The 57,671-nt window shown below is 42.9% G+C and carries 42 protein-coding genes (2 of these 42 running past the window's edge); 22 read left to right on the top strand and 20 right to left on the bottom strand.

The window, feature by feature from the left end:
• Nucleotides 1-575, top strand: partial view of an NAD(P)-dependent alcohol dehydrogenase gene (locus AC1DXF_RS02380; RefSeq protein ID WP_477445736.1) — the 3' portion only. It extends 370 nt beyond the left edge of the window; 575 of the gene's 945 nt are visible here — the last part of the coding sequence; its start codon lies off the left edge, out of view; its stop codon occupies nucleotides 573-575.
• Between the two features lie 107 nt (nucleotides 576-682).
• Here AC1DXF_RS02380 and AC1DXF_RS02375 read toward each other — a convergent pair whose 3' ends face one another.
• Nucleotides 683-1,582, bottom strand: coding sequence for a helix-turn-helix domain-containing protein (locus AC1DXF_RS02375; RefSeq protein WP_477445734.1), 900 nt, complete (start codon nucleotides 1,580-1,582; stop codon nucleotides 683-685).
• Between the two features lie 197 nt (nucleotides 1,583-1,779).
• Between AC1DXF_RS02375 and AC1DXF_RS02370 the strand changes: the two genes are divergently transcribed.
• The 6 genes from AC1DXF_RS02370 to AC1DXF_RS02345 all read left to right on the top strand — a co-directional run bounded on the left by AC1DXF_RS02370 (nucleotide 1,780) and on the right by AC1DXF_RS02345 (nucleotide 8,034).
• Complete coding sequence (locus tag AC1DXF_RS02370) at nucleotides 1,780-2,724, top strand: aldo/keto reductase (RefSeq protein ID WP_477445732.1); 945 nt, start codon at nucleotides 1,780-1,782, stop codon at nucleotides 2,722-2,724.
• Between the two features lie 105 nt (nucleotides 2,725-2,829).
• Complete coding sequence (locus AC1DXF_RS02365) at nucleotides 2,830-3,741, top strand: alpha/beta hydrolase (RefSeq protein ID WP_477445730.1); 912 nt, start codon at nucleotides 2,830-2,832, stop codon at nucleotides 3,739-3,741.
• 35 nt (nucleotides 3,742-3,776) lie between these two features.
• A complete protein-coding gene (locus tag AC1DXF_RS02360) occupies nucleotides 3,777-5,195 on the top strand; it encodes a carboxymuconolactone decarboxylase family protein (protein ID WP_477445728.1) in 1,419 nt (472 codons plus the stop codon).
• A gap of 125 nt (nucleotides 5,196-5,320) precedes the next feature.
• Nucleotides 5,321-5,980 (top strand): TMEM175 family protein, encoded by a 660-nt coding sequence (locus AC1DXF_RS02355; protein WP_477445726.1) that lies wholly within the window; start codon nucleotides 5,321-5,323, stop codon nucleotides 5,978-5,980.
• A gap of 87 nt (nucleotides 5,981-6,067) precedes the next feature.
• Entirely contained in the window at nucleotides 6,068-7,090 is a 1,023-nt protein-coding gene (locus tag AC1DXF_RS02350) for an amidohydrolase family protein (RefSeq protein ID WP_477445724.1), read from the top strand.
• 221 nt (nucleotides 7,091-7,311) lie between these two features.
• The gene (locus AC1DXF_RS02345; protein ID WP_477445722.1) at nucleotides 7,312-8,034 is read left to right on the top strand and encodes an SDR family oxidoreductase; all 723 of its coding nucleotides are present in this window, start codon (nucleotides 7,312-7,314) and stop codon (nucleotides 8,032-8,034) included.
• 269 nt (nucleotides 8,035-8,303) lie between these two features.
• Here AC1DXF_RS02345 and AC1DXF_RS02340 read toward each other — a convergent pair whose 3' ends face one another.
• From AC1DXF_RS02340 to AC1DXF_RS02310, 7 genes are all read right to left on the bottom strand, one after another.
• Nucleotides 8,304-9,383 carry an alkene reductase gene (locus tag AC1DXF_RS02340; RefSeq protein ID WP_477445720.1) on the bottom strand — a complete coding sequence of 360 codons (1,080 nt, stop codon included), beginning with the start codon at nucleotides 9,381-9,383 and terminating at the stop codon, nucleotides 8,304-8,306.
• A 91-nt stretch (nucleotides 9,384-9,474) separates the two neighbouring features.
• Nucleotides 9,475-10,401 (bottom strand): NADP-dependent oxidoreductase, encoded by a 927-nt coding sequence (locus tag AC1DXF_RS02335; RefSeq protein WP_477445718.1) that lies wholly within the window; start codon nucleotides 10,399-10,401, stop codon nucleotides 9,475-9,477.
• A 125-nt stretch (nucleotides 10,402-10,526) separates the two neighbouring features.
• On the bottom strand, nucleotides 10,527-11,510 hold the full coding sequence (locus tag AC1DXF_RS02330; RefSeq protein ID WP_477445716.1) for a helix-turn-helix domain-containing protein: 984 nt from the start codon (nucleotides 11,508-11,510) through the stop codon (nucleotides 10,527-10,529).
• Between the two features lie 249 nt (nucleotides 11,511-11,759).
• Nucleotides 11,760-12,398 carry an SDR family oxidoreductase gene (locus AC1DXF_RS02325; protein WP_477445714.1) on the bottom strand — a complete coding sequence of 213 codons (639 nt, stop codon included), beginning with the start codon at nucleotides 12,396-12,398 and terminating at the stop codon, nucleotides 11,760-11,762.
• An 89-nt stretch (nucleotides 12,399-12,487) separates the two neighbouring features.
• Nucleotides 12,488-12,910, bottom strand: coding sequence for a putative quinol monooxygenase (locus AC1DXF_RS02320; protein ID WP_477445712.1), 423 nt, complete (start codon nucleotides 12,908-12,910; stop codon nucleotides 12,488-12,490).
• Nucleotides 12,911-12,916: 6 nt separating this feature from the next.
• Nucleotides 12,917-13,636, bottom strand: coding sequence for a carboxymuconolactone decarboxylase family protein (locus AC1DXF_RS02315; RefSeq protein ID WP_477445710.1), 720 nt, complete (start codon nucleotides 13,634-13,636; stop codon nucleotides 12,917-12,919).
• A gap of 142 nt (nucleotides 13,637-13,778) precedes the next feature.
• Nucleotides 13,779-14,681 carry an MBL fold metallo-hydrolase gene (locus AC1DXF_RS02310; RefSeq protein ID WP_477445708.1) on the bottom strand — a complete coding sequence of 301 codons (903 nt, stop codon included), beginning with the start codon at nucleotides 14,679-14,681 and terminating at the stop codon, nucleotides 13,779-13,781.
• A gap of 481 nt (nucleotides 14,682-15,162) precedes the next feature.
• Here AC1DXF_RS02310 and AC1DXF_RS02305 point away from each other — a divergent pair, with 481 nt between their 5' ends.
• On the top strand, nucleotides 15,163-18,834 hold the full coding sequence (locus AC1DXF_RS02305) for an ABC transporter permease (RefSeq protein WP_477445706.1): 3,672 nt from the start codon (nucleotides 15,163-15,165) through the stop codon (nucleotides 18,832-18,834).
• A 447-nt stretch (nucleotides 18,835-19,281) separates the two neighbouring features.
• Here AC1DXF_RS02305 and AC1DXF_RS02300 read toward each other — a convergent pair whose 3' ends face one another.
• The 4 genes from AC1DXF_RS02300 to AC1DXF_RS02285 all read right to left on the bottom strand — a co-directional run bounded on the left by AC1DXF_RS02300 (nucleotide 19,282) and on the right by AC1DXF_RS02285 (nucleotide 22,884).
• Nucleotides 19,282-20,490, bottom strand: a complete 1,209-nt coding sequence (locus tag AC1DXF_RS02300; RefSeq protein WP_477445704.1) for an acyltransferase family protein — start codon at nucleotides 20,488-20,490, stop codon at nucleotides 19,282-19,284.
• Nucleotides 20,491-20,604: 114 nt separating this feature from the next.
• Complete coding sequence (locus AC1DXF_RS02295) at nucleotides 20,605-21,573, bottom strand: zinc-binding alcohol dehydrogenase family protein (RefSeq protein WP_477445702.1); 969 nt, start codon at nucleotides 21,571-21,573, stop codon at nucleotides 20,605-20,607.
• A 144-nt stretch (nucleotides 21,574-21,717) separates the two neighbouring features.
• Nucleotides 21,718-22,299, bottom strand: coding sequence for a Crp/Fnr family transcriptional regulator (locus AC1DXF_RS02290; protein WP_477445700.1), 582 nt, complete (start codon nucleotides 22,297-22,299; stop codon nucleotides 21,718-21,720).
• A 195-nt stretch (nucleotides 22,300-22,494) separates the two neighbouring features.
• Nucleotides 22,495-22,884: a hypothetical protein gene (locus AC1DXF_RS02285; RefSeq protein WP_477445698.1), complete on the bottom strand. Its 390-nt coding sequence runs from the start codon at nucleotides 22,882-22,884 to the stop codon at nucleotides 22,495-22,497.
• Between the two features lie 256 nt (nucleotides 22,885-23,140).
• On the opposite strand from AC1DXF_RS02285, the gene AC1DXF_RS02280 reads away from it, so the two are divergent.
• The 5 genes from AC1DXF_RS02280 to AC1DXF_RS02260 all read left to right on the top strand — a co-directional run bounded on the left by AC1DXF_RS02280 (nucleotide 23,141) and on the right by AC1DXF_RS02260 (nucleotide 32,278).
• Complete coding sequence (locus tag AC1DXF_RS02280; RefSeq protein WP_477445696.1) at nucleotides 23,141-24,328, top strand: DUF2062 domain-containing protein; 1,188 nt, start codon at nucleotides 23,141-23,143, stop codon at nucleotides 24,326-24,328.
• 12 nt (nucleotides 24,329-24,340) lie between these two features.
• Nucleotides 24,341-28,201, top strand: a complete 3,861-nt coding sequence (locus AC1DXF_RS02275) for a 1-acyl-sn-glycerol-3-phosphate acyltransferase (protein WP_477445694.1) — start codon at nucleotides 24,341-24,343, stop codon at nucleotides 28,199-28,201.
• A complete protein-coding gene (locus tag AC1DXF_RS02270) occupies nucleotides 28,202-29,710 on the top strand; it encodes a phytoene desaturase family protein (protein ID WP_477445692.1) in 1,509 nt (502 codons plus the stop codon).
• 206 nt (nucleotides 29,711-29,916) lie between these two features.
• Nucleotides 29,917-30,384: an IS200/IS605 family transposase gene (gene tnpA / locus AC1DXF_RS02265; protein ID WP_477445690.1), complete on the top strand. Its 468-nt coding sequence runs from the start codon at nucleotides 29,917-29,919 to the stop codon at nucleotides 30,382-30,384.
• A gap of 250 nt (nucleotides 30,385-30,634) precedes the next feature.
• Entirely contained in the window at nucleotides 30,635-32,278 is a 1,644-nt protein-coding gene (locus AC1DXF_RS02260; RefSeq protein WP_477445688.1) for a C45 family autoproteolytic acyltransferase/hydolase, read from the top strand.
• An 83-nt stretch (nucleotides 32,279-32,361) separates the two neighbouring features.
• Here AC1DXF_RS02260 and AC1DXF_RS02255 read toward each other — a convergent pair whose 3' ends face one another.
• Nucleotides 32,362-33,234 carry a Cif family virulence factor gene (locus AC1DXF_RS02255; RefSeq protein WP_477445686.1) on the bottom strand — a complete coding sequence of 291 codons (873 nt, stop codon included), beginning with the start codon at nucleotides 33,232-33,234 and terminating at the stop codon, nucleotides 32,362-32,364.
• A 321-nt stretch (nucleotides 33,235-33,555) separates the two neighbouring features.
• Between AC1DXF_RS02255 and AC1DXF_RS02250 the strand changes: the two genes are divergently transcribed.
• Complete coding sequence (locus AC1DXF_RS02250) at nucleotides 33,556-34,242, top strand: hypothetical protein (protein WP_477445684.1); 687 nt, start codon at nucleotides 33,556-33,558, stop codon at nucleotides 34,240-34,242.
• 122 nt (nucleotides 34,243-34,364) lie between these two features.
• Here AC1DXF_RS02250 and cysS read toward each other — a convergent pair whose 3' ends face one another.
• From cysS to mutL, 6 genes are all read right to left on the bottom strand, one after another.
• Entirely contained in the window at nucleotides 34,365-35,828 is a 1,464-nt protein-coding gene (gene cysS / locus AC1DXF_RS02245; protein ID WP_477445682.1) for a cysteine--tRNA ligase, read from the bottom strand.
• An 82-nt stretch (nucleotides 35,829-35,910) separates the two neighbouring features.
• Nucleotides 35,911-36,753 carry an NAD-dependent epimerase/dehydratase family protein gene (locus AC1DXF_RS02240; protein ID WP_477445680.1) on the bottom strand — a complete coding sequence of 281 codons (843 nt, stop codon included), beginning with the start codon at nucleotides 36,751-36,753 and terminating at the stop codon, nucleotides 35,911-35,913.
• Between the two features lie 9 nt (nucleotides 36,754-36,762).
• Complete coding sequence (locus AC1DXF_RS02235; RefSeq protein WP_477445678.1) at nucleotides 36,763-37,878, bottom strand: endonuclease/exonuclease/phosphatase family protein; 1,116 nt, start codon at nucleotides 37,876-37,878, stop codon at nucleotides 36,763-36,765.
• Nucleotides 37,868-38,749 carry a rhomboid family intramembrane serine protease gene (locus AC1DXF_RS02230; RefSeq protein WP_477445676.1) on the bottom strand — a complete coding sequence of 294 codons (882 nt, stop codon included), beginning with the start codon at nucleotides 38,747-38,749 and terminating at the stop codon, nucleotides 37,868-37,870. Before AC1DXF_RS02230 ends, AC1DXF_RS02235 begins: the two co-directional genes overlap by 11 nt.
• Before the next feature lie 48 nt (nucleotides 38,750-38,797).
• Nucleotides 38,798-39,508 (bottom strand): rhomboid family intramembrane serine protease, encoded by a 711-nt coding sequence (locus AC1DXF_RS02225; RefSeq protein WP_477445674.1) that lies wholly within the window; start codon nucleotides 39,506-39,508, stop codon nucleotides 38,798-38,800.
• A gap of 21 nt (nucleotides 39,509-39,529) precedes the next feature.
• Nucleotides 39,530-41,392, bottom strand: a complete 1,863-nt coding sequence (mutL, locus tag AC1DXF_RS02220) for a DNA mismatch repair endonuclease MutL (RefSeq protein ID WP_477445672.1) — start codon at nucleotides 41,390-41,392, stop codon at nucleotides 39,530-39,532.
• Nucleotides 41,393-41,600: 208 nt separating this feature from the next.
• Between mutL and AC1DXF_RS02215 the strand changes: the two genes are divergently transcribed.
• The 7 genes from AC1DXF_RS02215 to AC1DXF_RS02185 all read left to right on the top strand — a co-directional run bounded on the left by AC1DXF_RS02215 (nucleotide 41,601) and on the right by AC1DXF_RS02185 (nucleotide 55,622).
• Nucleotides 41,601-43,235, top strand: a complete 1,635-nt coding sequence (locus tag AC1DXF_RS02215; RefSeq protein ID WP_477445670.1) for an amidohydrolase — start codon at nucleotides 41,601-41,603, stop codon at nucleotides 43,233-43,235.
• The gene (locus AC1DXF_RS02210; RefSeq protein ID WP_477445668.1) at nucleotides 43,222-45,027 is read left to right on the top strand and encodes a serine hydrolase domain-containing protein; all 1,806 of its coding nucleotides are present in this window, start codon (nucleotides 43,222-43,224) and stop codon (nucleotides 45,025-45,027) included. The genes AC1DXF_RS02215 and AC1DXF_RS02210 overlap by 14 nt, the downstream gene beginning before the upstream one ends.
• 166 nt (nucleotides 45,028-45,193) lie before the next feature.
• On the top strand, nucleotides 45,194-47,839 hold the full coding sequence (locus tag AC1DXF_RS02205) for a DEAD/DEAH box helicase (protein WP_477445666.1): 2,646 nt from the start codon (nucleotides 45,194-45,196) through the stop codon (nucleotides 47,837-47,839).
• A 438-nt stretch (nucleotides 47,840-48,277) separates the two neighbouring features.
• Nucleotides 48,278-50,746 carry a hypothetical protein gene (locus tag AC1DXF_RS02200; protein ID WP_477445664.1) on the top strand — a complete coding sequence of 823 codons (2,469 nt, stop codon included), beginning with the start codon at nucleotides 48,278-48,280 and terminating at the stop codon, nucleotides 50,744-50,746.
• A 9-nt stretch (nucleotides 50,747-50,755) separates the two neighbouring features.
• Nucleotides 50,756-53,317, top strand: coding sequence for a hypothetical protein (locus tag AC1DXF_RS02195; protein WP_477445662.1), 2,562 nt, complete (start codon nucleotides 50,756-50,758; stop codon nucleotides 53,315-53,317).
• Nucleotides 53,318-53,615: 298 nt separating this feature from the next.
• The gene (locus AC1DXF_RS02190) at nucleotides 53,616-53,807 is read left to right on the top strand and encodes a hypothetical protein (RefSeq protein WP_477445660.1); all 192 of its coding nucleotides are present in this window, start codon (nucleotides 53,616-53,618) and stop codon (nucleotides 53,805-53,807) included.
• 108 nt (nucleotides 53,808-53,915) lie between these two features.
• The gene (locus AC1DXF_RS02185) at nucleotides 53,916-55,622 is read left to right on the top strand and encodes a sodium:solute symporter family protein (RefSeq protein ID WP_477445658.1); all 1,707 of its coding nucleotides are present in this window, start codon (nucleotides 53,916-53,918) and stop codon (nucleotides 55,620-55,622) included.
• Between the two features lie 166 nt (nucleotides 55,623-55,788).
• Here the strand turns inward: AC1DXF_RS02185 and AC1DXF_RS02180 are convergent, their stop codons facing one another.
• Nucleotides 55,789-56,637: a DUF2911 domain-containing protein gene (locus AC1DXF_RS02180; RefSeq protein ID WP_477445656.1), complete on the bottom strand. Its 849-nt coding sequence runs from the start codon at nucleotides 56,635-56,637 to the stop codon at nucleotides 55,789-55,791.
• 228 nt (nucleotides 56,638-56,865) lie between these two features.
• Here AC1DXF_RS02180 and AC1DXF_RS02175 point away from each other — a divergent pair, with 228 nt between their 5' ends.
• Nucleotides 56,866-57,671, top strand: partial view of a class I SAM-dependent rRNA methyltransferase gene (locus tag AC1DXF_RS02175; protein ID WP_477445654.1) — the 5' portion only. The gene runs 382 nt beyond the window's last position; the window shows 806 of its 1,188 coding nt (coding positions 1-806); the start codon lies at nucleotides 56,866-56,868; its stop codon lies beyond the right edge, outside the window.

The raw sequence follows: 57,671 nt of genomic DNA, 5'->3' as shown, positions 1-57,671 counted from the left end.
CAATACCAACGGTCGGCCAGTCAGCTTTACAGATGCTTACTAAAAACCTTAATAACATCAAAGGGAAGGAAATTTTGATAAATGGTGCGTCTGCCGGAGTAGGTATGTTTGCTATTCAGATCGCTAAAAGCCACGGAGCGATTGTAACGGCAGTTTCAAGCGCAAAAGGACATCATTTGTTGAAAAAATGGGGTAGTGATTATGTGATTGACTACAACAAAGAAAATGTGACGGATTTAAAGAAGAAGTTTGATGTTATCATTGAACTCTCTGCAAAATTATCTTTCAGCCAGGCTAAAAAATTGATGAAGCCTGAATCAACATATTTTACTGTAACTCCTTCGCTATGGAATTTTGTGCACTCTTTTTCAAATAACATTGTATCCGGAAAGAAATATGAAGTTCTTTTAATGAAATCAGATACAGAAAGTTTAAATCGATTGGCAAACTATACGTTAAAAGGGTTTGATATCCACATTAGCAAGACCTATCCCATGTCAGATTATAAGGAAGCTTATAAAACTATAATCAAAGAGGGGGCTTTAGGCAAAGTCGTTTTTAATATCCCATCTTAAAAAGCCCGTTTGTTTGTTAAAAATTAGTAACTATTTTTTGATAGGCATAGGCCTTATGAAAACAAAGTCATAAGGCCTTTTTTATTCAAATGCATTGCGTTGACCCATCAATTAAATGAAGTCCGGTATTCATTGGGTGAATGCCCGACATGCTGTTTGAAGAAACGGGTAAAATGTGATGGATACTTAAAACCAAGTTTATACGCAACTTCACTTACCGATTTGCTGATATCAAGTATCTGTTCTTTCGCAGCATCAATCAGTTTTAGCTGTATATACTCCTGTGCTGATTTTCCCGTCTCCTTTTTTACCAGGTCTCCGAAATATTTTGGAGACAGGTTGAGTTGGTCTGCACAATACGAAACGGAAGGTAAACCCAATGTTTGCAGCTTTTCCGACTGGAAATAATCGTTCAGTAATCCCTCAAATCCAGTCAATACGTCTTTATGAATATGTTCTCTTGTGAGAAATTGCCGGTCATAAAACCGAACGGAATAGTTCAGGAACATTTCAATGTTACTTACGATCAATGTCCTGCTGTGTTTATCAATTGGGTGAGCTAATTCATACCGGATCTTATTAAAACACTCCAGCACAATTTCTCTTTCTGCATCCGAAACGTGAAGTGCTTCATTGACATCGTAAGAGAAAAAGCTGTATTCGTTAATGCATTTGCCAAGATGGGTGCCACGGATCAAATCGGGATGAAAGAATAATCCCCAGCCTGTTGGCTGTATCATGTTTTCGCTTTCGTCAAATCCAAATACCTGCCCGGGTGCAATGAAAAGAAGTGTTCCCTCTTCGTAATCATAATGACTGCGGCCATATTTTACCTCCCCGCACTTCTCGTCTTTTAAAAAGATCATGTATACGTCTGAAATATAACGTGCCTCTTTTACAGGCTTCGACAGCGACTGATCAAGAACGCTAACCAAAGGATGCAGGGTCTTCTGCCCCCGGTCGTTATTGATCTGGGCCACACTTTCAATTCTAAGGGGATTTCCCATGCCTTCGGTGATTTGAAGTGAAATTAGATTAAGTATTGCAAAAAATCTTACAGAAGCACTCCTGAACAGAAATAATGGTAAGAGAAACAGGAATCTGTATAACTACCTGATGCAAAAGTATAAAGAACTTCGCTCCGTCCAATGATCTATTAAATCATTTGATATCGTTCTGCAAAAATCAGTAAAAATAAAGATAAATGAAAAAAACACCATTAATAGCGTTAGGTACATGGTCCTGGGGAACAGGCTTTGCAGGCGGTGACCAGGTTTTCGGTAACAACCTTAGCGCCGGGGATTTAAGGCAAGTATTTGATACCGCTATGAAGGCGGGGTTTAACCTGTGGGATACTGCTGCGGCTTATGGTATGGGCTCATCCGAATCTATCTTAGGCGAATTTGTAAAACAGTATCGCCGCGAAGACATTCTATTATCTACCAAGTTCACTCCACAAATGGCTGGGTCTTCCAACAACCCTGTCGAGGAAATGCTGAATAGCAGTTTGGAGCGTTTGGGAACGGACTATATAGACATTTATTGGATTCATAACCCTACCGACGTTAATAAATGGACTCCTGAACTGATACCGCTGCTTAAAAACGGAAAAGTAAAAAGTGTAGGGGTATCTAACCATAACCTGGAAGAAATTAAACTGGCGAACAGTATCCTTGCAAAAGCAGGTTTTAGTATTTCGGCAGTTCAAAACCATTACAGTCTTTTATACCGTTCGTCCGAAGATGCCGGGATAATTGACTATTGCAAAACACATGACATTACTTTCTTTGCTTATATGGTGTTGGAACAAGGTACATTGTCTGGCAAATACAACACCCGGAACCCGCTTCCCGAAGGTAGTGCCAGAGCAAATACCTACAATAAAGTACTTCCGCAGGTAAAAGAATTAACCGATGTAATGAAAGAAATCGGCAGTAGCAAAAATGCTTCTGTTGCCCAGGTTGCCATTGCGTGGGCCATTGCTAAAAACACCTTGCCCATTATTGGAGTAACCAAAACTTCCCAAATTGAAGACGCTTTAAATGCAACTAAAATTATTTTAACCAATCAGGAAATAGAAAAAATTGAGGCATTAGCAGCAAACGCGGGTGTTGATACCCAGGGCGCCTGGGAAAAATCAATGATATAATTTTACTGGTCGCTAAAGATAGACTCACCCCGAATTTGCCCCACCGATGGCATCGTTCACAGTTCATTTATATCCTTAAAAAACGAAGCATTCAATTTACCAAAAATGAAAAAAGCAACAAGTTTTAAAAACAAAGACCTGAAGATGGCAGCGGAAATACATCTGCCGGAGGATTTTATTGAAACAAAAAAATATCCCGCTATTGTATGTATCCACCCCGCAGGCGGTGTTAAAGAACAGACAATAGGGATGTATGCTTCACGGCTGGCAGCATATGGATTTGTAGTATTGACGTTTGATGCCTCGTACCAGGGGGCAAGCGAAGGTAAGCCCCGTTACCTGGAAGAGCCTACCGCCAGAGTGGAAGATGCCCGTGCCGGTGCTGATTATTTGTCAACACTTCCTTACGTTGATACTGACCGCATGGGCGTATTCGGGATTTGTGCAGGTGGCGGTTATGCCATCAGTGTAGCACAAACAGAGCATCGTTTTAAAGCAGTAGCCACAATTAGCGCTGCACCTATGGGAGAAGGGTTCAGAAATTTCCTTGGAAACGAAACCCCCGTTTCTGTTTTGCTGGATATGCTAAAAAATGTAGGGCAACAGCGCACCGTAGAGGCAAATGGCGGAGAATTGCTTTACGTGCACTGGGTACCTGATACAAAAGAAGAGATCAATGAGAATACGCCCGATCTATGGAGAGAAGGTCACGACTATTATAAAACACCAAGGGGGCAGCATCCAAATTCAGTGAACAAATATTTGTTTACCGGTACCGACAGAATGATGGCCTTCTCGGCCTTTGACCAAATAAGCACATTGCTTACGCAACCCATTCTTTTAATTGCCGGTAGTAAAGCTGATACCAGATTGTTCAGCGAACAGGCCTACAGCCTGGCAAAAGGCAAAAAAGAATTATTCATTGTAGAAGGTGCAACTCACATTGCCCTTTACGACATACCTGAATATGTAAATCAGATTGTACCAAAGCTGGTCGATTTTTTTCAGGCAATATGATAGTTACTTAAATAAATACCCATAAGAAAAACGAAATGAACAAAGAAAAAGGTTCAAAAAAAGTCTTGTTCGTGGTAACAAGCTGTAATGTAAAAGGAGCTACCGGTATTCCAACAGGATTTAACCTGAGCGAAGTTACACATCCATTGGATAAATTGGAAGCAAGTGGCGTTGTAGTTGATATTGCATCTATAAAAGGCGGCGAAGCACCGTTAGATGGCTTAGAGGATTTCAATGATCCCGTTAATGCCAAATATTGGGCAGATGCTGATTTTCGCAAAACTATCGCCAATACCCTGAAATTAGATGATGCAAAAGCTTCAGACTATGACGCCATATTCTTTGCGGGCGGTCACGGAACCATGTGGGATTTCGCTGATAGCCCTGCAATTTTAAAGTTAGTACCAGAACTTTATGAGTCCGGGAAAATTGTTTCGGCAGTTTGCCACGGCCCTGCAGCTTTGGTAAATGTAAAATTGAGCGATGGCTCATACTTGATCTCGGGTAAAAATGTAGCAGGCTTTACTAATGGCGAAGAGGAAGAAGTGCAATCAACCAACGTAGTTCCGTTCCTGTTACAGGATGCTTTAATTAACCACGGTGCAATTTACAAGCATGCCCCTAATTGGAACAATAACATTGCCATTGATGGCAGGTTGATCACGGGCCAAAATCCGCAATCTGCCGCAAGTGTAGGTGAAGCTATTGTAAAAGCGCTTAAAATTAACACTACCGGCGCAACGGCACCTAAACCTGCATTTTCAAGTGCTGATGTAAGTAGTGTTTCTCCTGCATTAGGCAAGTATATTGCTGAAAAATTAGTCGGCGAGGTTTGGGAGCGTCCGGGTTTGTCAAAGCATGACCGTTGCATTGTTACTTTATCATGCCTGATAGCAAGGAATCAAAGCAACGCAATGCCCCATTACTTTACTAAAGCGCTGAACAATGGTATTGCACCAGGTGAACTTTCAGAAATTATTACTCATCTTGCTTTCTATTCAGGCGTGCCTAATGCCATGTCGGCTGTGGCTGTTGCAAAAGATGTATTTGCAAACTATGGAATTTCACAAGCAGAATTACCTTCAATCGACCCATTGATGCTTGATAAAAATGAAGCTTTACCGGGCGATGAAAACAGGGTCGCTTTTATTCAACAAAATATCGCTCCAATAGCAGAAGGCTTTGCTAAATATACTAATGAATTGTTATATGGTGAAGTTTGGCTGCGTGCAGGTTTAACATCAAGAAGCAGAAGCCTGGCAACAGTATGCGCAATGATTGCAGCCGGGGATATCCAATTTCTGGGAATGTACATGGGCAGGGCCGTTGAGCACGGCATTACCAGGCAGGAAATGGGTGAAGCATTGACTCAACTGGCATTTTATGCAGGCTGGCCAAAACTTGTTTCCGCGTCGTTGGTGGTAAAAGAAGTATATGACAGTGCAGGTAAATAATTTCTTTCATAGGCACCAATTCCCTTAAAAGGAGTTTGGGATTAAAATCGCAAGCTCCTTTTTTTAAAACAGTACTTTATTAGGATGAGTCTGGCTCAAATCATTTTCAAATGGGCCAATAAACAGTGGAAAACAATTACAATCAAATAGCAGGGCAACGCACGCAACGCATTGAGGCAATTGGTGATGGTGTGTTTGCCATTGCGTTAACCTTGCTTATTTTTAATATCAAAGTGCCGGTTGGCGAGTCCATAAAATCAGAGAAGAGTTTGTTGGAAGCATTTTTGGGATTAACTCCCCAATTACTGACTTACTTTCTCAGTTTCATTACGTTGGGAATTTACTGGTCTGCACATTCTACCCAATTCCATTTTATTGCTAAAAGTAACCGGACCCTGAATTGGATCAACTTGTTTTTTTTGCTCTTTGTTTCAACTATTCCATTCACCACTGCATTCTTAAGTCAATACATTACTTTCAGGTTTGCAGTATTCCTGTATTGGCTCAACATTATTATGCTTGGGTTAATACTGGCGCTCCACTGGAATTATGCCAACAAGAATAATTTTACTTCAATAAGCGAAAACGAAAATTTAATCATAAGCAAAGCCATTAAAAGAAGAGTTGTTGAAAGTTCACTGCTTTATACCATTGGTGCCTTGTTAAGCTTAATAAATCCTTATTTGAGCATTGCCGTTTTGATTTCCATTCAGCTGAATTATGCGCTGGGTTTGATCTCAAGTTCCCAAAAACACAAAGCAGATAAAGTAAAACCAGGCGGCTAACACAAATTCATCATCTATCGGAACTCTTAGGGATAAAATCCCGCAAAAAAATACAGTTGTATTAAGAGGAAACAGATTCAAAATAATATGAAGCCATTAAATAAAATAATTACCATTGAAGAGCATTTTATTCTGAAAAGCATCTCGCAAAAAGTAGTAGCATTCAACATCAACGAAAATGGTGGGACAGCGCTCAACGTTGCGGTGCAAAAGGAGTTAATGGCAATGGTGCTGCCAACCAGTGATGATATTGAAGATGTTGGAGAGCGGCGAATAAAATTCATGGATGAAAGCGGCATTGACATGCAAGTGCTCTCGTATGGTGCCGGAGGCCCTCAAAATATAACAGATAAAACATTGGCCATTGAACTTTGCCAGGAAGCCAATAATAAATTAGCTAATTTGATAAAACTGCACCCAACAAGATTTGCGGGCTTCGCCACTTTGCCTGTTGCTGATCCAAGTGCAGCCGGAGAAGAGTTGAACCGGACTGTGAAAGAATTGGGTTTTAAAGGCGCTATGCTTTCAGGAACTTTCAATAGTCGCTTTTTTGATGAACCTGAATTTTTACCCATTTTTTCCAAAGCTCAGGAATTAAAGGTACCTGTGTATATACACCCTGGTTTCATCTCAAAAAATATTGCAGCGCACTATTATCAGAGTAATAACTGGCCTACCGTTGCGGGGGCTATGTTTGCATCGGCAGGATATGGATGGCATTTAGATTCAGGAATCGCAATTGTCCGGTTAATTGCTTCGGGCATTTTTGACAGACTGCCCGACCTGAAACTAATTTCCGGACATTGGGGCGAACTGGTTCCTTTTTTCCTGAATCGCTTAGACGATCAATTAAGCAAGACTTTAAAATTAGATCGCAAAATTTCCGACTATTATAAAAACAATATCTATATCACACCAAGCGGGCTTTTTTCTGAAGCTCAACTTAAATATGTGATTGACGAACTGGGCCCAGACAAAATTATTTACTCAGGTGATTACCCGTATTTAATAGACAAAAACACCAGGCAATTTCTTGAAACGGCGCCTATTTCGCAAGAGGCTAAAGAAAAAATCGGTTACAAGAATGCCGAAAAATTGTTGGGCTTATAGTCTGCTCTTTGAATGCTACAAGTTGAAAAGTGTATATGTCGGCCGTTTTTCACGCTAATCGGAATAATGGTAAGTAAAACAGGAATACGTATAACAGCCTTGAGCGAAAGTATAAAGAACTTTGCCTCTCAATACGAGTAATCCATTTACTGTAACTGTAAAAGGCTGGTTTAAGTAAATATAAAGCCTTTTAGAGACATCGAATACCAAAGAAAAAACGAATGAAATTATCAAACAACAAAATTTTAATTACCGGCGGTGCCACTGGCATCGGTCTGGGATTGACCGAAAGATTTATTCAGGAAAATAACCAGGTTATTATTTGTGGAAGAAGGAAAGATGCGCTGAAAGAAGTATCAGACAAATTCCCGGCAGTGATAACAAAGGTTTGCGATTTATCGGAGGAATCTGGTCGGACGGAACTTTATCACTGGATTGCTGAACATCACAGTGATTTGAACGTATTGGTAAATAATGCGGGTATCCAAAACTGGATGGATATTTCAGATAAGAGTTTTTATGATAAAGCGAAAAACGAAATTGAAATCAATGCTTTGGCACCGTTACATTTGACTTCCCTCTTCGTCGAACTCAAATCATTGGACACTATCATCAATGTAACTTCCGCATTGGCATTTGTGCCAATTACAAAAATGCCTGTTTATTGCGCCACAAAATCTTTTTTTCACTCGTTTACCATATCACTAAGGCATTTGCTGAAATCAAAAAATATAGAGGTCATCGAATTGATCCCACCGGCCCTCAACACTGATCTGGGCGGTAAGGGGTTGCACAGTGAACACCCTTCTGTAGGTGATTTTATTAAGGCAATATTTCAACAACTTAAAGAAGGCAAGGATCAATTGACTTTTGGATATAGCGAAATGCTATCGAAAGCAACACCAGATGAAATACAGGGAATGTTTAAAAGAATGAATCCATAAGAAGAAATAATCAATATTTGAAGTTAGTGCGTTGGAAATGAATTAAATGAGTCCTGTCAGATTTTTCCATGATCCCGAAGTCTATATCTATAGAATACAGGCTGCATTTACCGATAAAAGCCGGGGATCTTACCCCCGGCTTTATTAGTCAGCTTAAATACTAAAAGGACCCATGCCATGTAAGACGTTGGACCGAGATTCTAACAGCATCTTGTTGTTTCTCTTTTACACTTTTTCAAAGTCGCATCCCGATTAAAGACGCTTTAGTATCAGCTTTCTAAAAATGGATAATCGGTGTAACCTTTTTCCCCTCCACCATACATGGTAGCTTGTTCTATGGTATTGAACGCCGCATCCAGTTCGAACCGCTTTGGAAGATCAGGGTTAGCCAGAAATAAGCTGCCGTAGGCGATTATTTTAGCGATACCCTTTTCCAGTTCTGCCTCCCCGCTATCTTTATTGAACCCGCCATTGGCGATGACCAGGTGTTTACTTATACTACCGAATGTTTCTACAGCATTCTTGGGATACTGAGGGTAATTATCCAAAGGGAACAAGCCATTCATCAGATGAATATAGGCCAGTGGCAATTCATTCAATGCTTCGATCAAAGGTCTGAATTGAGCAACAGGATCACTGTTTTCTATATTGTTATAATATACAGTTGGCGATAGCTTAATGCCAACTTTGTCGCTTCCCAACGCATTAACCAGTTCCTGCATAACTTCCAGTACGAAACGGTTCCTATTCCCAATGCTGCCGCCATATTCATCGGTTCTAAGGTTGGCACTTTCCGACAAGAACTGATTCGGCAGATACCCGAATGCGGCATGCAGTTCAACCCCGTCAAAACCAGCTGCAATAGCATTCCTGGCAGCCTGGCCATAATCCTTAACGATCTGTTTGATCTCTTTTGTAGTTAACTCTTGTGGCGTTTCGTAATCTTTTGGCCCCTGGGAGGTAAAATGCTGCTGCCCTTTGATTCCAATCGCCGATGGCGCAACCGGAAGTTTCCCTTTTCTATCCGCCGAATGCCCAACGCGGCCGGTATGCCATAACTGCGCGTAGATCACACCTCCTTTATCGTGAACCGACTTAGTCACTTTTCTCCAGGCCTCAATTTGCTCCTCGCTGTAAAGGCCAGGGGTAAAAGGACTGCCCAACGCCTGTTCGGAGATATTGATGGCCTCTGTAATGAGGAGTCCGGCACTGGCACGCTGTGTGTAATATAATACGGTCAGGTCTGATACGACACCTTCGCCGTTAGCCCGGCTGCGCGTCATTGGTGCCATCGCAATAACGTTTTTCAATATTTCATTTCCTAATGTTATCTTTTCTAATAGTTTCATGGTCTCTTGTTTTATTATCTTATTGATATCTGTAAATTGTACTGCTTGATTTGGAAGATGTTTCCTTGGTTCAGCCCACTGACCGACGCTGTCATTGAATAACAACAAGGACAACTTTACCGTTAACTCCCCCAGCCGACACAAAATCCTGAGCTTGAGCAGCATCGTTTAATGGGAAAGTTTTTGTAACGATGGGACGGAGTTTTCCTTCATTGACCAAAGCCAAACCAGCGGCCAAACTATCCGCTGAGATATTTGAACTGATAAACCGTGCATCAACCCTGTATTTTTCTGCTAATACTGCGGAAGGCGGGGTTACTATACTGAATAATTTGCCTCCGGGCTTTAACAATTCAAAAAGTTTATGCTGTGATTCGCCGCCGGCGCAATCCACCACCATGTCAATATTGTTAGCTAATTGGGTAACGTTTTGCGATTTATAATCTATCACCTCATCCGCACCAAGGCTTTTTGCTAACGCGATGCCTTGTCCTGATGCTGTTGCAATAACATAGGCCTCTGCGTTTTTTGCCATCTGCACCATAGCTCCGCCTGTTGCCCCCGCAGCTCCCTGAATTAAAACTTTCTGATCTTTCGCTAATTTTCCCTCGTTAAATAATACCGATTGAGCGGTGCCGATATTAACCACCAGGGAGGTTGCTTCTTCAAAGGAGGCATTAGTGGGTTTAATAGCTACGTGACTTTCAATGGCAATCGCGTATTCGGCGTACCCGCCTTCTCTCGTTACAGCGATCACCTGGTCACCTGCTTTAAATTGGGTTGCCTTTTTTCCGGTGGCAACAACGATGCCTGCCACATCTGCACCTGGTACAAAAGGTAAACTGATAGGACGGATCTGTTGCATAATGCCGCTGCGTAATTTGATATCCAAAGGATTTACGCTGGCTGCCTTAACTTGAATTAAAACTTGGTTTTCATTGCTGATTTCAGGCTGAGGGACCTCTGCCATCTCTATTACATCGGAATTGCCAAATGCCTTATATTGTATTGCTTTCATTATTTTTTACTTAGTCATATTTAACTGTATGACAAAAGTAGAAGTAAAAAAATGGGTAAAATAACCGAAAAGGACACAAGAATAGTCCTATCCGATAAATGATAGTTGATTAGATAAAAGAAGTTCTATGAAGAGGTGGAAAATTTCTTCGGGGTAATGCCGTACTGCTTCTCGAATAATCGGCTGAAGTGGCTAAGGTTTGAAAACCCCAACGCGTAGCCAACCTCAGAAACGGAATGTTTAGCTTGTTTCAACAGAAAAGCGGCTTCTTCCATTCTGGCTTTTTGGTAATAATTATATATCGTATCACCAAATGTTTGCTTAAAAAGCGGCCTGAGTTTCGTTTCGCTCATCGAAGCGATCAGCGCTAATTCATTTAAAACCGGCGGGGTACTCAAATCACTCAATATCTCGTTGCGAATGACCAGAAGTTTTTCTGCATCGTTGCTGTTTATATTTTTAAAAGTCGTGTTTTCCCTGAGTGATAATTTGCTAAAAAGCAGGTACATTAATTCCTGTACCTTAATTTGCACATAGAAATTATTCAACGAGTTATTCATGTCGACGGACACAATATTTTTAAGCAGTAATTGCATTTCAGCATCCAGACTTTCGAAAAAGAGAAAGGAAGCGTTTTCCGCTGTAATGGTTTGTATGGTCGTATTAGGCTTTTCAATGGATAGAACTGAGCGTAATCTGTTAGCAGTGATCCCAACTACTACATACCGAATATTGCTCCTGGCAGGAAAACGAATTTCCGTACGCAAATCATTTGAGGATAGGAGTATGGAAGCGTCATTTTTTTGTGAGCATGGTATGTTTGCATCATTATGATATTTAACTTCAAGATCTTCCCTGTCATTATAAAAGAAAATGGTACGGACATCATTAGCTATTGCAGCCGGATTGCGTTTAACAATCAGATCTTCATTCAATACATAACGATGGATCGTTAATTTGAAATCATCCCCAAACCCAACTTTACGTACATAACCTTCTCCCAACGTCTTCGGAATTTCCAGTACATTGTCTCTTACGGGCGCATTGATCTGTTTTCCGAATAATGTAATGAAGTCAAAACCGGGGGCTGATGTAAATTCAAAGATCATTGCAGGAAGTAACTGGTTAATATGTCTAAGGTTACGTAAATTTCTCAAAAAAATCACTTTCTTTCAATACATTTCCATTGATGATGCATATTTGACATATAAAACGAAGATAATTAGCTTCTGCAGTATTATTCGCAACATTCATTTTTCACTTCAGGTTGGTATAAAACAAAATAGATTGACCTAACTATTTTGAAGCCAGCTTGGATCCCTACCTATTTCCTTAACGTTACTTGTCGTTTATCTCATTTAATTCATAAAACCAGGCTTATCAGCTTCCGTTCCGGCTTTTTCCATACCGAGGCTTTCATTAACATGAAGTTTTGGATCTTCTATAAGTTTTACCACCAGGTCAGCAACACTTTTTCGGGATATTTCGGTTCCGGTAACTGGTTGGCCTTTTTGAGTGATTTTATAATCAACTTCATCTTTGTTCGTATACCATGTCGGGCGAAGAATCGTATATGCAAGGCCAGACGCCTCAATGAGGCTTGCAGCTTTCTTATAGCGTTCCAGGATAGGCCCGATCATCTGTTTGTTCCACTGGCCAAAAGCACCGGGAACTTCATCGTAAATCCCAATAGCTGCAATGAACACTATACGCTTCACACCTGCGGTCAACATGGCTTTTACCGTCTGTTCAGCGATCACATCTTCCTGACCGTTTATATTAACATAGACCAGGTCTTGCCCCTGCATAGCATTTTCAAGTTTTTCGCCGTCCAGTATATCACCTTCGATCAGCTTAATCTGCCCGCCTTCCAAATGTTGCAGGTGTGAGGCATTCCGCAGATACAAAATAAGATGGATGGAATTATTTTGTGATAACCTGTCGATTACATGTCCGGCAACTTGTCCGCCGGCTCCAAGTATTAATACCTTTGTCATATTCAGTTTCTATAGTTAAAATATCTTGGCATAATTTCATCCGAAGGATGAAATTATGCTGCATACGGTTTAAGGTGCCCGTTAATTTTCTATAACCCTGGCTGCTTCGCACTCGCGATGAGGTTAACGTCTACCAGTTCCAATTTCTTTACCATATGCTCTACCGTAGCCTTGTACTTTTTAAAGTGAGGCGTTGCAATATGTTTTAGATAGGCGGCACTGTCGGCGTAGATCTCCAGGATAGTTATCCGCGAAGGGTCTTTTTTGTCGGCGACGGCATAATAGGTCAATACACCGGGTTCCAGCCGGACAGCCGTTTGCATCTGCTCTTTCAATGCTGCATTATATTGCTTGAGTTGTGTCGAATCAACTTCAATTTGAGCTATACGGATCATGCGCTTATCTGTTTGTGCTTTAGCCTGTAAAATAGAAAGGGTTAACATTCCGCAACAGCCGAGTATCCTAAATGATGCCCGCACTGTCGTCCTGTAAAAATGATTGCTGATTTTCATATATCTTTATTTAGTGTCCTTGAGCTTAGTCAGTATTGTACGGGCAGCATCTGCCTGTTGTTTCCCGATGCTGCTTTCCAGCAAGGCAAAAACTTGTTCCAGGTGCCCTTCCATTAGCCCCACATTCATCCCCATGCCCAGGTGCGCTTGTAATTGTGCTTCCAGTCCGGGCAGGCTCGCGAGTACCGTGATCGTTGCCAGTTCACGCTCCTGATAGGTCAGTACGCCACGCCCAAAGATGTCGGCAAACAAGTGCTCTTTCAAAAAAGCATCAATGCCGGGTGCAAAAGCATTGGCGCCAGTGAGCGGGCCGTTCTGTGGCTTACCTGTTAAAGTCTCCAGCGTTTTCCTTCCCGCCTCGTATTTGCTTTTATTATCGCCGGTTACAGTAGTTGGGGTCTGTCCTTCCGCGTCATGTATACCCCTGGATTTCCGTTCCTCCAGCACAGACATGAAAGTGGTAATACCGTTAAGGCTACGCGGAAAACCGCAGTAGGCATATAACTGCACCAGTTCTTCCCTGATCTGGTTAATAGTCATCCCTGCATCAAGCCCCGCATTCAGGGCATTTTTCAATTGTGGCAGGTTACCCGTTGCGGTAAAGGCGGCAATCAATACAATATGTTTTTCGTTTGGATTTAACTCGTGACTTTGTTGTGCATTCATAGGAAGACTTGGAATAGTTATCAGAAGTATTAATAATGTACGGGTGATTGCTCGATTCATAGTTGATCAGCGTTTATTAATTTAACATCAGGCTTAGCGAGGACGAGGCACCACAGACCATTACATACAACGACGGTCGGATTAATAGTCAGGTATATAAACCTCTTCATTTTTAACTTGATCTTTGGGATTATTGTTCCTTTTATTTTCCGGCAGACTGCAGTATGAAGGGCTGTCCCGGTGCAAGCACCCGGATGCGACCAGGATTAATAACCAATTTCGCCAGTCTTGCCGGATCGCCGTTAAAAGGTTTGAAATCAGGCGCGTCAACAAAGCCCCAGTGACCCAGCATCACCTGCGCATGCGGGTAAGCGTTTAGTAACTTTGCCGAACCTTCAAGTCCGAAGTGCCATTCGCTGTCTTCGGAGTAATCCAACAGGATCAGGTCAGGAGGCGGCAGGTGTAGTTGCTCGGGCATTAAGCGCGAATCGCCCGGTGCCCAGATCGTGCCATCAGGGGTATGGAAATAAAACCCGCAGGCATCTTCCGGATTGAAATGTCGTTTGCTTGTACCCGGATAGGCGTTCTGCCAGGCATGGTCGGCGGGTGTAAGTTTTGCGCTTACAACTCCGAACTTAAAAGTTTCACCAATGCGATGCCCGCTGGAAGACAATCCGTCATTTTTCATTAATGAATCCACGTATATGGTGGAATGATAGACTGTGGTTGCCGCTTTTAGATCACGAAAAGTTTCGACGCTGTAATGATCGTTGTCGCTATGAGTTACCATAATGGCATCAACACGCGATACGTCTTTCGGCAAGATGGGGAACTTCATCAGCAGCGGCATATCATAGCCTTCCAGCAACGGATCAATCATAAAGATGGTACCCCGGCTGTTCACCATAAATCCGGCCATACCCAGCCAGCGAACAGTCGTGCCTGTTGATCGCTTAAAGGCTTCTGAACCAAAAGGCTGGCTTTCCGGCGCTTTGGCCTGGTACTTTTTAGCTTTTTTTTGGGTGGTGTCAACCGCCTGAGCATGGAGATTTGCCTCCGCTACAAGGAGTATCAGACTCACCAGAAATAATTTTGCAAGTTTCATCCGGTTGTAATTTGGTAATGTAAATTACGTGGGAAAATATTGGCCCGTGGTTATACAGACTCCTGAAATACTTACCATTATTCCTGATTTTAATGTCATGTGTGGATATACCACACCTTATTGCCCCCCCCCCCGTTGGTCAATTTTAAAATGACCACCCTTAGTGCTTAAGTTCAGACCTTTAGATAGAATAAAGCAAATTGGCAATGAGGCGGCAAACCAATAGGATTTTCCGGAACGGTATTCAAAGTTGGGGGGAAATAAAATAAGTATTTTCTTTGCGGGAATATTAACGGAACCGAATACCCCGTACGGAGCGCTTACGAAACACTTGTCAGTCTATTATAGCCCAATCTACACAATCCAAAACTGAACAGTTCAATGTCCGGTTTTGTTACAGCGTACATATTTCGCCCTGTATAATTTTTTATATATCAATAAGTTATAAATTTGGAACAACGATTGCCCTTAAATATTTCAATTGAATACATACACTTTCCATATTAATGCTTACGACCTGGCTTTCTTTGGGACGATCTTTATCGGGCTCACTTTTATCCTGCTTTTATGGTTCACCAAAAGGATAAACCAGGCCGCAAATCGTTTTTTGGCCCTGGCACTGGTTACGATTGTTTTGTGGATAAGCAGAATACTGGGCATCGACATCGGCCTGTCAACTTACATTACTAACTGGAGTTGGTTGCCGCTACAATTTTCGCTTGCACTTGGCCCCTTTATTTTCTTTTATGTACTTAAAGTAACCCGACTGGAATATAAATTCCGGTCTAAGGATCTGCTGCATTTTAGTCCGCTCTTGCTGGAATTGGGTGCTCAGGCACTGGAAGTTAGGGATAGTATAAAAACCGGTGCCGCTACTTATGAAACGCAGGCCTTTCGGCAACTGAACCCGGTATTGCAGTTGCTGGCGTTTATTTCGGTCATCGTATACCTTTACCTGGCTTACAGGCTTACAACACATTTTTACCGGCGGATAAAATTTATTGGCAGCGACAGGTACCGGTACGAGTTGCGCTGGCTACGCAGCTTATTGATAAGTTTTGGCCTGTTATGGCTATTGTGGATACCTTTTACAGCGGCCGACTCTTTATATTACCATTACCAATTAAGTATACAGGCCTATTATCCACTATGCCTCTTTTTAGCGGCAATGGCCATCTGGATGGCGGCCGTGGCTTTTTTAAAGCAAGAGGCTGGCGTACCGGTGGCTCCCCCGCAGTTTTTAAAGCAAGCCCTGCCTGCAGAAATGAAGCAAAGGGGTACCTGGCTAAAGAAAGCCGTGCAAGCCGGCCTGTATTACCAGGACCCTGAACTAAGCTTAAGCTCGCTGGCCGAAAAACTTGAGCTGGGCCCCCACGAATTATCCCGGATCATCAATACAGCGCTCAAAAAAAGCTTTAATGATTTCATCACCGAATATCGCGTTGCAGACGTGGTTCAGAAAATGCAGGACCCTGCTTATGACCATATCACCTTGCTGGGTATTGCATTTGAATCAGGCTTCAATTCTAAAACTACTTTTAACCGCACTTTCAAACAAATCACCGGGAAAAGCCCGGTGGAGTATAAAAACGAACTGAAAAAAGAGCGCCCATCTTATAATTTGGGGCGCTATCCCCGGTTTGCGAAGGTAATTTCGTTTGACGAAGCCACTCCCAGGTGGTCTCCTGAAAAATTAAACCGCAATTATATGTTTAAAAATTATTTGAAAATAGCACGGCGCAACCTCATCCATAATAAAAGCTATGCCGCTATTAATATTACCGGCCTGGCTGTTGGTATTTCCGTTTGTATGGTGATTTTTATCATTATACAGTTTCAAACAAGCTTCGATAATTTTCACTCCAGAAAAGATCGCATCTACCGTGTGTTAACCGAATATCATCATGCAGATGCAGGGAATATTTCTTATGGGAAAGACATCCCTTTTCCAATGCCCCTGGGATTGAAAACGGGCCTTCCCCAAATAGAACAGGTAGCTCCAATTTTTGCAAGCCATGATGATGAGTTGCTGTTACCTGATGGCAACGGAACACCGGTAAAAGAATTTAAAGAGCAGCGGGGGGTATTTTATACAGGACCTTCATTCTTTAAAATATTTGATTTCCCCCTACTCGCTGGTTCATACGCCTCGTTAAAAGACCCTAACAATGTATTACTTACAAAAGAGATCGCTGAAAAATATTTCGGCGACTGGAAAACTGCGATAGGCAAAACCATTAAACTAAAAGCCGGCGGCTACATTTTCGAGCACGGTACCGATGTATTGAAAGTTTCGGGCATCCTTGCCACCATACCGGCAAATACAGACTTTCAGCTAAAACTTGTTGTGGCCTTTGGAACAGGTTTTACCGGAAGTTACCTGGAAAAATCTACCGAATGGGCCGAAACAGTACCTGATTTTGGTTGCTACATTTTGTTGCCGCCAAATGTTGCCGGCGACAATTTTAATCAGCAATTACGGGCGTACTCACGAAAGGTAAAATCTCCGGCCAATAAGGATAGTCACACTGTGCAGCCACTAAGCGCGGTGCATTATGATACCCAGGTAGGTAATTACAGCAACAAAACCATCAGTCATCAGCTGCTCAATGTACTATGGTTGATTGCGGCATTCATCCTGTTAATTGCCTGTGTAAACTTTATCAACCTCTCCACCGCGCAAGCTGTTAACAGGGCAAAGGAGGTTGGCGTACGTAAGGTTTTGGGGAGCAATAAATCTCAATTGCAAATCCAATTTATCGTTGAAACATTTTTGATAGTAATAAGTGCCGTAATACTAGCGGCATTTATTACTATCCTTGCATTGCGTTCTGTAAGTCAACTTTTAGAACTTTCGCTTTCATTCAACATACTCAACAATCCTGCAATTATTTTATTTCTTTTAACTGTAACCATTGTTGTAACCGCGCTAGCCGGTTTTTATCCTGCAATTGTTTTATCACGTTTCAATCCTGTTAATGCCTTAAGGGGTAAACTTACATCAGGCAATGCAAACGGGATTTCATTGAGACGAGGATTGGTAGTGTTTCAATTTATCATTGCACAGGCATTGATCATCGGCACGCTTATCATTGTAAAGCAGATGAATTATTTTATGGATCAGCCTTTAGGCTTTGATAAAGATGCAATTGTAAATGTTCCTTTCCGTGTAGATAGTCTTCGCATCAGCAGGCTGGATTATTTAAAAAAACAGTTATTGTCGGTAAGCGGCGTGCAAACAGTAAGTTTCAGTTCTAATACCCCGGTCGAAAACGGTAATGATATGTGGAGCGCCATCCGGTTTAACCATGCTATAAAAGAAACAGATTTTAAGGCTATTACCAAATTCGCCGACAACGAATATGTTCCGGCTTATAAACTACGCCTGATAGCCGGAAGAAATTTGCAGCCGTCGGGTATGACAAGAGAATTTTTAGTGAATGAGTCGCTGATGAAAAGTTTGGGAATAAAAAATCCTGATGACATATTGAATAAAGAAATAAGTATATGGAGCGACAATATAAAATGTCCGGTTGTTGGTGTATTGAAAGATTTTAATGATCGTTCTTTTCGTCATGATCTGGCGCCATTGCTTATTACCACAAACAACACCATGTACAACCAGGCCGGGATAAAACTGGCAACAACAAACATTGCCGCTACAATGCAAGCTGTTAAAGAAATATTTGAGCAAACATTTCCCGATTTTGTTTATGAATACAAGTTTTTGGATGATAAAATTGAAAACTTTTACAGACAGGAAAATCAGTTAGCGGCTTTGTATAAAATTTTTGCAACAATCGCCATATTCCTTAGCTGCCTTGGCTTGTATGGCTTAGCCTCATTTATGGCAGTACAGCGAATAAAAGAAGTTGGCATCCGTAAAGTACTTGGTGCCAGCGCAGGCAATATCGTTTATTTGTTTTCAAAAGAATTTATCATACTCATTGCCATTGCTTTTGCCATTGCGGCACCCATTGCATGGTATTACATGCACCAATGGTTGCAAGCTTATGTTTACCGCATCAACATCAGTTGGTGGTTATTTGCAGCCGGCGGCCTGGCTTCAATAATTATTGCACTTGCAACAATAAGTTTCCAGGCAATAAAAGCGGCAATGGCAAACCCGGTGAAAAGTCTGAGGAGTGAATGATTGGGGCGATCGGCCAAAAAGAACTTAGGTCCATAAACGTGCGATCTGAGATTTAGTTGAAACACTTAGGTGGTGCGTTCCGGGGTGAGACACGGGACGCATTTTTTTATGGGGGCAGATGTAAAAAATGCCATATTAATCAATTTTTTAAGCCCGGAGATGTTAATCCCCAACAAATGCCTCCGGTTTGCAGGGGTATTTTTCGATATATTGACGATGGCTTAGGCATCTTGGGGCCCGGGCGGGTACCAGGGGTGGTGAGCTGTTGCCGGGGTTGGCGACATAGGTATTGGGGAGCCATGAGGGGTTTGGGATCAACGTGATGGACGTGCAGCGCTGAGCTTATGAAATTTCGCGAAACTCTCCGGGGGGGAAATGGGGTTTACTACTACATCTGACCAATGCTTGCAAGGGTTTATTAGCGCATACCGCAGATAAAAAGCGCGCTTAAATTTTAATAAAGATTTTTTTACGGTACATCCAATAGAGGGTGCACCACTGTATAGCCAGTACAAGCATGCCTTTAATCAGCGTACTGTAAGTATCGCCAAAAATCATATCATAGTTTCGGCCCAGGTGAATATATAAACTCTCCCTGATAAAGGAGCCAAAACCATCGGCCAGCACGTAGGCCGCTATGGAGTTTGTGCCTATCACCACCAGCAGCAGCGGCCATTTTTTGTGCCCGGCGGCATCAATAACACCGTAAAAAAAGGAAAGCAGCAAAAAGCAGCATCCGCCGCTAAATAACACCCAGCCGGGCGTCCAGATACGTTTTACAATGGGGGCTATACCTGTAAAATGTAATAAGGCCGCAAGGACTATAAAACCAGCCCCGGTTAACACAAAACGACGCACCAATACAAACGGCGCGGTACCCTTGCGCAATTGATTGCCGGCCAGCAAGCCAATAATCATGGTGCCAAGGGTTGGTATAAAGCTGAGGGTTGCATAGCCCCCATTATTGTGGGTAAAGACGGTTTCGCGGGGGAACAGGTTTAAAAACCAGCGATCAAAGGCCCAGGCCAGGTTGGTATTTTTGTTCCAGTGTGCGGCAAAACCCGTAAAATTATGTTCCCAGTTTTGGGGTACGCCTGCGGCGGCATAATCAAACCCGGCACCGGGCAGGGGATATGATGCAAAAGCAACCCAATAACCCACAAGGATTACAATGAGTGCAATAACTTGTATCCGTTGCCTGCAAAACCCGAGTAAGAACAGGAAGGTGTATCCCAAGCCTATCTGGGTCAGGGTATCTTCGAAAGTAAAATACGTTTGCTTAGACCATATAGAACGCAAAAAAATGCCAAGGGCAATAAGTATAACCGACCGCAGCAAAGCATGTTTTAGCAATGCCGGAAACTTATCGCCTTTAGCCATACGGCCGGCTATAGAAAAAGGTAAAGCAAGGCCAACTAAAAATGAAAACGACGGCTGGATCATATCATGCAGCGAACAACCCGCCCAGGCCACATGGTCCTGGTTAAAGGCCAGGATACTCCAAAACGTGCTGCCGGGCAGCTTGCTATAAACCTCTTTAAATGATAGCGCCTCGCCCATCATCAGCAGCATCACAAAGCCACGGTAAGCATCAACCGAAATTAGCCTGCTGCTGCCGGTTTTCGCAGTTTCTGTTGCCGCAGGAGAACTTTTCATTTGCCAGGATTTTTATTTACACGCAATATCGATAATTACCTGCTTTTAAACAGGGGAGACATAAAAATAAGTCAGGTTTCTGCCGGGATTTGCATATATAAAATCGGGTAAGCCTTAAATTTCTACCACAATTTTTCCTTTTGCCTGGTTGCTTTCCATGTAGGAATGCGCTTCGGCAACCTGGTTAAGCTTAAACACTTTATCAATGTTGAGTTTAATTATTCCGTCAGCCACGGCATCAATAAATTTCTGCAAATGGTCTTTATGCAGGTTGGCGGCATCGCCCATATAAACCGTGAGGCGGCCCAGTGAAGGAATATCTCCCATGGGGGTAAATTCGTTCATGGTCCAGCTGCCGCCCAGTATGCCGGTCATGCAAACTACTCCTTTGGGCCTGATGCAATTCAGCGAGTCTTTAAGGCTTGCAATACCAACCAGTTCCAGCACCTTATCAACGCCTTGCGGGTATATTGGCCGAAGTTTTGAATAAACATCGCCATCGTCAATGATCACATGATCGGCGCCATTTTCTTTAAGGTGGATAACTTTAGCTTCATCCCTGGTAGTTGAAATCACCGTCAGCCCCATGCTTTTCGCCAGCTGGCAGGCAAGCATACCGATAGACGATGTACCACCACGAATGAGCAATGTTTCTCCTGCTTTAATTTCTAATGCTTCATTCAGCGAGCCCGAAACGGTTTGGAACATTTCGGGGATGGCGCCAAGCACCGCCCAGGGCAAATCGCTTTCAAACGGAAAAACAATGGTTTTGGGAACCTGGGTATATTCGGCATAACCCCCGTTAAATTCGCGGCCCATGCCGCCCATTATGGCTGCTACTTTCTGGCCTTTTTGGTAAGTACCCGATGGATCATTCTCCACCTCGCCTACACATTCAATACCCTGTACGCGCGGAAACAAAACACCCGGCGAGTGGCCCTGCCGCGTAAATAACTCCGACCGGTTTAAGCCAAAGGCTTTTATTTTAATCACTACCCAGCCTTCTTTTGCTGCGGGTGTAGGTAAATCCTGTATCTGTATAACCCCGGGCATACCGGGTTGTATGGTTACTGCTGCTTTCATGTGTTGTTTGTTTTGAGGCGCATTTAAATGCCAATACCTGTCCTGGTAATTTCTTCGCTTTTGCTACACAAAAGTGGCGGTATATGCGGCGAATTGCCTATAAAGTAGTTTAAGAAATACCCTTAATGTAGTTTAAGGATGCCGTTATTTTTTGACAATATTTTTACGCACTTTGCTCAAAAACTCGGGGGTAATGCCCAGGTACGAGGCTATTTGTGTGCCGGGCAGGCGCTGGTATAAATGGGGATATTGTTTAATGAATGACAGGTAACGCTCTTCGGCTGTTGAGCTGATGGTTTGCAGGATGCGGTTTTCCTGCTCAACAAAACGATTCTCCACAATGACCCTGAAATTCCTGTCGAATTTGGGGTTGTTGGTGAAAAGGTAAAACAGGTTGGCCTTGTTTAACTGGTAAATAACAGCCGGTTCGATAGCCTCAATATAAACGCGGCTTGGTTTTTCAAAATAAAAACTATCAATCTCCATTAGCCAGTCGCCTTCAGCAGCAAACTGCAGGTTATGCTCCGTCCCCTTTTTATCAACCTGGAATTTTTTGAAACAGCCCTCGGCAACAAAGGTGTAATGCCGGCAAATGTCGTTTTCCTGCAGAATGAATTGACGGCGTTTAATTTTCCTTTCGGTCACCCGTTGGGCAAGGTCGGCCTTTTCTTCTTCATCAAGGGGCAGGTATTTATCGAAACAGGAAAGAAGTTTGTTGATAGACACTATATTATATTACGAGGTACTAATATACAGAATGATATTTACAACAAGACATTCTGGTTAGTAAAGCGTATCATGGTGTTTCCGCAGAATATTGAATGTCTTTTGGGGAGACACATGTGATGCTTGTCTACAAAAAACGGGGCTTCGCTGCCCCGGCATGCCCCGTCGTTTCCCTTAAATCCCAAGCCGGGAAAGTTACTTCGGATACTCTTCTTCGGTAGTTAACACCACCCGGGTAGGCATATCTGATGATGTTGGAAAAAAACAGGCCGTTTCAACAACGTCTTTATCGCCCGGATTTAATACCAAATCGGCTTCGCCTTTTGATTTGGCTACTACATGCCCCATGGCATTATAATAGGTAGCGCATACATAAACATTTCTAAGTGTTTGTTTACCAGTTGTTTTTATAGTGGCATGCACATAATACAGGCCTTCGGTAACATCATATTTATCACTGGTTTCTACAATTTCAACTCCGTTTAACCCGCCGGTTGTTTCAATATCTACAGGTGGGTTCCCGCTTCCGTTTTCGCAACCGCTTAACAGGGCGCTCAATGATATCATGGCTAAAAGGGTTTTCATTTTGCTTATTGTTAAATATTCATAATATATGATACAAGCGTCGTGCCGAAAAAAATATAGTTACATAATGTTGATTTTAGCTGTGCATCATATATGTTTCGGGATATTAATCAGCGCGTATGTAACGGGTTTATATGTTAATAAAAAGTTCCTGTTTTATTAATTTGAAACTATTTAATTGGTTTATCAGCATTAACGCTAATTTTGTTATGTATAAAAATGTTGTGTTGAATTTATTACAGGTCAGGGGCAATTAATGGAATTTGAGGGTATAAAAAAACGGTTTGAAGAGTTGCAGGTATGTGTTATCATTCCTACGTATAATAACCACCTTACCCTGGCCGGTGTAATTACCGATGTTGCTGCCTACAGCAACCACATTATCGTAGTTAACGACGGCTCGACAGATGATACCGAAGCCATTGTAAAAAGCTTTCCTGCTGTGCAGCTCATCAGTTATCCCCAAAACGTAGGTAAAGGCTGGGCATTACGGCAGGCATTTGCTTACGCGATGGAAAAAGGCTACCAATACGCCTTAACCATCGACTCCGACGGGCAGCATTTTGCCAAAGACATCCCCAACTTTTTGAATAAACTGGAAAATGTGCGCGATGCCATTATCATAGGCTCCCGCAATATGGACCAGGCAGCTGTGCCGGGTAAAAGCAGCTTTGGCCAAAAGTTTTCCAACTTTTGGTTTTGGGTAGAAACGGGTATTCATTGCCCCGATACGCAATCGGGTTTCAGACTGTACCCCTTGTATATGCTGAAGGGCATGAAGTTTTACACCGTAAAGTATGAGTTTGAGATAGAAGTGATCGTTCGTGCCGTTTGGCGTGGCGTGCATATGGATTCGGTACCGGTTACGGTTTACTATGCGCCAAAAGAAACCAGGGTATCCCACTTCCGACCCTTTACAGATTTTTCGCGGGTGGGCGTATTAAATGCTTTTTTAGTGGTCATCGCCTTTGCCTGGATTAAACCTCGCGATTTTTTCCTCAATCTTTTTAAAAAAAAAGGCCGTAAAAAAATATTAGCCACCCTGTACAATCCCAACGATTCAGACGAGACCAAAGCCCTTTCCATCGCTTTTGGCATTTTTATGGGGATAGTGCCCATCTGGGGTTTTCAACTGGCCGTTGCCATCTTCCTGTCTATTATATTTAAGTTGAATAAGGCGCTGGTGGTGTTCTCAGCACATATCAGCATCCCGCCAATGATCCCGGTAGTGCTTTTTTTAAGCTACAAAGCCGGTGAATATTGGATGGGCGACAAGGTTGCCAATATCGCCTTTAGTTCGGATATCTCTTTTAAATCTATCGGCGCGCATTTAGAGCAGTATATTTACGGCAGTTTAACGCTTGCTGTAGTAGCTTCGCTAACAGTGGGGCTGGTAACTTATGCCCTGTTAAAACTGCTAAAAAAATCACCCGCTGCATTATAGTCGCCCATTTAAATGGAAAAAGGCCTTATCCTGATATATCATTACTTTGCCAAACACAAGCTTGTTTTTTATACCGTATTCGCCGCATGCTTTTTGGCGATGGGGTATTTTGCGTCGCGGGTAAAGTTTGAAGAAGATATCAGCAAGGTTATCCCAAAGGATAAAAAGATAGCCAAGCTGAACGAGGTTTTCCAAAACTCCAAGTTTCTGGATAAGCTGGTGATCATGATATCGTTAAAAGATAGCACAGCAGCAGCCGATCCGGATAGCCTGGTTGCTTACGCCGATGAATTTGCAGCTACCGTTGAGCCGAAGTTTAAAGCTTACATAAGCAAAGCCAATTTTAAAGTAGATGATGATGTAGTGATGAAACTGTTTGGCACCATAAGCCAGCGTTTACCCATTTATTTAACGGAGAAGGATTACCAAACTATCGATACGCTTATAACGCCAGAGAAAGTTAAACAAACACTGGCTTATGATTACCGCACGCTCACATCGCCCGCAGGCATAGCGCTCAAAAGCATTATCAGTAACGATCCGGTTGGCATCTCTTTTATCGGGCTAAAAAAATTACAGCAGCTGCAGTACGACAACAATTTTGAGCTGTACGATAACTATGTGGTTACTAAAGACCATAAAAACCTCTTGATGTTTATTACGCCGGCTTTTCCGCCTAACAATACCGGCAAAAACTCGGTACTGATAAAAGGTTTAGATCAACTGATTGACAGCCTGGGCAATAAAACCAAAAGAATTGCAACCGCCACTTATTTCGGTTCGGCCGCGGTTTATTATGGCAACGCGCAGCAGCTAAGGAGGGATACCGCACTTACACAAGGTGCTACCGTGGTTGTACTGATCCTGTTTTTAGGCCTGTACTTCCGCAAAAAAAGGGCGCCAATTATTATTCTTATCCCGGTGCTGTTTGGCTCACTATTCTCGTTAACCGCCATTTATTTTTTAAAGGGTAGCATCTCTGTTATCGCATTGGGTACCGGTTCAGTGGTGCTGGGTATCGCCATCAATTACTCGCTGCATGTGTTTAACCATTACCGCCATACCAAAAGCGTGGAGCAGGTAATCCGCGACCTTACCTTACCGCTTACCGTAGGCAGTTTTACAACAATAGGCGGTTTCCTATGCCTGGAGTTTGTAGAATCGGAAATGCTGAAAGACCTGGGTTTGTTCGCTGCCTTTAGCTTGATCGGAGCGTCTATTTGCTCACTGGTATTTTTGCCTCAATTTATATCGACAAAAAAAGAGCAGGAAAGCCACACTTTCACCCAGTTATCGTGGATTGATAAACTGGCATCCTTTAACCCCGAATACAACAAGTATATTGTTATTGGTATCATCATGCTCACCGGCGTATTTTTTTACAAAGCCAACGATGTAACCTTTGAGTTTGATGTAGCCAAAATGAATTATATGCCGCCGGCACTGCAGCAATCGCAAAACAAGCTCAACAGGATTAACCAATACGCGCTGCAATCAGTTTACCTGGTATCTGAAGGAAAAACTTTGGACAGGGCGCTTATCAATAACGAAAAGCTGGCCGGGCAAATTGAAAAACTGAGGGCGCAAGGCATTGTCAAAAAATCATCGGATGTATCATCGTTCATCATCTCCGATTCGCTGCAAAAAGAACGGGTTAACCGATGGAATACTTACTGGACTGCCGAAAAGAAACAGCAGCTTCTTGCTACGCTCGAAAGTGAAGGCAAAGCACAGGGCTTTAGCGCGTCGGCTTTCGGGAAGTTCAAAACCTTGCTCAACAAAGATTTTTCGCATACCAATGATGACGACGTTGCCGAGATCAGGAAAAGCTTTTTGGATAATTTCATCAACGAATATCCAAGCCATTCCACAGTAGTAACGCTGGTACAAACATCGCCAGATAAAAAAGCGGCCATTTATAAAGCTTTTGAAAACGACCCTAATGTTACCGTTATTGATAAACAATACCTTACGAATAAACTGGTCGAGATCATTAATGCCGATTTTACCAAAATAGCGGTCATGTCGTCGATGCTCGTATTCATCGTACTATTACTTACCTACGGCCGCATAGAACTGGCGTTGGTTTCCTTTATCCCCATGGCCATTTCCTGGACCTGGATTTTAGGATTGATGGGTATCTTCGGCATCGGTTTCAATATCGTGAACATCATTATATCGGCGTTGATATTTGGCCTGGGCGATGATTACAGCCTGTACATTATGGATGGCTTGCTCCAGGAGTATAAAACCGGCAAAAAGGTGTTGTCATCCTACAAATCGTCCATCTTTTTATCGGCTATAACTACCATAACCGGGCTTGGGGTTTTGATTTTTGCCAAGCACCCGGCATTGCGGTCGATAGCGGCGATCTCCATCATCGGGATTGTTTGCGTCGTTATCATGTCGCAGATACTGATCCCGTTCCTGTTCAATATCCTCATTAAAAACCGGGCGGCGAAGAAGCGTTTCCCCTGGACTATAAGCGGGTTTATCCTCAGCATTTTCGCGTTTACTTATTTTGTTGCTGGTTGCCTGATCTTATCGGCGTTAGGGTTTTTATTCAGGCTGAACCCTTTTAATAAAGAAAAAGGCAAGCTGGTATACCACGCCATTTTGGCCCGGTTTTCCTGGTCGATGATATACATTATGAGCAATGTAAAAAAGGAGATCATCAATAAACACCTGGCCGATTTTAAAAAACCATCAGTTATCATCGCCAACCACCAGTCGTTTTTAGATATTTTGATTTTGGTGATGCTGAACCCCAGGCTCATTTTATTCACCAATAATTGGGTATGGAACTCGCCGGTGTTTGGTGCGGTTGTGCGCATGGCCGATTATTTCCCGGTGGCACAGGGCACCGAAGAAAGTATAGATATATTAGCCGACAGGGTAAAAAAAGGCTATTCCATCGTGATCTTTCCCGAGGGTACCCGGTCGGTAGATGGCGAGATTAAACGTTTTCATAAAGGGGCTTTTTACCTGGCCGAAGCTTTGAAAATGGATATACAACCCATCCTGATCCATGGCACCGGCTACTGCATGACCAAAGGCGATTTCCTGTTGAAAAACGGGAAGATCACCCTGAAATATCTGCCTCGAATAAAACCGGTCGACACCAATTTCGGCACCGGTTACGCCGAACGGACCAAAGGCATCAGTAAATATTTTAAAGCGGAGTTTAAGCAGCTTAGTACAGAGATACAACAGCCTCGTTATTATCGCGAGCAACTGATTTACAATTACCTGTACAAAGGGCCGGTATTGGAATGGTATATGCGCGTAAAGGTAAGTTTAGAAAAAAACTACCAGCAGTTTCATGATCTGTTGCCCCTAAAAGGCAAAATGCTTGATATTGGCTGTGGTTATGGCTTTATGCCTTACATGCTGCACTTTGCCGCCCCGCAGCGTGAGTTTACCGGCATTGATTATGACGAGGATAAAATAGAAGTGGCCAATAACAACTTTAATAAAGATGCGCACATCAATTTTGAGCCTGCCGACGTATTAAGTTTTGAATTTGAAAAATACGACGCCATTATTATTGCCGACATGCTACATTATATGCAGCGCGATGAGCAAAGGCTGATCATCGAAAGATGTATGAAAAGCCTGAACGATGGCGGCAAACTGATCATCCGCGATGGCAATAAAGATTTGAAGGAAAAACACCGGGGTACGGAGCTAACAGAGTTTTTTTCGACCAGGTTCATCAAGTTTAACAAAGCCAGCCGGGGGCTCTCATTTTTATCGGCACAACTGGTGGAGGATATTGCGGCAGCGAACAACATGAGCTGCAAAATAATAGATGAGACAAAGTTCACATCAAATATTATTTTTGTAATTGAACATAAAACAGGGATTAGATAAATGGAGATTTTTGATGCTGTAATTATCGGCAGCGGTATGGGGGGATTGGTGAGCGCCGATTTATTAGGGAGAGAAGGTTTTAAAGTTTGCGTCATCGAAAAAAACCAGCAGATTGGCGGCTCGTTGCAAACCTATGTGCGCGATAAAGTGATCTTCGATTCGGGCGTGCACTACCTTGGCGGGTTGGATGAGGGTCAAAACCTGTACCAGATATTCAAATACATCGACATTATTGATAAGCTGAAGCTTCAAAAGCAGGATGTTGTTTTTGATAAGATAGGCATCCACGGTGAAGATATTGAGTATGAATACGCCCAGGGCTACGATAATTTCATCAGTCACATCCTAAAACATTTCCCCGGTGAGGAAGCAGCGCTAAACGCTTACTGCGATAAGATCAAAGAAGTTTGCAGCAAGTTTTCGTTGTACAACCTTAATAGTGGTGACGATTTTAATGAGAAATCTGCCGTCCTTGAAATTGATACCAAAGGTTTTATTGAATCTGTAACCGATAATCCCCGTTTACAGGCGGTGCTTGCAGGCAATAACGCTCTTTATGCCGGGCAGGCCGATAAAACCCCGTTTTATGTTCACGCCCTCATCCTGAACAGCTATATTGAAAGCTCCTATAAGTGCATTGACGGTGGCTCGCAGATAGCCAAATACATTGCTAAAAATATCCGTGCACGTGGTGGCGTCATTAAACGTAATTGCGAGGTGAAACGCATTGTAGTAGTAGATGGCAAGGTATCGCACGTGGAGATAACCGGTGGTGGTAAAATTTATGGCAAACAGTTTATAAGCAACATTCACCCGGTGCAAACCCTGGAGATGACCGATAGTGACATTATCAAACTGGCTTATCGTAACCGGTTGAAAGGGCTTGAAAATTCCGTGTCGTCTTTTACGCTCAACGTAGTTTTCAAAAAAGACAGCTTCCCCTACTTTAACACCAACTATTATGTGGGTAAGGAAGGCCATGTTTGGGATATTGCCGAATATACCGAAGAAAATTGGCCGCTGGGTTTTGCCTATTTTATGGCGCCATCTTCCAAATCGCCAAATTATGCCGATGGTGCATCAATCCTGACTTATATGCGTTTTGAGGAGATGAAGCCCTGGAAGGATACATTTAACACCGTATCAAACGTTAATGAACGAGGCGAAACGTATGAAGAATTCAAGATCAGAAAAAGCGAGAAACTACTGGATATGGTGGAGGAAAAGTTTCCTGGTTTCAGGAGCCATGTTAAATCATATTACTCGGCCACGCCGCTTAGCTATCGCGATTATATTGGTAACGGCGATGGTTCGCTTTACGGTATTGTAAAAGATTATAAGCATACACTAAAAACATTTATATCGCCGCGGACCAAGATACCAAACCTGTACTTTACCGGGCAAAATCTTAACCTGCACGGTATTTTAGGCACGGCTATGAGCGCTATTGTTACCTGCACCACATTACTTGGCGACGATGCCATTATAGGAAAAATACGGAATGCGTAAAGGCGATGAAATTATTGCTGATGCATATTGAATAAATAACTTTACTACATGCGGCAGATGTAAAACGTTAGTTGTTTCCTGAATTTTAAAACTGCTCCTTATTCTTCCTTACCCCATTTGGGGTAAATCATTTGTAGAAAAAAGTGAAAAATTATTTGTGCCCCTTTGGGGGCGCTTCATTACATTTATGCCTGACTTTAAATTCTATGCCAAATACCTACACTCAATTGTACATTCACTGTGTGTTCGCTGTAAAATATCGGCAGGCAATGATACAGGCCGAATGGGAAGACAGGCTACAAATGTATATTACAGGCATTTTGCAAAACAATAAACATAAATTATTGGCAATAAACACCATGCCAGATCATTTACCCTTTTTTGTCGGCTTGAGTCCAGATCAATCCATTTCAGATATGTTGCGACTTGTAAAAACCGGCAGTTCGGTATTTATTAATAATGAGGGCTTTACCAAAAGAAAGTTTCATTGGCAGGATGGCTACGGTGCATTTAGTAACAGTCGGTCACAAATTGATGGAGTAGTAAAATATATACTGAATCAAAAACATCATCATTTAAAAAAAACATTCAGGGAAGAATACCTGGAAATATTAGAAGATTACGCCATAGAATACGACGAAAGATATATTTTTCACGAATTGTCAGACGACTAATGAAGCGCCCTTACAGGGCACAAATAAATGATGCTAAATTGCTACAAATGAATTGCCCCTACCGGGGCAGGCCTTAATAAATATTCAAAAAAAAACGGCAATGAAAAGCCTGGCCAAAAGATTGCAGGTTGAATATTCTAAGAGTAGCTTTGTCCTTGCATTAATAATATATCAAACATTTATATAAACCTTAAATAATTTAAAACTGAAAAATCACAAAAAATTTAGCTGGAAAAAGTTTGGTAAAAGGATGTTATATGCATTCTTGGGCTTTGTTGGGCTTATCATTATTGGCATGGTGTACCTGTACATTGTAGCCATTGATTACCCGCCCGAGCCTAAAGACCAAAGCAGCCTTAACCTCAAACGGGAGCAGCCATCCAAGGGGTTTTACACCATAAATAACAGCTGGTTCCGCAAAAGTAAAAGCGGCCTGTTCGAGATGTATATAGAAGGTAAACCATTTGAGCGGGGCGTTATTAACGGCAAACTAAGCCAGGAACTGGTGGTAGCGCAGGAAGACCACTTTGTGGAGCAGATAAGCCGTATAGTACCATCCAACTTTTACCGCCACTTTTTAAAATACTTCATCGCCTGGTTTAACCGTAACCTGGATAAAAACGTTACCGAAGAATATAAGGAAGAGATTTACGGTATCTCTAAATCAGCGTCGGATAAGTATCAATATATCGGCTCCAATTATCAGCGTATTTTAAACTACCACGCCGCGCACGATATTGGCCACGCCCTGCAAAGTATGGCTTTGGTAGGTTGTACCTCCTTTGGCACCTGGGGCGTAAAGAGCGAAGACAGCACCATGATCATCGGCCGTAATTTTGATTTTTATGTGGGCGATAAATTTGCGCAGGATAAAATAGTAGCGTTCTTCGCCCCCTCGGATGGCTATAAATTCATGACGGTTACCTGGGGTGGCTTTATTGGTGCGGTAAGTGGTATGAATGAGAAAGGCATAAGTGTAACCATTAATGCCGATAAAACCAATATCCCAACCGGAGCTGCAACACCGGTATCGTTAGTAGCCCACGAAATTTTGCAATATGCCAAAAATACACAAGAAGCTTACGCCATTGCCAAAAAACGCAAAATGTTCGTGTCCGAAGCCTTCCTGGTAGCATCTGCCGCAGATAACAAAGCCGTAGTAATTGAAAAAACACCAGACACGCTGGATATGTATGATCCGCACCAGGACTACATTGTTTGCGCCAACCATTTTCAAAGCAAAGGCTTGAGCCAATCTAAAGAAAACAAACTTCAGATGGCCGAAAGTGCTTCGCCATACCGCTATAACCGTTTGATGGAATTGCTGAATGCCAACGGCAAAAACACCATACAAAAGACCATTGCCATCCTGCGCGATCAGAAGGGCATGCACGGCCAAAACATTGGCATGGGCAACGAGAAGGCCATTAACCAGCTGATGTCGCACCACAGTATCGTATTTGAGCCTAAAAAGCTATTGGTATGGGTGAGCACCTCGCCATGGCAACTTGGCGAATATGTGTGTTATGACCTGAAAAAAGTTTTCGGCCTTCGCGGTATGAAGCAGGACCAGGAAGTAAACGAGCAAAACCTTAGTGTACCTGCAGATACCTTCCTGTCTACCCCGCAATACAAAGATTTTGTGAATTTCCGCAGAATGCGCCAGCGCGTGCTTGATGGCGAAACCATCAATACTGATAGCCTTGTTGCCACCAATCCACAATACTATTTTGCTTACGTAATAGCCGGCGATTATACTTTTAAACTGAAGAATTATAAAAAAGCTTTGGGATATTATCAAACTGCCTTAACTAAAGTAATAGCTACAAAAAAAGAAGAGGACCACATAAAAATACAAATTGGCCGTTGCGGTAAAAAGCTAAAAAACGGCTGATAAGTGCTTGAACTAAAACCGGTCAAAACAAAAACAGCGATGAGTATTTCCCATCGCTGTTTTTGTTTCGAAAATTTTACCGCTTATTCGTTTTCAATAGCCGAGAAAACTTCGAGCAAAATATTCCACTTTTTGTTTTGATCTATCTCCCAAATACGCACGTAGTTATAATTACCAACTACATTGCCCTTGGTTATACGGGCTTTACCATAACTATAAGCAAGGTCATTACTCACAGCCCGGCCAGCATCGGTAGTTTCGGCTGTAATGCTAATAGCTTCATTATTGATAAACTTCATGATCACATCCGGGCCTGTCATTGGCTGAAAGCCGGGGAAGTAATAACGGCCCTCGGAGCTTAAAAATTCCTTATAACTGGCCATAGTTGATATGGTAAGCGAGTGGTTAAATATTTTATCGGTGTTTATAATAACGCTTTTGGCCGTAAAAGGGTCCTTACTTGGGGCCGATTTTGTGGTAGCATCCGGTTCTTTAAAATCAGTAACCACTTCTCCTTCGGGCTCAGGATGCTGAATGCCCAAATCAATCAGCAGCTTCAGTTTATTGTTATCGTCAACATCAGCACGCCAGATAGATACATAGTCGCCAAAAACCTTATCGTCCTCAGTTTTACCATTTTGGTAAACATAAGGCCCGGCCGTAAAAGCAAGGTCGCCATTGGCCGATATCCGCGCGAATTTTGGCTGCCAGCTTAATTTGCCCGCCTGTTTATCAATATTGTTATAAAAATCAACTATTTTAACAGCATCTGGTTTAAACACAATGCCATCGGGAGCGGCAACAGCCAAAAAGCCATCTTTTATCCCTTTACGTTCAACTAATTTATCAAATGCTTCTTCGGCATTTACAACTTTACTTACTTTAACCGGGGCTGACTGAGCTATGGCAAAAACGCTATAACTCATAAGTGTGGCGGCTAATAATATTTTTTTCATGTTTTAATGGAATATTGGGGAGGGCAATTTAGTAATAAATTTTAAGTAGGTTATGCAATTACAAATCGCTTTAAATATGAATAGTTTTATGCTACTCCCGGTTTAACTATTTAATGTGAAACGAAAACCGTTATATTTAATTGTGACTGTTGAGGATTTATAGATATAAAATTTGTTCCGGGTCATATTGATTATTGTATCAGTTAACAAGCGTTGAAACACAAGGCTATTACACAAGTGCAAAAACAATTAACCCAATAATATGCATAATGTTTCGTTTTAAAACCTTGTTGTGCTTTTGATATATAAATTTACGTTATTATGAAAATCCCTTTCTTTAATTTAATAGTAGCTGGTTTGGTAAGCTGTGGGACGATGTCCAGGGCGCAAAACCAAATATTGAACGATAACCAGGGCAAGCCGGTAATGGAACAAAGCTATACGGATGTTGAGGGTAGCCCATACCTGGCTGAGCGTTGGTTACCAGGCACAGTAAGCCTTTCAAGCGGCAAAACTATAACAGCAAAATTGAAATATGATGTGGTAAGCGATGAGTTGATATTTCAAAGCCAAAGGGATTCCATGGCACTGGCTTTTGTTACCCCGGTTAAAAGTTTCCGGTTTGATATTAACACAATAGGTGAAAGTTCTCTTACTCCGCTCATATTCAACAACGGCTACCCGGCCATTGATGAACAATCCGAAGCTTCGTTTTACCAGGTAATTGCCGACGGAAAAGTAAAACTGTTAAAACGTTATAAAAAAGTAATCCATTCAGATCAGGCTTTCAACTCGGCAACAACCACCAAAACATTTGCCATGCGCGATGCCGTTTACTATCTATTGGTCGATAATAAAATAGCCCGACTTAAACCCGCTCCAAAAACAATCGTAACAGCCCTGCCCGATAAAACAGACATTGTACAAGCCTTTATCAAAACCAACAAAATTGATTTTAAAAGCGACCGTGACCTGGCCAAATTGTTTACGTACTATAACTCTTTGTAGGGAAGAAGAGTCAAAAGATAAGAATCAAGAGTCAAGAGAGGAAAACTGTATTGCTATCTATGGTTTAGCTCGTTATGCTTGTATAACGAAAAAAGTCTTAATTCTTATCTCTTGACTCTATTTTAACTTTTGCTCCAGAGCGTACCTTCTTTGCTATCCTTCAACTGAAACCCAACTTTTGACAGGCCTTCACGGATTTTATCGCTGGTGGCGTAATCTTTATTAGCTTTAGCTTCGTTGCGGAGTTCAACTATCAGGTTGAGTATTTTAGGCAAATCGTCGTTATCCGCCTGCTCGTCTTTCAGCCCTAAAACATCCTGTACAAATGTTTTCATGAGGTTTTTTAGCAAAGCGAGGTTAGCCTCATTAATCTTCATTTTGCCGTCATGTACCGAATTGATGATGCGCGATGCCTCAAAAAGCTCGGCAATCAATACCGGGCTATTAAAATCATCATTCATCGCGGCGTAACAACGCTCCAACAGGGGCTCTATTTCAATTTCGGTGCTGCCTGATGCCTTTAGACCATCCAGCAGGGCATAGGCGTTCATAAGGCGTTTAAAGCCTTTTTCGGAGGCCTCCATGGCATCATTGCCAAAATCAAGCGTACTCCTGTAGTGTGCCTGCAGCATAAAAAAACGCACCGTCATAGGGCTGTAGCCTTTGTTAAGGATAGAGTTTTCGCCGCTGAAAAGCTCATGGGGCAAAAAGCTGTTCCCTAATGATTTCGACATTTTTTGGCCGTTCACGGTAAGCATATTGGTATGCACCCAATAATTGGCGGGGTTTTTACCGCAGCAGGCCACATGCTGGGCTATCTCGTTGGTATGGTGAGTTGGCACAAGGTCGAGCCCGCCGCCATGGATATCAAACTGGTCGCCCAAATATTTCTGGCTCATGGCCGAGCATTCCAGGTGCCAGCCCGGGAAACCGACACCCCATGGCGATGGCCATTTCATCAGGTGCTCTTGCTTAGCTTTTATCCACAAGGCAAAATCAAGCTTGCCGTGTTTTTCCTGCTGGCCGCCCAGTGTGCGGGTATTGTTCAGTAAATCTTCCAGGTTGCGGCCGCTTAATACGCCATAATCTTTGGTTTTGTTATATTTTTCAACATCAAAATAAACCGATCCATCTACCTCGTAAGCATATCCTTTTTCAAGAATAACCTTTACCATTTCTATCTGTTCAATAATATGACCGGTAGCCGTTGGTTCAATACTTGGCGGCAGCGTGTTCAGTATCTGCATTACGTCATGAAAACCTACGGTGTACTTTTGCACAATTTCCATGGGCTCCAATTGGGCCAGTTTTGCTTTTTTCGATATTTTATCTTCGCCTTCGTCGCCCGCATCGCCTTCCAGGTGGCCGGCATCGGTTACGTTACGTACATAGCGTACCTTGTACCCCAAATGGTTAAGGTAACGAAACATCAGATCGAAAGATATATAGGTACGGCAGTTTCCCAAATGTACATCACTGTAAACAGTTGGGCCACACACGTACATGCCCACATGCGGGGCATTAAGGGCCTTAAATTCTTCTTTTTTGCGGGATAAAGTATTGTAAACAAACAATTTTTGTTTCATGAAGGCAAACTTACGATTTTTTCAATTTTTAGCTAATGCGGGCAGTCCGATTATTAAAGCTTACACCCCAGTGATACTATCTTTATTGATGCAATAAGTATTCGAAATCAAATTGGGGCCGATAACCCAAAACCTGTTTTGCTTTATCGCAAACATAAACACGATCAATACTCCCGGGGAATACCCAGTTTTTACGGCGATAGATATCTTTGGCTTCGGGGAAATATTTAAGGATAACTCTTTCGGGGTTGTGTTTTAGCTGCCCAAGATCATCTTTACCAAATGGCGACCCGCTGGATATATTGAAGATTTCAAAATCGGCAAATGTTATACCCAATGCCAATCGTAAAGCCTCGGCGCCATCACGCTCATCCAGGCCTCTATAAATCCGGTGGTTTATTTTAAGATTATCCGTCTCGGGCAAAAACCGCCCAACGCGGTATACTGATGTTTGCAGTCCTTCTTTATAAAAAAAATCTTTGCAAAGCTGCTCTGTTGTTTGCTTGGTAATATCATAAATATCACGTGGTTTTTCGGGCAGGTTTTCATCTACCCAAACTGCCTTTTCATGGTCAATTAAAGCGCTGCCATAAATGGATGTTGTGCTGGTATACAAAAACTTATTTACGCCATGTTTAACACAGGCATTAAGTAAATTAAGCGTACCTATAATGTTTGTTTGTATGAAAGCCTCCCTTGGGTAATTAAGCTCATAGTGCTTGCCATGTACAGCTGCAGTATGGATAATGGCATCAAAACCGCCGCAAAGATTTTCGGTCTCGTTTTTATTTTTTATGTCGATAATGTCATCTGTAGTAGCTGCTGGCATCAGATCGATACCTGTAACATGGTGGCCAAACGCCTTTAAATGTTTTACGGTGGCTGAACCTAACCGACCGGATGAACCTGTAACCAGAATTTTCATGCCTGATATTTAATTTAAAACCAGGTCGCTCCGCAGGGGAAAGTGATCAGAAAGCTTTTTTTCGATTATCTGGTACGATGCCACATCAAACTGCGGGCTCACCATAATATAATCTATCTGGTAATTGGGAAAATCTCCGTTATAGGTGCGCCCAAAACCGGCTCCTTTTTCGCGGAACGCATTTTTAAGGCCTTTTGCCATTTGGTTAACCGCAAATGATGTAGGCGTATCATTAAAATCACCTGATATGATATAGGGATACGGACATTGCGCAGCATGGGCTTTTATTTTAAAAACCTGCTCTCCCCGTTTTATAAATGCCGTCTTCAATTTACCGCCAAGCCTTTTGGTTGATTGCATATCTGTTTTACCTTTTTTTGATACGCTATCCAGGTATTTATAATCTTCGGGGTTAAATTTTATGGATTGCAAATGAAGGCTGTAAACCCTGAATGTTTTTTCGCCTTTTTTTACATCGATGTACAAACACTGGTTTGCCGATGACCTATCGGCAGCCAGCTGGATTAAACCCTTGGCAACAATAGGATACTTTGAGAAAATGGCCATCCCTATTGCTTCTGAGCTATTGAAATTAAGGGGCTCGAAATAATAATTATTGGCACCCATTATTTTTACGATGGAGTCGCGCATATCATACTCGCCTTTGTAGCGGGTGTAAAACTCCTGGATGCCAATAATGTCGGGTTTTTGGTTATCAATGAGCTCCAGTATCTCATGCTTGGTAGATACATCGTTTTTTAAGCCAAAGTGTTTAAAGTTATGAACGTTGTAGGTCATAACCCTTATGGAGTTTATACCTGGCGCCGGCGAAAAAGAGGATGATGTCCGCAAACCTATATTGTTGTTAAGCACACCCCAGCCAATTATAATAGTTATCATAGATAGCAGGGCGGGCCAGCGCCAGCGCAACAGCCAAACCAGCATCATAATTACATTAAGCAGTAATATCGGAGGATAGGCCAGGCCAAAAAAGGCGATTATCCAAAGGGCTTTGGGGTTAACGGAAGGGGCAAGATAACTGAGCAATAAGGCAACACAAAGCAGCAGGTTTATCCATAAAAATACTTTATCAATAAAACCTAAACCACTTTTTTTATTTTTCATTCTTGCTTGCGCGGGCTAATGTCTCTTTCTCCTGTTTGCTCAGGCTATCAACGCTGCCCGTTTGTGATATTTTATCTAATATACGGTCTATTTCGTCCTGGCGCGGGTATTCGGCGCTGTTTTTACCGGTATTGCTGTATACAACCTTTAATTTTGACTTTGATTTGAAGATGTTGGCGATGCCGGTTATCCAATCGTGGCCTTTTTGAAGTTGTTTGATGTAGATGAACCCAAATAATGCGCCGCCTAAATGGGCTATTTCGCCGCCTGCGTTAGGGCCAACAGTACCCAGAAAATCAATCACCAGTATAAAAATTACCAGCCATTTTAATTTTACCGGGCCTATAAATATGAGTGAGATGGTGTAATTGGGCAATAAGGTTGCCGTGGCCACAACTATAGCCATTACACTAGCCGATGCACCGACAATTGTAGTACTGGCTGCCGCGTTAACGCTTGTAAAAAACGGAAGTAAATTTAACGCCAAAAGGTACATTGCTGCTCCAGCAAGGCCGCCCATTATGTATAAACCAATAGTGCGTTTATTGCCTAAGTATTCCTCAAATATCTGCCCCATCCAGTACAGCCAGAGCATGTTAAAAAGAATATGCAAGATGCCGGCATGCATAAACATATAGGTAATCAGTGTCCAAAAATGTGTTGGTAGCTTTGGAAGCGCGGCGGGTAACTGAAGGTATTCCTTAGCAAAATGTTCGACAATACTTTGATGCCCCACGCTTGTAAAAAGCGTTTCTAAAACTGCCGACATATTTACAGCCAAAAAAACAATCACATTAATACCAATAAGCAGGTTGAGCTTATTGCCCGACCGCAACATTTTGTAGTGGATATTTTGCCAAAGGGTGCTCATAATAAAGCCGTTATTAGTTTGATAACTCCTGTTTGTTCATAAAAATTGTCAGTTGTACTGTAATCTCCAAATTTTTACCATAATATAACCAATTAAGGCCCCGCCAAGGTGGGCAAAGTGGGCAACGTTGTCCCAGGAATACTGCTCGTACCCCAAAAACAATTCAATTACGATGTATACCGGTATAATATATTTAGCTTTTACGGGTACGGGTATAAACATGATCATAAGCTCAAGGTTTGGATACATCATGCCAAAGGCAACTAACAAGCCAAATACGGCAGCTGATGCGCCTACAATCTGGCCATTATAGGCGCTGAATAGTTTTTGAGCTTGTTCACCATATTGATTGTATGTCGAGTCTAATTCAGGATTCGCTATGATAAAGCCGCCGGTAATAGCATGTACCTGATATGCCAAAACGAGCATATGACAAATAACACCGCCTATTCCACATAAAAAATAAAAGTTAAAAAACTTTTTTGATCCCATGGCATACTCCAGGATTGGGCCGAAGGAAAATAGCGCGAACATATTGAAAAAGATGTGCGTAAAACCACCATGCATAAACATGTAAGTAATAATTTCCCACAATCTGAATTTGGGTGAGCCAATATAGTAAGCTGGTAGTAACTCAATTATGTTAGGTATAAATTTACCGACGCTGTAGGTGCCTATAAAAAACAAAATATTGATAATCAGCAGGTTTTTTACTACTGGTGTGATATTGGCAAAGGGCGATTGATTGTATCCGTTCATAGTATTGTTAAAGCCCTGGGGCTATTTTTCAAAGCGTTCCATTAATTCGGCCAGCGTAAATGTACTGATTACGGGCTTACCGTTCAATGCCTGGTTGGGCGATTGACAGGCAAAAAGCTGGTCAATAAGCTGGTTCATCTCTTCCAGTGATAATTTGGTGCCGGTTTTAAGGGCTGCGTTGCGGGCCAGCGATCGTGCCAGGTTGTCCCGCTTATCTACTTTTAAAATGGCCATATTGTTTTTAAACCCTTCCAGCAAATGTTCAAGCAACTCGTGCTCGTCAACATTATTCAGGTCGGCCGGTATGCCATCAACAACCACCGTATTTTTACCAAACTCGCGTATATCAAAGCCCAGCGCCTTAATGTCGGGCAAAAGCTCTCTCAATAACTCAAAATCGCTGCCGTTTAGTGTTACCGATTGCGGAAATAAGCTTTGCTGGCTCACCCCGGAGTGATGTTGCAGCTGTTGTAAAAAGCGTTCGTACAAAATGCGCTCATGCGCAGCCTGCTGCCCTATCAGCATAAAACCCGATTTAATTTGCGACAAGATAAACCGGTTATGGATCTGGAACAGCTGCCGCTCGCTGGGTTTGCTTACTTCCTGCTCATCAACCGCAATGCTTTTTTCCTCGTGCATTTGCTGTTGCAGGTTGGTTTCTTTTTTGCTGATCTCGTACAGGGTATCCCAGTTATTGGGGATAGGGCTGTTGCGGTAATCATTGTTATCTCTCAAAAAATGGTGTTGCTCGCGCGTAGCCGCTTTTTTCTCGGCAGCAAAAGGATTAAAGTCGGGGTTGAATGAGATCGTGGGTGCAATAATCTCTTCAAAAGGTTTAGGCGTTATCAGGTGCTCAATGCTGTTTTCCTGGTCAAAATCCAAACTTGGGGTAATATTGTAACGGCCCAAAGAACGCTTTACCGCCGACCGGATGATGGCATAAATAGCCTTCTCGTCCTGGTACTTTATCTCGGTTTTGGTAGGATGCACGTTAATATCAATTTTTGATGGGTCGATATCTATAAACAGTACATAAAATGGATAGCAGTCATCGGGCAGCAACTCTTCAAAGGCCGTAAGTACCGCATGGTTCAGGTATGCATCCTTAATAAAGCGGTAGTTTACAAAAAAAAACTGTTCGCCCCGTGTTTTACGGGCAAATTCGGGCTTGCCCACAAAACCACGCAGGTTAATAATGGTGGTATCTTCCTCAACAGGAACCAGCCGTTGGTTATAGTTATTGCCAAACAGGTGCACAATCCGCTGTTTTAACGCGGCGCCAGGCAAGTGGTAAACTTCCTGCCCGTCATGATGCAGTGTAAAAAATATCTGCGGATTGGCAAGCGCAACCCGTTGAAACTCGTCGATGATATGCCGCATTTCTACCGGGTTGCTTTTTAAAAAATTCCGGCGGGCGGGGGTATTGTAAAATAAGTTTTTGATGGATATAGATGTACCGGTATTGGCCGAGCACGCCTCCTGGCTTATCACTTCCGATCCTTCGATAAAAATACAGGTACCCAGCTCATCCTCATGGCGGCGGGTTCTTAGTTCCACCTGCGCAATCGCGGCTATCGATGCCATGGCCTCGCCCCTGAAACCCATGGTGCGGATGGCAAACAGATCTTCGGCCTTACGAATTTTGGAGGTAGCATGCCGCTCAAAGCACATGCGGGCATCGGTAAGGCTCATGCCGCAGCCATCATCAATAACCTGTATCAATGATTTTCCGGCATCTTTAATAATGAGCTGTATTTTACCCGCCCCGGCATCAATCGCATTCTCCACCAATTCTTTTACCGCCGATGCCGGTCGTTGTACCACCTCGCCGGCGGCAATCTGGTTGGCAACGGCATCTGGTAAAAGCTGAATTATATCTGACATTTAAAAAAATTCCCTTCAATTTCGTTTTCGATGCTAAATTAAATATTTGAAGGCATAACTTTATGATTTTGTAGTATCAAGTGGTAAGTATCAAGTATCAAGATTTGACTGGGAATAGTTTAGTTTTGTAATTGATCACTATCTACCGGTAATTTGCAAACTATTCAACATTGCTGGCGTTCTTGATACTTACTACTTTTAAACGCTTATGAAAAAATTATTGCCGGCGCTGCTGCTCCTGGCTGCAGCCTGCAAACAAAAAGAGTATAATGCCGATCTGTTAATAAAAAACGCGGTTGTTTATACAGTTGACAGCACCTTTACCACAGCCAACGCTTTTGTGGTAAGCAAAGGTAAAATTGTAGCCGTTGGCGATGCCGGTACTTTAGAGCAAAAATACCTGGCACATGAAGTGGTAGATGCTAAAGGGGCCGCTATATATCCTGGTTTTATTGATGCCCATGCACATTTTTATCAATACGGATTAGGATTACAAGAAGTAGGCCTGGATGGTACCAAAAGCTGGAACGAAGTGGTTGACTCGGTACAGGCCTACGCTACCCGCAACCCCGATGGCTGGATCATTGGCCGCGGCTGGGACCAAAACGACTGGGCTAAAAAACAGTTTCCGGATAAGGCCAAACTGGATAGCCTGTTCCCGGTGCGTCCGGTAATATTGAGCAGGGTTGATGGGCATGCCATTATTGCCAACCAGGCTGCTTTAAACATTGCAGGCGTAAAACCAGGTCAAACCATATCCGGTGGCGAGATAGAAACCATTAACGGGAAGCTCACCGGCATCATGGTTGATAATGCAATGGGCATTGTTACCCGCAAGGTGCCCGGGCCAAGTGCTCAGGTTGTGGAGAGCGCCCTGCTATCGGCACAAAAAAATTGCTTTGCTGTTGGCCTGACCACTGTTGACGACTGCGGCCTGTCCTATACCATGATTAATACCATTGCCGATTTGCAGCATAAAGGTTCATTAAAAATGCGCATGTATGTAATGCTATCAGACAGGCAGGATAATTATGATTACCTGTTTAAGCGTGGTGCATTTAAAACTCCGGGCCTAAATGTCCGCGCTTTTAAAGTTTATGCAGATGGCGCCCTGGGGTCAAGAGGGGCATGTTTACTGAAGCCCTATGCCGATCAGCCAAAATGGAGCGGCTTTTTATTGAGCAGCCAGGCCCATTTTGAGGAGGTAGCAAAAAAAATTGCCGCCAAAGGTTTCCAGATGTGTACCCATGCCATCGGCGATTCGGCCAACCGGGTAATTTTAAAAATATATGCGTCGGTTTTAAAAGGCAAAAACGACCGCCGCTGGAGGATAGAGCACTCGCAAATTGTGGCTCCCGAAGATGTTAACCTTTTTGGCGATAACAGCATTATTCCATCCGTGCAGCCCACGCACGCCACATCAGATATGTACTGGGCCGGCAAGCGATTGGGTGGTAAGAGGCTGAAGTCGTCGGGCTACATTTATAAAACCCTGCTAAAACAAAACGGCTGGATTCCGTTGGGAACGGATTTCCCGGTAGAAAATATTAACCCGATGTATACGTTTTATGCAGCGGTAGAACGTAAAGACCTGAAGGGTTTCCCGGAAGGCGGCTTTCAAAAAGAGAACGCTTTAAGCCGCACCGAAGCGTTAAGGGGGATAACCATTTGGGCAGCCAAAGCTAATTTTGAAGAGAAAGAGAAAGGCAGCATTGAACCCGGCAAGTATGCCGATTTTGTGATACTGAACAAGGATATCATGCAAGTGAAAGGCGCCGAATTACCGACAGTTAAAGTAACCCAAACCTATATAAACGGAGTTAAAGTATATGATAAAAAATAAATGGGGCTGTGTCTCTGTAGTATTGTTAGGGTTTGCATTATTTAATACCGCCTGTGCGCAAAATCCACCCTTTACCGGGCGCGCCTATGTTGCCGAAGAAAGATTAGTTCAAAACTCAATTGTTTTATTCAATAATGGCCAATACACCGTTCCGCTGCAAAAGCTGGACGAGTTGAAAATTGCAAGCGTACATTTTACCAGCCAGTATGCCACCGTTTTTGATAGCCTGCTCAACAAATACTGTAAAGTGCAGATATTTGACGGCAATGGCAAAAACCTGAACACCCTTGCTGCTGATTTAAAATGGTACAACACCATTATTTTGCAGGTAAACGATGCCGACCTGAGCAATCCGCAGCTGATGGATTTTATTAGCACCAATCAAAAATTAAAGAGTGTTATCATCGCTGCATTTGGTAATGGCGCATTATTAACCAAACTAAATAACGTAACAGCCCCGGTGATCTGGTCAGAAAGGGTATCGCCGGTATCGGCCTCCTACGCTGCCCAGGCCATATTCGGGGGTGCTGCCATTACGCAAAAACTCACCAAAACCTATTCGCCGGTTTATAGCAGCGGAATGGGCTTTGTTACTCAGCAAACCAGGCTGCAATACAGCGTGCCCGAGGATGTGGGCATCAACTCCAATAACCTGCAGGAGATTGACCAGATAGCCCGCGAGGCCATCATCCAACATGCTACTCCCGGCTGCGTAGTGCTGGTGGCCAAAGATGGGAAGGTGATATTTAATAAAGCCTACGGCTACCATACTTACGATAACGTAATGCCCGATAAGCTGACCGATATTTTCGACCTGGCATCCATGACCAAAATATCGGCCACCACGGTAGAGGCTATGCACCTGGTTGATCAGGGCAAACTAAGTGTAGAAAACACCTTAGGCGACTACCTGCCCCTGGCCCGTACCAGTAATAAAAATAATGTAAAAGTGCGGGAGGTATTGCTGCACCAGGCAGGTTTTATCCCGGACATCCAATCGTTTGAAAAGGTAAAACCATCTGATCACAGTACCGATTCATCGGCCGCCTACCCTACCAAAGTATCCGAACGTTATTTTTTGCGGAAAGATTATTACAAAGATGTAATGCTGCCCGATATGCTTAATTCGCCGCTTAAAACCCGCGGGCAGTATGTATATAGCGATGTAAGTATGCTGTTTATGCAGGAAGTGGTAGAAACCATTACCGCCACCCCCGAGAATGTATACGTACAGCAAGAATTTTATAATCCGCTGGGTATGCAAACCGCCGGCTTTTTGCCATTGTACAGGTTCAGCCCTGCGCAGATCATCCCTACCGAAAACGACCAGGAGTACCGCATGAGCTTACTGGATGGTTATGTGCATGACCCCACCGCTGCACTTAAAGGGGGCGTAGCAGGCCATGCAGGCTTGTTTGGCAGCGCTAATGACGTGGCTATACTATACCAGATGTTATTGAACAAAGGCACCTACGGTGGCGTACAATATTTTAAACCCGAGGTGGTTGACCTGTTTACCTCTAAACAATCTTCCATAAGCAGGCGGGGGCTGGGGTTTGACCGGTGGGACCCTATTGCCGAAAGGCACTACCCATCCAAACTGGCATCCGACCAAACTTTTGGGCATACCGGTTTTACGGGCACTTGTGTATGGGTAGATCCTAAGTATAACCTGGTGTACATCTTCCTGAGTAACAGGGTGAACCCGAACGTAGGCAGCAAGCTGGGCAGCCTTAATATTAGGCCGAGGATACAGGATGTAGTGTATGAGGCTATCAATAAAGGAATGTAGGGTTTCGGATTGGGGAATTTCGATTTCGGATTTTTACGGGGTGTTCGGTTTTTAGACTGCACTTTGTGAGCGCCCAGCCTTCGGGAGCAAAGCAGTTTTTCAGGTTGCACCATTTGATAATCTTTATTAAACTTGAAACAGATTATACGCACAAAAACATCTACCGATGCAAAAAACCATCAAAGAATATATAACCGAATTTAAAAGCCTGCCCGAAATAACCGATGTAATTTACCGCCGGGCGCAAGCAATGTACATTAACGGAAATTGCCAGGTGCTAAGCCAGTCGGCACGCGGGTTTGATGTTTTAGTTTTTGACGGTGAGGGAGACGATGTGGAGGCAAAAATTGTAATGCCCGATGATGATAACCCACAATATTTATTAAAAGGCAAGCCTGCAAAATGGGACGCCTATGGCCTGGCCGCCCTAATGCAGATTGGCGAGGAGCTGGAAAAAGCAAGCCCCAGACCTCTTTTAGAGGGAAAGGCTTATACCCGCGAAGGCATGATGAAAAGGGTTTTGGACGAGCGCCGGGCAAAAGCGCTAAAGGCAAAATATACCATAACCTTTGCCGGTAATATTTATGGCGAGCATTTACTTACCGACGAAAAAGGCTCCAGCTATAAAATAACGCTTCGCGATTTTGAAAACGAAACCGGCTATATTAACAACCCCGATTTAAAAACAAATAAACTGGGCACTACCAAGCACCTGATGTTTGCCTTTGCCGCCCTTAAATCGCAGCCCGAGGTTTACAACAACCTAAGTAAATTTTACCCATTTGTCGAGATCTACCTCGATCCCCTTAATAATTACCGCATTACCTGGCACCACCCGCATCCGTTAAAGCCGGAGATATCGGCGCTGATTATAACCTATTTTGGCGATAAAACATATATAGAAGAAGACAACGTAAAGGATTTCCTGAATTTCATAGTAAGCGCCCGACAGCATCAGCAGTTTATGGTGCGGCCCGAAGTTGAAGAAAAAGTAAAACAGGCCTGGGACGCGGAAATGTTGGAGCTGGCCAAAAAAGATGAACAGTTAGATTTCTCACTCCTGAAAACCACCCTGTTCCCCTACCAGCAGGATGGCGTGGCCTTTGCCGCTTTCAGGGACGGGGCTATTATTGCCGACGAGATGGGCTTGGGTAAAACCATCCAGGCTATAGCAACAGCAGTAATGAAAAAGAAGCTGTTCGGCTTCAGGCGCACCCTTATCATTTGTCCGGCTTCGTTAAAAGAGCAGTGGAAACAGGAAATAGAAAAATTCAGTTACGAGAAAGCCACTATCGCCGATGGTTTCCCTGATGAACGGACAGCTATTTATCGCGACAGCAAAGCCTATTTTATCATCGTTAATTATGAAACCGTGCTGCGCGACTGGCGCGCCATTAACCGCATGGAAACCGATTTTATTATTTTGGATGAAGCCCAAAAGATTAAAAACTTTTCGACCATTACCGCCCAAAGCATTAAGCTGTTAGAGAAAAGGCACGCCCTTGTAATTACCGGCACCCCTATCGAAAACAGGCTTATCGATCTTTATTCCATCGTTCAGTTCATCAATCCCCAGTTTTTGGCGCCCCTCTGGGAGTTTTCATACCAGCATTGCTATTTTGACGAGAGCAAGGCAGATAAAATTACCGGCTATTATAACCTGCAGCAATTAAACGAGCGGCTGAAGCCTATCCTCATCAGGCGCGAAAAACGGCGGGTTATTAAAGAGTTGCCACAGTTAACAGAAATTACCGTGCCTGTTGAAATGCACATCGACCAGGCAACCTACCACGCAAACTATGCAAAAGGGATAGCCGCTATTTTACGTAAAAAATTCATTTCGCCATTCGACCTGCAAAAGCTGATGCTGCTCATGAGCAATATGCGCATGGTGTGCGATTCCACCTTCCTGGTTGATAAAGAATCAAACACCTCGCCCAAGCTGCATGAGCTTAAGCACATTATGCTGGAGAAGCTCGACCTTAAAAACAACAAAAAGAAGGTCATCATTTTTTCTGAATGGGTTACCATGCTGCACCTGATAGGTAAAATGCTGCACGAGTGCGGCATTGGTTTCGCACAGTTAAGCGGGCAGGTAGCTATCAAAAACAGGGATAAGCTGGTCAAAAAATTTGAAAACGACGACGACTGCCAGGTTTTTTTATCAACCGAAGCGGGCGGCGCCGGCCTTAACCTGCAGGTAGCCGATACTGTTATCAACTTCGAGCTTCCCTGGAACCCGGCCAAAAAAAACCAGCGCATTGGGCGCATCGACCGCCTGGGCCAGTTAAGCAAGCACCTTACCGTAATCAATTTAATTACAAAAGGCTCTATCGAAACAAAAATAGCCTCTGGCCTTACGCTAAAGCAAAGTCTTTTTGATGGCGTGCTCAATAACGAGGACGGCCCCGATGTAGTAGATTTTTCGGCTTCGGGCAAAGCCCAGTTCCTGAAAGAACTGGAAAACATAATGGAGACCTTTGTTGCCGCCCCTGCCGAACAAACCGTTGCCGATAGCCCCGCGTTGGAGATGGAAGCAGTTGAGGAAACCATAACCACCATTGTAGCCGACGACAATACCGCCCTGGTACCAGCAACCACCGAAATCGCGACGGCAAACCATACTGCATTGTCCGGCGACCAGCACGAACAGATGCAGACGATGGCAAAAGTGATGAATCAGGGCATGGAGTTTTTATCAGGCATGTTTAAAATGGCTACGGGGAAAGACCTGGGCCTCGAGGGCCAAAAAATGGAAGTTGACAAAGAAACCGGTGAAATAGTAATGCGCTTTAAAATGCCGCAGTTTTAAAAAAGCAACCGGCATTTTGGGCGCGTGGTAATTGGTAACAAGTGATGAGGGGCACACGCCCTGCCTCCCAAGCTTTTGACTTTTTAATTTTTATTTTTGACTTAAGACAGAGCGTTTCCCCGTTGGTAGAAACGGGGTCAGGCCTTACATTCATAGGCACACAAGGCGTTGGGCGCGGCCGATGCTCATGCCCTCTCCGGGCCGGTATCCATTTTTGTCCTTAACGCGAATTGGGGTTTATCTAAAATTCATCCTTCGCGAAGTTAATCCATCTACTGCGGGACCATTGCCCTCCGGGTAGCGGGGTAAATCCCGGCCTTCTCCGCTACTTTTTATATAAAATTTGTCTTAAAACTTATAAGAATATGTTTTATATTTAAACACCTTAACCACTTGCTTAACAATGCTTTTACAAACCAACTTATCGTTTAATTTATCATGTTTAACAACACCGCGCTCGATGTAGTAATTGGACTAGTATTGGTATACCTCTTATACAGTCTGTTAATAACCATTCTTGGCGAATTACTGGCCACTTGGTTTGGCCTGCGCGCCCGTATTTTGCGTATATCCATTGAACGGATGCTCAACGATGGACTTGATATTAAAAAAGCCCGCGGCAAATGGGGAAAATTTACCTCTATACTGGCACGGGTGTTTTTGAAGGAGCCTGCTGTTTTTAAAGGCAGCTTTGCCTGCCGTTTTTACGACTATCCATCTATTAAATACCTGGCCAAGCTTGAGCCCGCCCAGGCCGTTATCTTCGGGCAAACTAAGCCTTCTTATATTACACCAGATAATTTCGCGGTAACGGTTATCAATATATTGTGCGATCATGGTACTGGCGCTACCAAATACGATCAGCTGGCATTTAGTCTGGAAAATAATACTTTATCCATCGAGCCCGAAACGATCAAGCACCTGCGGAATATTTATAACCTGGTGGGTAAGGACCTGGATAGTTATAAAAGTGGCCTTATAGCCTGGTATAACGAAACCCAGGACCGCACCAGTGGCTGGTACAAACGCAAAATAAGTTTTATACTGTTTTGGCTGGGCTTTTTTGTAGCCTTCGCTTTTAATGTTGATAGTATTAAAATAGCCCGCATTTTATCGAAGGATAAAGATGCCCGTACACAACTGGTAAATATGGGCATAGCGCTGTCAAAAGACAGCGCCCGGTATAAAGGCTTTGTGAATGGAAATGATACGATACCCTCACGCGCGGTGATAGATAGCGGCTTTGCCCGTGTATCGAAAGATATTGGCGCGGCAAATTTTATTTTGGGGTTGGGTTGGGATTTTTCGGAGATGAAAACTGACAGTACAGTAACAGATTGTGTATCTGATTTTAATTACTACAAAAAATTCCAGTCAGGTATTACTATCTCTACCAAAAAAATCCATGATATCCGATCGCGCGCGGGCATGCGACGTGACAGTGTCATCCCATTAAAGCAAGAAATTCGGCGACTTGCGCAAGACACGGTGTTGAAAAAACAGCAATTAGGTTATCTTAGAGAACCAGCGCTTGCAAAAGCTAAAACTAATTTACTTAAAGATATTGATACCATCAGCAATAGCTATGTTAAGCTCTTTCAGATCCAATCAAATATTAAAGCAGATTCGGATAAAATCATCCCTCAAATAAAGATATTGAATGACATAAGAGATAGCGTGAATAAAAGAGCGGGTGAGCACTATGTCAGCCTGCTATCGGCTACGTACGATGATGCAAACCAAGTTGCTGTTATAACTGGCACGCGGCACCTCACCTTTTGGGAAAAAACAGGGCGTTTTTTTTGTATTGGATTTTTAAGTTGGAGTTTTTGGGGTTTTATTATCACGGGTTTCGCGCTTTCGTTGGGAGCGCCGTTCTGGTTCGGGCTGTTAAATAAACTGGTTGCGTTGCGGGGAGCTGGTGTAAAACCCAAGGATGATACCGACCTGCTTGCCGATCCTGCAGCAAAAGGCAACAAGGGGACTGCCTCCGGACAATCATTAGCCCCAATAAAACTGCTTAATTCCAATTCTATCGCAAGTGCGGTACAGGAGTTAAAGTTTAGGTATGGGAATTTCCCGGGGGTATTGAGTATAGGGCCGGGTTTTAAATGGGTGACGGAGAAAGTGGATGGAAAAGAGGTAGAAAATAAGGTTGAAGCTGTTGAAATACACGTTATTGCCAGTGTACTGGCAACAATGCTGGCCGAAATAAAGGAGGGTAGTTACCATGGCGTGCCCGTTAACGTTATGTCCAATACAATTATTACCGCTCATTTAAGTGGAGGCGATACCATAGTAAATCAAAATAGCTTCGGTACCCTGGGCTGCTTCGTGAAAAATAAAAAAGCTACCGACAAAAACTATTTAATGTCTTGCTGGCATGTGCTGAAACATCCAAACGACATGATTGACAGCGGCATTAATACCGGCGCAGCCAAGGTTATAGAAGGCACCATATCCCCAACCATGGATATAGGATTTGCGGAGATATTAATAAGCGGGTCATTTGATAATAAGTCAATCAAAATATCGCAGGATTGCAGGACAGTCACTGTAGATGATGCAAAAAAAGAACGCATGGTCTTTTTTCATGGTGCATTTTTGGACAAGCAAAGTAATGCCGTGATATACAATCACGTAGTAAATGATCAAAAAATATTTCACTCGGATTCGGGTCAAAATCATGTGATGAACGATTTATTTAGCATTACCAGGTATAAGCCTAATACGAAAATACCTGAATCGCCGTCAAGCAAAGGCGATTCGGGCGCAGTGGTAGTTGACCAGGAAGGGTACCCTATTGGCGTTGTTGTGGGTGGAGATGAAAGCTTCACCTATGTTGTAAAACTGTCAAACGTATTTGCCTCTAATTCGCCATATTGTACATATTATATCCCTTTTTAATTATTAGTTATGAAAAAAACCTATCAAACCTTAATCCTTGTTTTATTTACACAAAGCTTGTATGCTCAAACAAAAATTATTTTTAGTTTATCAGGTAAATCTGTTTCGGTAAATAACAAAATAATTAACACAAACCCTATTACCGTCGATATAAAAAAGGGAGATCATATTGAAATTGGAATAAAAAATGCCGGCAATAAACCCTACAGTGTTGAGCTTGCAACCAGCACGGTAACTGACACTTTAAGTCAAAATGATTTTAAAACCGGTAATATCCCAACAGATAATACATTAAAGTATAAAAACCTTCAATTGGATAAAGGCTTCAATATAGTTATCAGCCAGGGAGATTTGTTTATTAAAAAAAACATCCAGTTCCAGATCGTCGAAGCAAAAACGATAAAAAAAGATAGCGGCACACCTAAAGGGAAAAACACACCGAAATCGAACCAGGAGATTGCCGGTACAACTGCTAACCCCCCACCTCCTAAAAAAAAGGAGACAGCTTATCAGCTTGGTTTTCCTTACTATGATGCAATCACTTTAACAAATTATAAAACAATAAGACCATCGTTATTAGATTCCATATTGGCTACTTATACAACACCAAAGGCAGGAATTAATACCCCTGGCGCAATTGATAAAGTGCTCGACAATCCTTTTTTTAAAATCAGCACAATAGATGTTGATTTGAAAGCTACACTCGTGGAGGGGCGTAAAAACGTGGTTAAAAGCAACGGGAATGCTGATGCACATGGTGCCGAAACTATTGCCGCCGGCGTAGGAGCATCTGTAGGGGGATTGGGTGTAACTACTATTGCGGATGGTATATCTAAATTCCTGATAAAAAGGGGTAAACAGGAGTTGAGCCTAAGCTTTTTTGAAAAGTTTAAAAAAGTGATAGACAATAACAAAGACCTTAAAACATTATTTCCCGCCACTTTTCCGTTGCTTGATGCCATCGATGAGGATATTTATAATTATAGCGCCTATTTACAAAACCTTCGAGAGGCATTTAAAAAAGATATCAACGCATTGCCAAAAAACCTGCCGGGTATTGTTGATAACCACCCCGATTATTTTAAAAACCACGAAAAGCTGGAAGCGGAATTGTTAGGGGCCTGTTATCTTGCCCTGCAAGTACAATTAGAGGCGCACCCTGGCGATATACTTGCCAACATCCCCGATAGTATTCTTAATAAGTTTGATAATTTACCGGCCGATACCACCAAACATTATTTTAAAGGATCAATTCAAACTTTGCAATTGGTAAGCAGCGCCCTACGCGATACAGCATTGGGTGAAAAAGCGGCATATTGGGTTAATGCTTCGCAGATACGGAGATTGACAAGTAACCCTATTACCCTCAAGATATTTTTTGCTTTGCTTTATCAAAAAGCAATTAATGATTATCAGGGCGTTGTTTTTAATGATAAATATACGTTAAAAGCTATTTTTGACACGGTAGCACCTAAAATTAATGCTAAGCAACAAATATTAGCCGATTATAAGCAGTTTATAAGTGATTTTGGCATTCGTGCAGATCAGCTTAATAAGATGATAAAGGCTGGAAAAAATGAAGCTGACTCAGCATCTGTAGAAAAATATGCTGCTTATTTTAAAGCTACGTTGGGCATATTGGAACAAGCCAGCGATATTGGTAACTTGCCGTTCCCGGCCGGTAATTCAAAAACTATTTACGCGGCATTAAAAACTACTGACTTTCACCAAAAATTTAAGCCGTACTTTGACATATCCAATAACGTGGCAGATATGGCCGTAGATATCAGCCGTAAAAACTACTCGTCGGCAATCAACAACGCCGTAATAATTTATAATAGCATATTAACAAAACCGCTTACCGGCGAGGCTGCTGCTGCGCAAACACAGACAGCAAGTTTAAAAGCCGGATCCAAACTGGACACGGCTGCAAAAGTGAGCGAAATTGCCGCCGCTAAAGCAGATACCGCTAAAAGCAAATTGACCGAGTTTGTAAAATACGGCAGTTTTATGGCCGCAGTGGCCACTGCCAAAACAAGCGATGATGTTGAAAATGCCATTGAAGCAGCTGCTTTGCCAGTGGGAAGTTATACTATCAAGCAAAAATCAGAATTCAACATATCGTTAAATGGATACGTTGGTTACGCCTGGGATTTTACAAAGCCACCGGGTAAGAGCAATAATCGCCTTTTTGCCAATGGTATTTACGCGCCAGTAGGTTTTTCGGGCAGCGTGGGTTTACATGGTGGAAAATGCGGAGCGCTTACACTTTTTGCATCATTAATTGATGTGGGCAGCCTGGTATCCTATAATTTAAAAGGCGATACTACCGCCAGTAAGCTTAAACAGGATATAAGGTTGGAAAGCATCATATCACCATCGGCACAATTATTTTATGATATACCTAAATGCCCGATAGCAGTTGGATTTGGCTGGCGCAGAACACCAAAGTTGTTTTTCTCAAAGGATAGCGGTTTTACTACAGTGCAGCCTCAAAGCGTTTTTAATGTTAGCCTACTAATAGATATACCTATAACCACACTTTTTAATACACCGCATAGGGTGAAGTAAGGTGGAGTCTTTTAAGTGCTTTTTCGTTAAAACGGGCTAATTATATTATTACTACGTCGAATACGGCTGACCCTAAAGACCAACATTTGTACCACAAGCTTATTTTACGAAGGTTTATCGATGAAAGTAAAAAGTTATACAGCTTGGATATTGGTTTAATAAGGAGAAACAGGAATATTAAGCGTTAAGCTACTGTGGCGATTGGCTATAGCGAAAATTAGCTTTAAGGTCTATCAAAATAAACTGTTGCTAAAATTCAATTAATCACCTATTTTTGTGGGGTTATAACAAAGCAAATATGAAACACCAAGAAGAAGTTAAAGACAATCTGGATTATATATACTACCTGGTAGCGCTTGTATCGGGCGCGTTTGTAGGTGCAATAATTGATAAAGGTTTCACCTGGATAGTTGTAGGTGGGGTATTGGGCCTGTTAACTGCCGCTTTCTTCCTGAATGTTTTGGTTAGAGGCCGTGGCGAAAAAATCTGATCCGGATTTACCATCGTTTATAAGTAATTGGAACCAGTTTTACGGCATCGTAGTCGCATGGCTGGTTTTTTTAGTTTTTGTATTTTGGCTCGTTACAAAATATTTTGAATGAGCTTACCCGACTGGATTGTTTTAGCCCTCACCCTTTTTGGTATAGTTGCCTACGGCATCTGGAAAAGCGGCAATAATAAAAATATCGACCAGTTCTTGATGGGCAACCGCTCGTTGCCCTGGTACCATGTTGGCTTTTCGGTTATGGCAACGCAGGCCAGCGCCATCACCTTTCTTTCGGCCCCCGGGCAGGCGTATTCTGATGGGATGCGTTTTGTGCAGTTCTATTTTGGGTTGCCGCTGGCCATGATCGTGCTTTGCGTTACGTTTGTACCCATGTTTAGCAGGCTGAAGGTTTATACAGCTTACGAATTCCTGGAGCAGCGGTTTGATTTGAAAACAAGGGCGCTTACATCGTTCCTGTTTTTGGTGCTTAGGAGCTTATCAACAGGGGTGGCTATTTATGCGCCGGCTATCATTTTATCAACCATATTAAACATCAACACCGTTTATACCACGCTGTTTATAGGTGGCCTGGTGATATTTTATACCGTTTACGGCGGCAGTAAAGCGGTATCATATACCCAGCTGCTGCAGATGAGCATTATTTTCGCCGGGATGTTTTTGGCGGGAATTTTGGTAGTGAGCTTACTGCCGCAAGGCGTTGGTTTTACGCACGCGCTAAAAATGGCGGGCAAACTTGGCCGCATGAACGTTATTGACTGGAAGTTTGACTGGGACAACCGCTATAACGTATGGAGCGGGCTTATAGGGGGCTTCTTTTTGCAACTATCATACTTTGGTACCGACCAAAGCCAGGTTGGGCGTTATCTTACGGGTAGCTCCATTGGGCAAAGCCGCCTGGGGTTGATTATGAACGGCTTGATCAAAATTCCGATGCAGTTTTTGATCCTGCTGATTGGCGTGTTGGTATTTGCCTTTTACCAGTTTAACCGGCCGCCCATGTTTTTTAATAATTACGAGGTGGATAATGTGCGTAAAGGCAGCTACGCCGCAGCATACAACCAGCTCGACCAACAATATACCCAGGCCTTTGAACAGCGAAAAGCCAAAACCAACGACCTGATTAAGGCCTTTGACAGTAAAGATCCCATCCAGGTAAGCCAGGCCCAGGCCGCCCTCAAAAATGCCGATAAGCAAGCCAAAGACATCAGGAAGCAGGCCATTGACGTGATGAAGAAAAGTAACGCCGGTGCCGATGATAACGATACCAATTACGTGTTTCTTACCTTTGTAAAGCAATACCTGCCGCGCGGATTGGTGGGGCTATTAATAGCCATCATATTCCTGGCGTCAATGGGTTCAACAGCCAGTGCGTTAAATTCGCTGGCATCTACAACGGTGGTTGATATTTATAAACGGACCATAAACAAGAATGCATCCGACCAAAATTACCTGAATGCATCGCGCCTGGCAACTGTATTTTGGGGCGTAGTATGTGTAATTATGGCTTTATATGCCAGCAAGCTGGGCAACCTGCTCGAGGCAGTAAACCAGTTGGGATCATACATATATGGTACCGTGCTGGGTGTATTTGTGGTAGCCTTTTATATGAAACGCATAAACAGCAATGCTGTATTTATTGCCGCTATCTTAAGCGAAGCTGCCATCATATATTTAGGCCTAACCAAAACCGTAGCTTACCTGTGGCTTAACCCGATAGGTTGTTTCCTGGTCATGATTTTGGGCCTTGTGTTGAACAGGTTGGTTGGGAAAAAAAGGGTTGTTGCTGAGGCAACCTAAATCTGCTACCCGGAACGCGGAACACGCCCCTGCTTATGCGCTATGTCGTCGCGCCCACAGTAGCTCTCGAGAAGGGAAAAGAAAAAGGCTCTTTGCATCAAGCAAAAAGCCTTTTTTTATATGTGTTTTTAAAGCCCTCTCCTTTGCAGAGCGTTGGGTGAGGCTCTTAATCTTTCGCGTGATCCAGCGCTTCTTTATTTAAACGTTCGTATTCATCGTCTTTACTGGCTTTAGATAGCGCTATGCCAGCTTCAGCGGCGGCAATAGCGCCTGCTTTATCGCCTTTGCGTAATAGCAAGCGCGATTCCCATAATTTGTACCATGGGCCTTTGGGCTCAATTTTTTCGGCTTCGTAAACCCAGCCTAAGGCTTTATCAACATCTTTATTGTTTTCGTAGTAATATTGGATGGCGTTAAAATAGTAAGGCTTCCGGTCGCCTTTCATCAATTCATCAATATTGGCGGTTATTTTAGCATCATCATCTGTTTGTAAATGAATCATAACCGAAGTATGGTCCCAAACCAGGTACAGGTCAGATGATTTGGTGGTTGAATTGGCAAAGGCCATAGTAAAGGTTTCGCGTTTTTCGCTCACGCGCATGGGTTTCACGGTAAAGCGCAAAAAATCTTCTGATTGTTTATAGCTGTAAGCGCCCCACTGTTTAACTACTTTGTTTAATATGATGGTCCACTCATTTTTTTCGGGGATACTGAAAAGCGAGTAACTGCCTGCGGGTACACTACTGCCTTCAATCAAAACCTTTTCAGAAAAGGTAATTACAGTGGCCGCATTGGCGCCGGTACGCCAAACTTCGCCCCAGGGGATGATGCCACCAAAAATTTTACGGTCTTTAACATTTGGGCGCGAGTAGGTAATAGTTATTTTGCCCAGGCCAAAATCCTGGATAATAGTTTGCGTAGAACTGGCCTCAGGAATGCGCGGCACCTGGGCATAGCTTTTATAGCTACAACATGCCAATAGCACGGTAGCTACCAATAGGTAAATTTTTCTCATGTTTATGTTTCGGATACTAAGATACCAAATGTTTTTAATTGGAAAATATTGTGTTGGAGTAATAAAATGACGAATGGTTTAATGGGGAGTGGTGAATGGTGAGCGGTGAGTAGTTGATTAATTTGATTGAGTGAGTATTTTGTTTGCGCAATAGACCCGTTTTAAAACCTATACACAACTACTCACCACTCACCACTCCCCATTCACTAATTTACTACCTTTACACCCATGATTGACGTTATTTTAAGTAAAGGCAAAGAGAAAGCTGTTGTGCAAAGGCATCCCTGGGTATTTTCGGGGGCTATTGATAAAGTAAAGGGTAAGCCGGCCAATGGCGATGTTGTACGCCTGCTTAATGCCAAAGGCGAATTTATGGCCTATGGTTTTTATAACGATCAATCCCGCGTTGCGCTGCGCCTATTGGAGTGGGATGAGACCGTAACAATCAACGACGACTGGTTTCGCGGCAAATTGGCTATGGCGGTTAAAAGCCGTGCCAATGTGCTTGAAAATGGCACCAATACCTGCCGGCTGGTTTTTAGCGAATCGGATTACCTGCCAGGGCTTATAGTTGATAAATACGCCGGGCATTTGGCCGTGCAGGTGCTTACATCGGGTATGGAACGTATGATGCCGGTTATTATTGACGAATTGCAAAAGCTGCTAAACCCCGAAAGTATCTCGGATAAAAGCGACGCAGCTTCCCGCGCACACGAAGGCATGGCCGAAACCGAAAATAAAGTATTGGCCGGCAACCCGCCACCCGAAATTGTGGAGGTGCTGGAAAACGATGTGGTTTACGGCATCAACATTACCGAGGGCCAAAAATCCGGCTTTTATTGCGACCAGCGGGATAACCGCCACGTAGTTGCCACTTATGCCAAAAACAAAAAAGTACTGGATTGCTTTTGCTATACCGGCGGCTTTACGCTAAACAGCCTCAAAAACGGCGCTGCGTTTGTAACCAGTGTAGATAGCTCGGCCCTGGCCATTGAAACGTTAAAGGAAAACATCCTGCTTAACAAGCTGGATGC

This window comes from Mucilaginibacter sp. P2_A5 (assembly GCF_056404995.1).
The sequence above is the reverse complement of the archived record's forward strand: the minus strand, read 5'-3'. Positions and strand labels throughout refer to the sequence as shown.

What these genes read in the sequence shown, in the direction of transcription:
- AC1DXF_RS02365 (WP_477445730.1), top strand. Translation starts at nt 2,830, where the DNA reads ATGAAAAAAGCAACAAGTTTTAAAAACAAAGACCTGAAGATGGCAGCG.
- AC1DXF_RS02350 (WP_477445724.1), top strand. Translation starts at nt 6,068, where the DNA reads ATGAAGCCATTAAATAAAATAATTACCATTGAAGAGCATTTTATTCTG.
- AC1DXF_RS02315 (WP_477445710.1), bottom strand. Translation starts at nt 13,636, where the DNA reads ATGAATCGAGCAATCACCCGTACATTATTAATACTTCTGATAACTATT.
- AC1DXF_RS02370 (WP_477445732.1), top strand. Translation starts at nt 1,780, where the DNA reads ATGAAAAAAACACCATTAATAGCGTTAGGTACATGGTCCTGGGGAACA.
- AC1DXF_RS02225 (WP_477445674.1), bottom strand. Translation starts at nt 39,508, where the DNA reads ATGAACGGATACAATCAATCGCCCTTTGCCAATATCACACCAGTAGTA.
- AC1DXF_RS02195 (WP_477445662.1), top strand. Translation starts at nt 50,756, where the DNA reads ATGAAAAAAACCTATCAAACCTTAATCCTTGTTTTATTTACACAAAGC.
- AC1DXF_RS02360 (WP_477445728.1), top strand. Translation starts at nt 3,777, where the DNA reads ATGAACAAAGAAAAAGGTTCAAAAAAAGTCTTGTTCGTGGTAACAAGC.
- AC1DXF_RS02300 (WP_477445704.1), bottom strand. Translation starts at nt 20,490, where the DNA reads ATGAAAAGTTCTCCTGCGGCAACAGAAACTGCGAAAACCGGCAGCAGC.
- AC1DXF_RS02215 (WP_477445670.1), top strand. Translation starts at nt 41,601, where the DNA reads ATGAAAAAATTATTGCCGGCGCTGCTGCTCCTGGCTGCAGCCTGCAAA.
- AC1DXF_RS02210 (WP_477445668.1), top strand. Translation starts at nt 43,222, where the DNA reads ATGATAAAAAATAAATGGGGCTGTGTCTCTGTAGTATTGTTAGGGTTT.
- AC1DXF_RS02270 (WP_477445692.1), top strand. Translation starts at nt 28,202, where the DNA reads ATGGAGATTTTTGATGCTGTAATTATCGGCAGCGGTATGGGGGGATTG.
- AC1DXF_RS02285 (WP_477445698.1), bottom strand. Translation starts at nt 22,884, where the DNA reads ATGAAAACCCTTTTAGCCATGATATCATTGAGCGCCCTGTTAAGCGGT.
- AC1DXF_RS02275 (WP_477445694.1), top strand. Translation starts at nt 24,341, where the DNA reads ATGGAAAAAGGCCTTATCCTGATATATCATTACTTTGCCAAACACAAG.
- mutL (WP_477445672.1), bottom strand. Translation starts at nt 41,392, where the DNA reads ATGTCAGATATAATTCAGCTTTTACCAGATGCCGTTGCCAACCAGATT.
- tnpA (WP_477445690.1), top strand. Translation starts at nt 29,917, where the DNA reads ATGCCAAATACCTACACTCAATTGTACATTCACTGTGTGTTCGCTGTA.
- AC1DXF_RS02235 (WP_477445678.1), bottom strand. Translation starts at nt 37,878, where the DNA reads ATGAAAAATAAAAAAAGTGGTTTAGGTTTTATTGATAAAGTATTTTTA.
- AC1DXF_RS02200 (WP_477445664.1), top strand. Translation starts at nt 48,278, where the DNA reads ATGTTTAACAACACCGCGCTCGATGTAGTAATTGGACTAGTATTGGTA.
- AC1DXF_RS02240 (WP_477445680.1), bottom strand. Translation starts at nt 36,753, where the DNA reads ATGAAAATTCTGGTTACAGGTTCATCCGGTCGGTTAGGTTCAGCCACC.
- AC1DXF_RS02375 (WP_477445734.1), bottom strand. Translation starts at nt 1,582, where the DNA reads ATGGGAAATCCCCTTAGAATTGAAAGTGTGGCCCAGATCAATAACGAC.
- AC1DXF_RS02335 (WP_477445718.1), bottom strand. Translation starts at nt 10,401, where the DNA reads ATGAAAGCAATACAATATAAGGCATTTGGCAATTCCGATGTAATAGAG.
- AC1DXF_RS02180 (WP_477445656.1), bottom strand. Translation starts at nt 56,637, where the DNA reads ATGAGAAAAATTTACCTATTGGTAGCTACCGTGCTATTGGCATGTTGT.
- AC1DXF_RS02345 (WP_477445722.1), top strand. Translation starts at nt 7,312, where the DNA reads ATGAAATTATCAAACAACAAAATTTTAATTACCGGCGGTGCCACTGGC.
- AC1DXF_RS02340 (WP_477445720.1), bottom strand. Translation starts at nt 9,383, where the DNA reads ATGAAACTATTAGAAAAGATAACATTAGGAAATGAAATATTGAAAAAC.
- AC1DXF_RS02205 (WP_477445666.1), top strand. Translation starts at nt 45,194, where the DNA reads ATGCAAAAAACCATCAAAGAATATATAACCGAATTTAAAAGCCTGCCC.
- AC1DXF_RS02320 (WP_477445712.1), bottom strand. Translation starts at nt 12,910, where the DNA reads ATGAAAATCAGCAATCATTTTTACAGGACGACAGTGCGGGCATCATTT.
- cysS (WP_477445682.1), bottom strand. Translation starts at nt 35,828, where the DNA reads ATGAAACAAAAATTGTTTGTTTACAATACTTTATCCCGCAAAAAAGAA.
- AC1DXF_RS02230 (WP_477445676.1), bottom strand. Translation starts at nt 38,749, where the DNA reads ATGAGCACCCTTTGGCAAAATATCCACTACAAAATGTTGCGGTCGGGC.
- AC1DXF_RS02250 (WP_477445684.1), top strand. Translation starts at nt 33,556, where the DNA reads ATGAAAATCCCTTTCTTTAATTTAATAGTAGCTGGTTTGGTAAGCTGT.
- AC1DXF_RS02190 (WP_477445660.1), top strand. Translation starts at nt 53,616, where the DNA reads ATGAAACACCAAGAAGAAGTTAAAGACAATCTGGATTATATATACTAC.
- AC1DXF_RS02325 (WP_477445714.1), bottom strand. Translation starts at nt 12,398, where the DNA reads ATGACAAAGGTATTAATACTTGGAGCCGGCGGACAAGTTGCCGGACAT.
- AC1DXF_RS02260 (WP_477445688.1), top strand. Translation starts at nt 30,635, where the DNA reads ATGTTATATGCATTCTTGGGCTTTGTTGGGCTTATCATTATTGGCATG.
- AC1DXF_RS02255 (WP_477445686.1), bottom strand. Translation starts at nt 33,234, where the DNA reads ATGAAAAAAATATTATTAGCCGCCACACTTATGAGTTATAGCGTTTTT.
- AC1DXF_RS02310 (WP_477445708.1), bottom strand. Translation starts at nt 14,681, where the DNA reads ATGAAACTTGCAAAATTATTTCTGGTGAGTCTGATACTCCTTGTAGCG.
- AC1DXF_RS02330 (WP_477445716.1), bottom strand. Translation starts at nt 11,510, where the DNA reads ATGATCTTTGAATTTACATCAGCCCCCGGTTTTGACTTCATTACATTA.
- AC1DXF_RS02295 (WP_477445702.1), bottom strand. Translation starts at nt 21,573, where the DNA reads ATGAAAGCAGCAGTAACCATACAACCCGGTATGCCCGGGGTTATACAG.
- AC1DXF_RS02185 (WP_477445658.1), top strand. Translation starts at nt 53,916, where the DNA reads ATGAGCTTACCCGACTGGATTGTTTTAGCCCTCACCCTTTTTGGTATA.
- AC1DXF_RS02280 (WP_477445696.1), top strand. Translation starts at nt 23,141, where the DNA reads ATGGAATTTGAGGGTATAAAAAAACGGTTTGAAGAGTTGCAGGTATGT.